Origin of the sequence: Neptunicella sp., assembly GCF_048268085.1 — a bacterium.
Taxonomy (GTDB): domain Bacteria; phylum Pseudomonadota; class Gammaproteobacteria; order Enterobacterales; family Alteromonadaceae; genus Neptunicella.
The window spans coordinates 57672-115342 of record NZ_JBLWWF010000011.1; the positions used below are offsets into that span (position 1 = coordinate 57672).

Annotated in this window: 58 protein-coding genes, 1 other RNA gene and 1 pseudogene (1 of these 60 only partly in view); 25 read left to right on the forward strand and 35 right to left on the reverse strand. The window is 43.2% G+C overall.

Annotated elements, in window-relative coordinates; translation table 11 throughout:
• A protein-coding gene (locus tag ACTD55_RS10400; RefSeq protein ID WP_438864268.1) for a UPF0149 family protein crosses the window boundary here: on the reverse strand, positions 1-388 show its 5' portion. It extends 182 nt beyond the left edge of the window; only the first 388 of its 570 coding nucleotides appear in the window; the start codon lies at positions 386-388; the stop codon falls past the left edge of the window.
• 132 nt (positions 389-520) lie between these two features.
• On the opposite strand from ACTD55_RS10400, the gene ssrS reads away from it, so the two are divergent.
• The 4 genes from ssrS (at position 521) to serA (ending at position 3375) form a co-directional block, all read left to right on the forward strand.
• Positions 521-703: non-coding RNA, 6S RNA (gene ssrS, locus ACTD55_RS10405), on the forward strand.
• A 23-nt stretch (positions 704-726) separates the two neighbouring features.
• The gene (locus ACTD55_RS10410) at positions 727-1311 is read left to right on the forward strand and encodes a 5-formyltetrahydrofolate cyclo-ligase (RefSeq protein WP_438864269.1); all 585 of its coding nucleotides are present in this window, start codon (positions 727-729) and stop codon (positions 1309-1311) included.
• A gap of 69 nt (positions 1312-1380) precedes the next feature.
• Entirely contained in the window at positions 1381-2037 is a 657-nt protein-coding gene (rpiA, locus tag ACTD55_RS10415; RefSeq protein ID WP_438864270.1) for a ribose-5-phosphate isomerase RpiA, read from the forward strand.
• Positions 2038-2145: 108 nt separating this feature from the next.
• Positions 2146-3375 (forward strand): phosphoglycerate dehydrogenase, encoded by a 1230-nt coding sequence (gene serA, locus ACTD55_RS10420; protein WP_438864271.1) that lies wholly within the window; start codon positions 2146-2148, stop codon positions 3373-3375.
• Positions 3376-3467: 92 nt separating this feature from the next.
• Here serA and ACTD55_RS10425 read toward each other — a convergent pair whose 3' ends face one another.
• The 3 genes from ACTD55_RS10425 to dnaB are packed head-to-tail and all read right to left on the reverse strand — an operon-like array spanning position 3468 to position 7873.
• A complete protein-coding gene (locus ACTD55_RS10425; protein ID WP_438864272.1) occupies positions 3468-5423 on the reverse strand; it encodes a putative bifunctional diguanylate cyclase/phosphodiesterase in 1956 nt (651 codons plus the stop codon).
• Positions 5424-5466: 43 nt separating this feature from the next.
• Positions 5467-6456 (reverse strand): Gfo/Idh/MocA family protein, encoded by a 990-nt coding sequence (locus tag ACTD55_RS10430; protein WP_438864273.1) that lies wholly within the window; start codon positions 6454-6456, stop codon positions 5467-5469.
• 25 nt (positions 6457-6481) lie between these two features.
• Positions 6482-7873, reverse strand: coding sequence for a replicative DNA helicase (gene dnaB, locus ACTD55_RS10435; RefSeq protein ID WP_438864274.1), 1392 nt, complete (start codon positions 7871-7873; stop codon positions 6482-6484).
• 156 nt (positions 7874-8029) lie between these two features.
• On the opposite strand from dnaB, the gene ACTD55_RS10440 reads away from it, so the two are divergent.
• Positions 8030-8590: a DUF3833 domain-containing protein gene (locus ACTD55_RS10440; RefSeq protein WP_438864275.1), complete on the forward strand. Its 561-nt coding sequence runs from the start codon at positions 8030-8032 to the stop codon at positions 8588-8590.
• A 32-nt stretch (positions 8591-8622) separates the two neighbouring features.
• Here ACTD55_RS10440 and ACTD55_RS10445 read toward each other — a convergent pair whose 3' ends face one another.
• The 5 genes from ACTD55_RS10445 to ACTD55_RS10465 all read right to left on the reverse strand — a co-directional run bounded on the left by ACTD55_RS10445 (position 8623) and on the right by ACTD55_RS10465 (position 13319).
• Positions 8623-9573 carry a DUF4097 family beta strand repeat-containing protein gene (locus ACTD55_RS10445; protein WP_438864276.1) on the reverse strand — a complete coding sequence of 317 codons (951 nt, stop codon included), beginning with the start codon at positions 9571-9573 and terminating at the stop codon, positions 8623-8625.
• Between the two features lie 29 nt (positions 9574-9602).
• A complete protein-coding gene (locus ACTD55_RS10450) occupies positions 9603-10079 on the reverse strand; it encodes a hypothetical protein (RefSeq protein ID WP_438864277.1) in 477 nt (158 codons plus the stop codon).
• Positions 10072-10632 carry an RNA polymerase sigma factor gene (locus tag ACTD55_RS10455; RefSeq protein ID WP_438864278.1) on the reverse strand — a complete coding sequence of 187 codons (561 nt, stop codon included), beginning with the start codon at positions 10630-10632 and terminating at the stop codon, positions 10072-10074. Before ACTD55_RS10455 ends, ACTD55_RS10450 begins: the two co-directional genes overlap by 8 nt.
• 136 nt (positions 10633-10768) lie before the next feature.
• Positions 10769-12658 carry a potassium transporter Kup gene (locus ACTD55_RS10460; protein WP_438864279.1) on the reverse strand — a complete coding sequence of 630 codons (1890 nt, stop codon included), beginning with the start codon at positions 12656-12658 and terminating at the stop codon, positions 10769-10771.
• A gap of 244 nt (positions 12659-12902) precedes the next feature.
• Entirely contained in the window at positions 12903-13319 is a 417-nt protein-coding gene (locus ACTD55_RS10465; RefSeq protein ID WP_438864280.1) for an acyl-CoA thioesterase, read from the reverse strand.
• 67 nt (positions 13320-13386) lie between these two features.
• On the opposite strand from ACTD55_RS10465, the gene ACTD55_RS10470 reads away from it, so the two are divergent.
• The 4 genes from ACTD55_RS10470 to ACTD55_RS10485 all read left to right on the forward strand — a co-directional run bounded on the left by ACTD55_RS10470 (position 13387) and on the right by ACTD55_RS10485 (position 20012).
• A complete protein-coding gene (locus ACTD55_RS10470; protein WP_438864281.1) occupies positions 13387-15177 on the forward strand; it encodes a tRNA(Met) cytidine acetyltransferase TmcA in 1791 nt (596 codons plus the stop codon).
• The gene (gene aceK / locus ACTD55_RS10475) at positions 15171-16889 is read left to right on the forward strand and encodes a bifunctional isocitrate dehydrogenase kinase/phosphatase (RefSeq protein ID WP_438864282.1); all 1719 of its coding nucleotides are present in this window, start codon (positions 15171-15173) and stop codon (positions 16887-16889) included. Before ACTD55_RS10470 ends, aceK begins: the two co-directional genes overlap by 7 nt.
• 167 nt (positions 16890-17056) lie before the next feature.
• Entirely contained in the window at positions 17057-19510 is a 2454-nt protein-coding gene (locus tag ACTD55_RS10480; RefSeq protein WP_438864283.1) for a M1 family metallopeptidase, read from the forward strand.
• 4 nt (positions 19511-19514) lie between these two features.
• Positions 19515-20012 carry a DUF6702 family protein gene (locus ACTD55_RS10485; protein ID WP_438864284.1) on the forward strand — a complete coding sequence of 166 codons (498 nt, stop codon included), beginning with the start codon at positions 19515-19517 and terminating at the stop codon, positions 20010-20012.
• 71 nt (positions 20013-20083) lie between these two features.
• Here ACTD55_RS10485 and ACTD55_RS10490 read toward each other — a convergent pair whose 3' ends face one another.
• Entirely contained in the window at positions 20084-20488 is a 405-nt protein-coding gene (locus tag ACTD55_RS10490) for an MAPEG family protein (protein WP_438864285.1), read from the reverse strand.
• Between the two features lie 80 nt (positions 20489-20568).
• Between ACTD55_RS10490 and ACTD55_RS10495 the strand changes: the two genes are divergently transcribed.
• From ACTD55_RS10495 to ACTD55_RS10515, 5 genes are all read left to right on the forward strand, one after another.
• Positions 20569-21450, forward strand: coding sequence for a 1-aminocyclopropane-1-carboxylate deaminase/D-cysteine desulfhydrase (locus ACTD55_RS10495; RefSeq protein ID WP_438864286.1), 882 nt, complete (start codon positions 20569-20571; stop codon positions 21448-21450).
• A 98-nt stretch (positions 21451-21548) separates the two neighbouring features.
• The gene (locus ACTD55_RS10500; RefSeq protein ID WP_438864287.1) at positions 21549-22337 is read left to right on the forward strand and encodes a putative hydro-lyase; all 789 of its coding nucleotides are present in this window, start codon (positions 21549-21551) and stop codon (positions 22335-22337) included.
• Between the two features lie 31 nt (positions 22338-22368).
• Complete coding sequence (locus tag ACTD55_RS10505; RefSeq protein WP_438864288.1) at positions 22369-23223, forward strand: glutamate cyclase domain-containing protein; 855 nt, start codon at positions 22369-22371, stop codon at positions 23221-23223.
• A gap of 246 nt (positions 23224-23469) precedes the next feature.
• Positions 23470-24816, forward strand: a complete 1347-nt coding sequence (gene lysC, locus ACTD55_RS10510; RefSeq protein WP_438864289.1) for a lysine-sensitive aspartokinase 3 — start codon at positions 23470-23472, stop codon at positions 24814-24816.
• 275 nt (positions 24817-25091) lie between these two features.
• A complete protein-coding gene (locus tag ACTD55_RS10515) occupies positions 25092-26420 on the forward strand; it encodes an alkaline phosphatase (RefSeq protein WP_438864290.1) in 1329 nt (442 codons plus the stop codon).
• An 84-nt stretch (positions 26421-26504) separates the two neighbouring features.
• Here the strand turns inward: ACTD55_RS10515 and ACTD55_RS10520 are convergent, their stop codons facing one another.
• The 3 genes from ACTD55_RS10520 to ACTD55_RS10530 are packed head-to-tail and all read right to left on the reverse strand — an operon-like array spanning position 26505 to position 29163.
• Entirely contained in the window at positions 26505-27905 is a 1401-nt protein-coding gene (locus ACTD55_RS10520) for a hypothetical protein (protein ID WP_438864291.1), read from the reverse strand.
• On the reverse strand, positions 27893-28771 hold the full coding sequence (locus ACTD55_RS10525) for an ATP-binding cassette domain-containing protein (protein ID WP_438864292.1): 879 nt from the start codon (positions 28769-28771) through the stop codon (positions 27893-27895). The genes ACTD55_RS10520 and ACTD55_RS10525 overlap by 13 nt, the downstream gene beginning before the upstream one ends.
• On the reverse strand, positions 28768-29163 hold the full coding sequence (locus ACTD55_RS10530) for a GntR family transcriptional regulator (protein ID WP_438864293.1): 396 nt from the start codon (positions 29161-29163) through the stop codon (positions 28768-28770). The genes ACTD55_RS10525 and ACTD55_RS10530 overlap by 4 nt, the downstream gene beginning before the upstream one ends.
• A gap of 292 nt (positions 29164-29455) precedes the next feature.
• Here ACTD55_RS10530 and ACTD55_RS10535 point away from each other — a divergent pair, with 292 nt between their 5' ends.
• The 4 genes from ACTD55_RS10535 to ACTD55_RS10550 all read left to right on the forward strand — a co-directional run bounded on the left by ACTD55_RS10535 (position 29456) and on the right by ACTD55_RS10550 (position 32563).
• Positions 29456-29893: a MarR family winged helix-turn-helix transcriptional regulator gene (locus ACTD55_RS10535; protein ID WP_438864294.1), complete on the forward strand. Its 438-nt coding sequence runs from the start codon at positions 29456-29458 to the stop codon at positions 29891-29893.
• Positions 29894-30009: 116 nt separating this feature from the next.
• Positions 30010-30429, forward strand: coding sequence for an organic hydroperoxide resistance protein (locus ACTD55_RS10540; protein WP_438864295.1), 420 nt, complete (start codon positions 30010-30012; stop codon positions 30427-30429).
• Positions 30430-30646: 217 nt separating this feature from the next.
• The gene (locus ACTD55_RS10545; protein ID WP_438864296.1) at positions 30647-31387 is read left to right on the forward strand and encodes a substrate-binding periplasmic protein; all 741 of its coding nucleotides are present in this window, start codon (positions 30647-30649) and stop codon (positions 31385-31387) included.
• Positions 31388-31510: 123 nt separating this feature from the next.
• Complete coding sequence (locus tag ACTD55_RS10550) at positions 31511-32563, forward strand: alkene reductase (protein WP_438864297.1); 1053 nt, start codon at positions 31511-31513, stop codon at positions 32561-32563.
• Between the two features lie 77 nt (positions 32564-32640).
• On the opposite strand, the gene nspC is transcribed toward ACTD55_RS10550, so the two are convergent.
• The 9 genes and pseudogenes from nspC to moaB all read right to left on the reverse strand — a co-directional run bounded on the left by nspC (position 32641) and on the right by moaB (position 39300).
• The gene (gene nspC, locus ACTD55_RS10555) at positions 32641-33777 is read right to left on the reverse strand and encodes a carboxynorspermidine decarboxylase (protein ID WP_438864298.1); all 1137 of its coding nucleotides are present in this window, start codon (positions 33775-33777) and stop codon (positions 32641-32643) included.
• Positions 33778-33867: 90 nt separating this feature from the next.
• Entirely contained in the window at positions 33868-35070 is a 1203-nt protein-coding gene (locus tag ACTD55_RS10560) for a saccharopine dehydrogenase family protein (protein ID WP_438864299.1), read from the reverse strand.
• An 84-nt stretch (positions 35071-35154) separates the two neighbouring features.
• A pseudogene (locus tag ACTD55_RS10565) lies at positions 35155-36024 on the reverse strand (ATP-binding cassette domain-containing protein); the annotation flags it as partial.
• A 122-nt stretch (positions 36025-36146) separates the two neighbouring features.
• Positions 36147-36824, reverse strand: a complete 678-nt coding sequence (gene modB / locus ACTD55_RS10570; RefSeq protein ID WP_438864300.1) for a molybdate ABC transporter permease subunit — start codon at positions 36822-36824, stop codon at positions 36147-36149.
• On the reverse strand, positions 36817-37584 hold the full coding sequence (gene modA / locus ACTD55_RS10575) for a molybdate ABC transporter substrate-binding protein (protein ID WP_438864301.1): 768 nt from the start codon (positions 37582-37584) through the stop codon (positions 36817-36819). Before modA ends, modB begins: the two co-directional genes overlap by 8 nt.
• A gap of 3 nt (positions 37585-37587) precedes the next feature.
• Positions 37588-38037 (reverse strand): molybdopterin synthase catalytic subunit MoaE, encoded by a 450-nt coding sequence (gene moaE, locus ACTD55_RS10580; protein WP_438864302.1) that lies wholly within the window; start codon positions 38035-38037, stop codon positions 37588-37590.
• Between the two features lie 2 nt (positions 38038-38039).
• Positions 38040-38285 carry a MoaD/ThiS family protein gene (locus ACTD55_RS10585; RefSeq protein WP_438864303.1) on the reverse strand — a complete coding sequence of 82 codons (246 nt, stop codon included), beginning with the start codon at positions 38283-38285 and terminating at the stop codon, positions 38040-38042.
• Between the two features lie 2 nt (positions 38286-38287).
• On the reverse strand, positions 38288-38758 hold the full coding sequence (gene moaC / locus ACTD55_RS10590) for a cyclic pyranopterin monophosphate synthase MoaC (RefSeq protein WP_438864304.1): 471 nt from the start codon (positions 38756-38758) through the stop codon (positions 38288-38290).
• 2 nt (positions 38759-38760) lie between these two features.
• Positions 38761-39300 carry a molybdenum cofactor biosynthesis protein B gene (gene moaB, locus ACTD55_RS10595; RefSeq protein ID WP_438864305.1) on the reverse strand — a complete coding sequence of 180 codons (540 nt, stop codon included), beginning with the start codon at positions 39298-39300 and terminating at the stop codon, positions 38761-38763.
• A 147-nt stretch (positions 39301-39447) separates the two neighbouring features.
• Between moaB and moeB the strand changes: the two genes are divergently transcribed.
• The 6 genes from moeB (at position 39448) to ylqF (ending at position 45093) form a co-directional block, all read left to right on the forward strand.
• Complete coding sequence (gene moeB / locus ACTD55_RS10600) at positions 39448-40215, forward strand: molybdopterin-synthase adenylyltransferase MoeB (protein ID WP_438864306.1); 768 nt, start codon at positions 39448-39450, stop codon at positions 40213-40215.
• Between the two features lie 35 nt (positions 40216-40250).
• On the forward strand, positions 40251-41456 hold the full coding sequence (gene moeA, locus ACTD55_RS10605) for a molybdopterin molybdotransferase MoeA (RefSeq protein WP_438864348.1): 1206 nt from the start codon (positions 40251-40253) through the stop codon (positions 41454-41456).
• A gap of 129 nt (positions 41457-41585) precedes the next feature.
• Positions 41586-42134: a cytochrome b gene (locus ACTD55_RS10610; RefSeq protein WP_438864307.1), complete on the forward strand. Its 549-nt coding sequence runs from the start codon at positions 41586-41588 to the stop codon at positions 42132-42134.
• A gap of 177 nt (positions 42135-42311) precedes the next feature.
• A complete protein-coding gene (locus ACTD55_RS10615; protein ID WP_438864308.1) occupies positions 42312-43508 on the forward strand; it encodes an alginate export family protein in 1197 nt (398 codons plus the stop codon).
• 124 nt (positions 43509-43632) lie between these two features.
• Positions 43633-44004 carry a DUF2750 domain-containing protein gene (locus tag ACTD55_RS10620; protein ID WP_438864309.1) on the forward strand — a complete coding sequence of 124 codons (372 nt, stop codon included), beginning with the start codon at positions 43633-43635 and terminating at the stop codon, positions 44002-44004.
• Between the two features lie 81 nt (positions 44005-44085).
• Complete coding sequence (gene ylqF, locus ACTD55_RS10625) at positions 44086-45093, forward strand: ribosome biogenesis GTPase YlqF (RefSeq protein WP_438864310.1); 1008 nt, start codon at positions 44086-44088, stop codon at positions 45091-45093.
• A gap of 25 nt (positions 45094-45118) precedes the next feature.
• Here the strand turns inward: ylqF and ACTD55_RS10630 are convergent, their stop codons facing one another.
• The 3 genes from ACTD55_RS10630 to ACTD55_RS10640 form a co-directional block, all read right to left on the reverse strand.
• The gene (locus ACTD55_RS10630; protein WP_438864311.1) at positions 45119-46021 is read right to left on the reverse strand and encodes a diguanylate cyclase; all 903 of its coding nucleotides are present in this window, start codon (positions 46019-46021) and stop codon (positions 45119-45121) included.
• 403 nt (positions 46022-46424) lie between these two features.
• Complete coding sequence (locus ACTD55_RS10635; protein ID WP_438864312.1) at positions 46425-46649, reverse strand: hypothetical protein; 225 nt, start codon at positions 46647-46649, stop codon at positions 46425-46427.
• A gap of 123 nt (positions 46650-46772) precedes the next feature.
• Entirely contained in the window at positions 46773-47012 is a 240-nt protein-coding gene (locus tag ACTD55_RS10640; RefSeq protein WP_438864313.1) for a hypothetical protein, read from the reverse strand.
• Between the two features lie 215 nt (positions 47013-47227).
• Here ACTD55_RS10640 and ACTD55_RS10645 point away from each other — a divergent pair, with 215 nt between their 5' ends.
• The gene (locus tag ACTD55_RS10645) at positions 47228-47926 is read left to right on the forward strand and encodes a transposase (protein ID WP_438864314.1); all 699 of its coding nucleotides are present in this window, start codon (positions 47228-47230) and stop codon (positions 47924-47926) included.
• A 30-nt stretch (positions 47927-47956) separates the two neighbouring features.
• Here the strand turns inward: ACTD55_RS10645 and ACTD55_RS10650 are convergent, their stop codons facing one another.
• From ACTD55_RS10650 to ACTD55_RS10695, 10 genes are all read right to left on the reverse strand, one after another.
• Positions 47957-48487, reverse strand: a complete 531-nt coding sequence (locus ACTD55_RS10650; protein ID WP_438864315.1) for an ABC-three component system protein — start codon at positions 48485-48487, stop codon at positions 47957-47959.
• Positions 48488-48489: 2 nt separating this feature from the next.
• Positions 48490-48792 (reverse strand): hypothetical protein, encoded by a 303-nt coding sequence (locus ACTD55_RS10655; RefSeq protein WP_438864316.1) that lies wholly within the window; start codon positions 48790-48792, stop codon positions 48490-48492.
• Positions 48793-49021: 229 nt separating this feature from the next.
• The gene (locus tag ACTD55_RS10660) at positions 49022-49669 is read right to left on the reverse strand and encodes a HEAT repeat domain-containing protein (protein WP_438864317.1); all 648 of its coding nucleotides are present in this window, start codon (positions 49667-49669) and stop codon (positions 49022-49024) included.
• 6 nt (positions 49670-49675) lie between these two features.
• Positions 49676-50209 (reverse strand): RHS repeat-associated core domain-containing protein, encoded by a 534-nt coding sequence (locus tag ACTD55_RS10665; protein WP_438864318.1) that lies wholly within the window; start codon positions 50207-50209, stop codon positions 49676-49678.
• A 249-nt stretch (positions 50210-50458) separates the two neighbouring features.
• Complete coding sequence (gene drt3b / locus ACTD55_RS10670) at positions 50459-52402, reverse strand: antiviral reverse transcriptase Drt3b (RefSeq protein ID WP_438864319.1); 1944 nt, start codon at positions 52400-52402, stop codon at positions 50459-50461.
• Positions 52403-52404: 2 nt separating this feature from the next.
• Positions 52405-53667 (reverse strand): antiviral reverse transcriptase Drt3a, encoded by a 1263-nt coding sequence (gene drt3a / locus ACTD55_RS10675; RefSeq protein ID WP_438864320.1) that lies wholly within the window; start codon positions 53665-53667, stop codon positions 52405-52407.
• A 150-nt stretch (positions 53668-53817) separates the two neighbouring features.
• Positions 53818-54771, reverse strand: coding sequence for a tyrosine-type recombinase/integrase (locus ACTD55_RS10680; protein ID WP_438864321.1), 954 nt, complete (start codon positions 54769-54771; stop codon positions 53818-53820).
• Complete coding sequence (locus ACTD55_RS10685) at positions 54752-55243, reverse strand: hypothetical protein (RefSeq protein ID WP_438864322.1); 492 nt, start codon at positions 55241-55243, stop codon at positions 54752-54754. Before ACTD55_RS10685 ends, ACTD55_RS10680 begins: the two co-directional genes overlap by 20 nt.
• Positions 55240-55995: an IS21-like element helper ATPase IstB gene (gene istB, locus ACTD55_RS10690; RefSeq protein WP_438864323.1), complete on the reverse strand. Its 756-nt coding sequence runs from the start codon at positions 55993-55995 to the stop codon at positions 55240-55242. Before istB ends, ACTD55_RS10685 begins: the two co-directional genes overlap by 4 nt.
• Entirely contained in the window at positions 55985-57538 is a 1554-nt protein-coding gene (locus ACTD55_RS10695; protein ID WP_438864324.1) for a Mu transposase domain-containing protein, read from the reverse strand. The genes istB and ACTD55_RS10695 overlap by 11 nt, the downstream gene beginning before the upstream one ends.
• Positions 57539-57671 lie beyond the last annotated feature (133 nt).

Here is a 57671-nt window from a genome sequence, read left to right on the forward strand (position 1 = left end):
TGACTTCGGACGAGCATTTAGTCAGATCGGATTGATGTAACCCAAAACCTAGCATAAAACCATGTACCCAATTAATTAGGGCTTGGCCACGATCATTTATCGGTGCCGCATCGTCAGGTAAACAGAGTGATAATGCAAATTCCGCTTCCACTAATTGCTGACAATTTTGTCCCTGTAACAGCTGTGCCTGCTGCTTAATATTATCCGGTAATGGTTTGCCCTGGTTGATAAAATCAGCTAGTGAATCGAGCCATTCCTGACTTTCCAGCAGCATACCACCGGCCAACATACCGCATTGAATACCCTGTACTTCGGCGGCATCACTGCTAATCGTTTCCCGTTCCATCATGGATGACAAAACTTCGTACATTTCACTTGCTGCTTTCAATCGTTGTATCCTATAGATTATTCATTTAGCTATGCTATATCCTACCATTTCGGTTAAATAACGGCTAACTGAAATGCGCTATTGAAAATAGCCCTTTAGAGTCACAGCAACTACTGGTAGGATCCGCGCTTAGGCCTCCTGGGATGTTTGCTAACTCAATCATGTCCCTGCCGATGCTTTACACTTAGGAAGTTGATTCTGTTGTTTTTGTGCAAGCTCGACTCGAATCGAGAAGCCTGCGACAACGATGATACCTCCGCCCTGAACTTTTCGGTTCATTGGGCGAACATTGGGTGGCGGCATTTCGGGAGGCTTTCTATTATTGCTTTGGTACCACCATGACACAGCAACTAAGTAATCTGCGTAATCAGTTTCGCACTAAACGACGTTCATTAAGTCCTGCCGAACAAACGCAGGCCAGCCGCACCCTCGTGGCGCAAATTCAACAACTTTCGATACTCAGCGCCGGTCAGCAGGTTGCGTTATACCTGGCAAATGATGGTGAGCTTGATCCAACGCTGCTAATTGACTACTGCTGGGCAAATAACATTCAAGTGTATCTGCCAGTGTTACATCCTTTTGCCAAAGGGTATCTGCTATTTCATGCCTATCGCGCTGACACCCCCATGGTGGCGAATCGTTACGGTATTGCCGAACCGTTATTAACCTGCAACGATATTTGTCCTTTGGCGAAATTGGACTTTATTTTTACCCCCTTGGTCGCCTTTGATGCAACCGGAAACCGCTTAGGTATGGGAGGGGGCTATTATGATCGCACTCTCAAGCCGATTGTTCGCGACAATTTAGCCACCCAACTTATCGGTCTGGCACATGATTGCCAAATGTCGGATAAACTGCCCACCCAACCCTGGGATATACCACTGAATAAAATCATCACTCCCAACAATTTTTTTTGCATCTAGCTGCGGATTAGCGGACCAATTTAGGCTACTCTATTGCCCTCCAATAACCTTTATCAATGAGTGGGTTTTATGAGTCAAAACCAACAGAAAAAAATCGCTGCTGAAGCCGCTATAGATTATGTCGAAAACGATGCCATCGTCGGTGTTGGCACCGGGTCAACCGTGAACTATTTTATCGATGCGCTAGCAACGGTTAGGCATAAAATTAAAGGGGCGGTATCGAGCTCGGAAGCGTCAACCGAAAAACTCAAGGCGCTAGGAATTGAGGTATATGATCTTAACTCGGTTGGCTATTTCGATATATATGTAGATGGCGCTGACGAAATCACCGACCACAAGCATATGATTAAAGGCGGTGGTGCCGCACTTACCCGCGAAAAAATTGTTTCCGCAGTAGCCAATAAATTTATTTGTATTATTGATCAGTCCAAGCAAGTACCTATATTGGGTGACTTTCCCCTGCCGGTTGAAGTGATCCCTATGGCGCGTTCCTATGTGGCTCGCGAGATTGTTAAACTCGGTGGGGATCCGGTTTGGCGTCAGGGAGTGGTTACCGATAATGGCAATATTATTCTGGATGTACATAACCTGAAAATTCTCAATCCGCCCGAACTTGAAAGCCAGTTAAATAATATTGTTGGCGTGGTTACCAATGGATTATTCGCTCATCGCGGGGCAGACATTGTATTGGTTGGTCGTGACAATGGTGTAGAAACTATCAAATAAGCGGCATTTTCATCTTTCAATATTAGCATTATTTTGATATTTTAGACGTCTAGATGTCTCTACTGTTTTTAACTTAATACTCTTTTTAACTTAAATTGGAAATCGATAATGAGCAAAGTGTCACTACCCAAAGATAAAATTAAGATTTTATTATTAGAAGGACTACATCAAAGTGCGCTAGAAACGCTCAAGAGTAATGGTTACAGTAATATTGAGTATTTAAAAACCTCACTGCCAGAAGAAGAGCTCATTGAGAAAATTCAGGACGTGCACTTTGTTGGTTTGCGTTCCCGTACCCAACTGACCGCAAACGTTATCGAAGCGGCACAAAAACTGGTGGCCATTGGCTGTTTTTGTATTGGCACCAATCAAGTCGATCTGCAGGCAGCTCAGAAAAAAGGCATTCCGGTATTTAATGCCCCGTTTTCCAATACCCGCTCAGTAGCTGAATTAGTATTAGGCGAAATTTTATTATTATTGCGTGGGATTCCTGAGAAAAATGCCAAAGCGCACCGTGGAGAATGGGATAAAAGTGCCAATGGCTCGTTTGAAGCACGAGGCAAAACCTTAGGTATCATCGGTTATGGGCATATCGGTACTCAGCTAAGCATTTTGGCCGAGCATTTAGGTATGCGCGTGCAATTTTATGATATTGAAGACAAGTTGGTTTTAGGTAATTCGACCCAGGTAAAAACCTTAAACGAATTGTTACGTACTTCTGACGTGGTATCGCTGCATGTGCCTGAAACGGCACAAACCAAAAATATGTTTGGCGCCGCTGAAATAGACGCGATGAAACATGGCGCGATCTTAATCAATGCGTCCAGAGGTACGGTGGTCGATATTGATGCCTTGGCCAGCGCATTACGCGAGAAAAAAATCAATGGCGCTGCGATTGATGTATTTCCGGTAGAGCCAAAATCAAACAATGAAGAATTTGTGTCAGTATTACGTGAATTCGATAATGTTATCTTGACGCCCCACGTCGGCGGCAGTACTCAGGAAGCGCAGCAAAATATCGGCATTGAAGTGGCAGGTAAACTGGCTAAATACAGCGATAACGGTTCAACCTTGTCGGCGGTTAACTTCCCTGAAGTATCACTGCCGAGCCATGCTGGCAGCTCACGTTTATTGCATATTCACACCAATGCCCCGGGAGTATTAACCCAAATTAACCAGGCATTCGCGGCAAAAGGCATTAACATTGCCGCTCAGTACCTTAATACCCACGATGGCATTGGTTATGTGGTGATTGATATTGAGACCGATCACGCTGATGAAGCGTTTGCAGAATTATCTGCCATTGAAGGCACCATCAAAACCCGCATTCTGCATTAATCCTAAAAAAATACGGCTGCGAGCGGCGAGCTTAGCGTTCTCGTAGCTCGTAGCTCGTAGCTCGTAGCTCGTAGCTCGTAGCTAAATATTAGCTATACCTTAACCTGACCTTGCAGTTTTTTCTCAACGTTAAGCAATTCGGTAAATTCGTTGGCCGGCATGGCTTTACCGTAAAAATCCCCTTGTACAATATCGCATCCCATGGCCGTTAATATCCGGGCAACGGCAGTAGACTCAATCCCCTCCGCTACCGACACGCGACGCAAGTCTTTACATAATCCCAGAATCGCCCGAACAATGGCCTGATCGCCTTTATCGGTATCTAAACGGGTAATAAAAGCCCGATCAATTTTGATCCTGTCCACGGTTAAATTTTTTACATAGGCCAGTGACGACATGCCGGTACCAAAATCATCAATGGCAATCGCCACTCCAGCTTTAGATAACTGTTTGAATACTTTTTGCGTGTGTTCAATATCTGCCAGCGCGGCATTTTCGGTTAATTCCAGCTCCAGTGAATCCGGCGGGATCTGATACCGCGCTAATCTTTGGTGAATATATTCCAGTAACTGGGGATCATTGAGATTATAAGGAGAAATGTTTACCGAGACCGGAAATTCAAATCCCAGTTCGCGCCATTGAGCATTTTGCTCTAGCGCCTGATCGATAATATAACGGGTAAATTCATTGATCATACCGCTACATTCGGCAATATCGATGAAGCGGTCAGGGAAAATCAGACCTAATTCGGGGTGTTGCCAACGAATTAACACTTCAGCACCGACAATGGCATTGGTTTTCAAGCAAATTTGAGGTTGAAAATACAGGACCAACTCTTTCAAAAACAGGGCTTTACGTAAATCGGCCGTTAGTTTTAACTGCTCTACGGTACTGGCATCTTGTTCCAAATTAAAATGCGCCAGTCCTAATCGTTGGCGTTTCGCCGTATACATTGCAATGTCAGCACGACTAATTAAGGCTTCGGCAGTGGTACCATGGGATGGAAAACTGGCTATTCCGATACTCAATCCCACTTCCAGATAAACACCTTGAATATTAATCGGTTTCTGCACCAGATTAATAAGGTGTTTGGCCTGTAACTCGGCTTGCTCTTTAGTGGTATGTGGCATCCAGATGGCAAATTCATCGCCACCAAAACGCCCTAAAATGTCATTCTCCCTTAACAGGCGGCTCATATCCCGACTTAAGTGCTTTAACAACAGATCTCCACATGCATGCCCCAAGGCATCATTGACCTCTTTAAATCGGTTAATATCAATTAGTAACAGGGCAGCATGGAGTTCCGGAGTAGTCGATTGTGGCAATCCGTTATCTGCTGTTTGTTGGTTAAGCGCGGCGACATAATCGCTAATACAATTGAAAATATGATCACGATTATAGATCCCCGTCAACGCATCGTGACTGGCTTTAAAATCCAGCTCTGAACTAAAAGCGCTATGCTGTCGGGCAATCACGATACCAATGGCCAGTGCACCAATAAATGCCAATACGCAAATAACCAACGCCGTTAGAAGAATATGGTAAATCACCTTTACCAAAGCATTATCTAATACATCCGTCTGTTTAATCAGTAACAGGTCAATATCCAGCTGCGGATCACTCTGAACCGCCCAAATATAATGACTAGTTGGCGTATTTAACCAACCATTTTGATTGACATCAGAGCGGACCAATTCATCCAGACTACTGGATTCAATGTCCAGATGAGTACCGTATTGAGATTGATAGATAAGTTCTCCCTGGCGAGAGACACGCAATTGATAATTCCCGTCCAGAACCTGTTCGGGTAAGTTAAGTTGATCAGGGCGGATCCGTTCTTGAACAAACGCATGCCGGATCTGTTGCATAATTAATCGGGCATTTTGCGAGACGGCGTTAGCTTCGACCTGCTTACTGGCATCTTCACTGATACGATATGACACCAGACTGAATACCGCGGCAATAATAAACGCCACAATTGAGCAAATAACAATTAATCGTAGCCGGATCCGTCGGCTGGATCGTATTATTGATTGCTGTCTGCTCATGGCGACTTCCTAAGTACGGGTAGACTAATTAATTAACGATTTGTCATCCGGCATTTTCCATCGTACTACCGTAGTCCAAACCGATTTGCTGACGAATTGAATCCATCACATGCATGTTAGCCAATGTATCAGATAAAGGCATGATACTGCTTTGCAATTTACCTGCTGCTATACACTGTTCTACTTCACGAATTTGGTATTCAAAACCATTCACTTCATGGGGTAATTCCAGCGTCACTTTTTTATCTTCATTAGTGAGTTTAACCACATGCCCGGCCCAAAACATATCGCAGATTTCAATGGTCCCGGCACGACCATGTAACAACATATTATTGGCAGATCTGGCTTCAACTGATGTGATAAACTGGCCAAGTCGGTCATCAGGATAACGTAAATTAGCGGTCAAAATATTATCCACTCCGGTCGTTCCAATTCGGGCCATCGCCTGAATATCCAGCGGATTGGCATCCATCATCCATTGGCTTAACGCAACCGAATAAACGCCCAGATCCAGCAACGCTCCACCCGCCAGATTTTTATTTTTCCAACGATTTGTATCACCTTTAAACGCGAAGCAGATGCTCGAGTTAATCGCCTGCAACGTCCCTATTTCACCATCCTGCAGCCATTGTTTAGCCTGCTGGCAGGAAGGCAAAAAGCGGCTCCACAGCGCTTCCATAACAAATAAATTCTTTTGTGTGGCTAACTGGATAATTTTTTCAGCTTGACGGGCATTGACGCAAATTGGCTTTTCAATCAGCAAGTGCTTGCCCGCATGCAAACACAGCATGGCCTGCTCAAAGTGAAAATTATGCGGGGTAGAAATATACACAATATCGATTTGCTCATCGGCAACCAACGCAGCATAACTGGTATAATAGCGTTCCGCCTGATTGGCTTGGGCAAATTGACTGGCACGCTGTTCATCGCGGCTGGCAACGGCCAATAAATTACTGGATGTGCCTTGATTGAGTGCTGTCGCAAAACGTTGCGCAATTTTGCCCGGACCGATAATTCCCCAATTTAATGACATTAACTCTATTCCTTAACTTTGTTGATTAGTAATCATCACCAAATGCCGGACCAACATAATTATCAAAGCGAGAAAATTGTCCCTGAAAGGTGAGGCGCGTTGTGCCGATTGGACCATTCCGCTGCTTACCGATAATAATTTCGGCGATGCCTTTTTGATCACTATTTTCGTGATAAACCTCGTCGCGATAGATAAACATAATCAAATCCGCATCCTGCTCGATTGAGCCTGATTCCCGCAAATCCGAGTTAATCGGCCTTTTATCTGCGCGTTGCTCCAAGCCCCTGTTTAACTGTGACAATGCCACCACCGGCACTTCTAATTCTTTCGCTAATGCTTTAAGTGAACGGGATATTTCAGCAATTTCCAGCGTTCGGTTATCGCTTAATCCAGGCACCTGCATTAATTGCAGATAATCGATCATAATCAAGCTCAAACCACCTCGATCACGAGCTAATTTACGCGCCCGGGTACGCACTTCCATGGGGGTCAAGCCTGATGAATCATCGACAAACAGATTATCTTTTTCTTTGAGGATACGCATGGTGTTGGAAATACGTGACCAGTCCTCATCATCCAGTTGTGCAGTACGAATTTTGGTTTGATCCACACGGCTTAACGACGCCAACATCCGCATCATGATCTGCTCTGAGGGCATCTCTAAACTGAATACCAACACCGGCTTTTCTTCACCCATCATAGCGTTTTCGCATAAATTCATCGCAAAGGTCGTTTTACCCATCGACGGACGCGCTGCCACAATAATTAAATCGGAAGGTTGTAAGCCACTGGTTTTTTTATCTAAATCCGCATAGCCCGAGGATACCCCTGTCACTTCTTTATTGTTTTTGACCAAGGCTTCAAGACGGTCAATCGTTTTGCCCAATATGGCTTCTACATCACGGGGGCCTTCGTTCGCACCCGTGCGCTTTTCTGCGATTTCAAATACCTTACTCTCGGCCAAATCCAGGATTTCGGTGGCATTACGACCTTGGGGATTATAGCTGGCATCGGCAATCTCATTAGAGACTCCAATCAATTCACGGGTAATCGCACGTTCTTTGATAATTCTGGCATAGGCTTCAACGTTGGCCGAACTGGGTGTGTTTTTTGCCAATTCACCTAAATAGGAAAATCCCCCCGCTTCTTCCAGCTCATCAGAGTTTTCCAACTGCTGGGAAACCGTAATCACATCCACTGGCTGGTTATCGGATAACAACGCAATGATTGCACGGTAGATAGTTTGGTGGGCGCGATTGTAGAAATCTTCTTCAATCACAATTTCAGCCACTTTATCCCATGAGCTCGGCGCAATCAGCATACTACCCAGTACCGACTGTTCGGCCTCGATGGAATGAGGAGGTATTTTTAGTTTTTCGACTTTTTCGTCGTTATATTTGCTGGCAACAACTTTCACAGGGATCTCGAATTTTTTAACTATTGATCCATTATGCGGGAAACCGGCTTAGTTAAAAAGTAGTGAGGAAAAAAATGCTGTCAAAGACGATCCAATTTCACTTTTGTTGCGTATAACTCCATATAAATCAGCTCAACCAATACTAAGGACAGCAAAATGAAATACCTAATTGTGTTGTTAAGTAGCCTGTTAATCAGCTGTAGTGCGTCAATCGAAGAATATAAGCAAACCTCTCCCCGGTTTGATTTGGCCAGTTACTTTAATGGCCCCTTAGTGGCATGGGGCATTGTGCAAGATTACAGTCACAAGGTCGTTAGACGTTTCTGTGTAGATATTATCGGTACCTGGCAAGATAAAGCCGGGCAATTGGATGAAACCTTTTATTATGCTGATGGAGAAGTCCAAACGCGTCGCTGGAAACTGTTTATTAATAATAACGGTAAAATCACTGGAACCGCAGACGATGTGATTGGCAAAGCAGTGGGCTATGCAACTGGCAACGCTTTTAACTGGCAATATACGTTAAAAGTGCCCATGCAGGGCAGTGAATACGAATTTAGCATGGATGACTGGATGTATATGCTGGATGACCAGCGTCTAATGAATAGGACCTATATGAAAAAATTAGGTATTACAGTGGCGCAGATTTCAATTTTTTTTGATAAATCCCAACCACTTAAAACCTGTCAGTCTAATCAAACAGCGGCTCGTCCTTGAGGATAAGCCGCTGATTTTATTTCACTTAACCGTTAACGCTTGTCCAGTTTGATTTTACCATTCACGGTTGAGATATCGACTCTTCCATTGCCACCGTTGTGAGAAAACTCCAACCAGCGATTAGGACCATGTTTGGCTTTTTGTGGCTCGTCCTGTGACAAATCATTAACTATTTTGCCCCCTCCATGACCTTGTATATCAAATCGCGCTGATACGTTGTTAGCGAAACTTAACTCGATATCACCGCTCACGGATGAACCACGAACTTCACCTTGTTTGGCCAAATCCAGCTTGGCTTCTATATTTCCATTTACCGTATTAATAACTAACTGTTTGATCTTAGATAATGTGAGATCCATATCGCCATTGACTGTCTCGGCTTTGATCTCGGCACTACTGCTCACAATCACAATGTCGCCATTAACAGTTTGATAGCTATCGTGATCACCCAGATCATTGTGGGAATTAATATCTCCATTAACGGTTTCAACTTTTAAATCACCGGCCAATTGGTCAGCATTAATATTGCCATTGACTGATTCAAGATGAATTCTGCCTGCCAGTTTAGTGGCTTTAATATTGCCGTTGACCACATTGGCGTCGGCGCTCCCCAATACATTGTCCATTTTGACATCCGCATTCACGGAGGTGTAATGAACATGACTGTTTTGCGGTACATAAATGTCCAGTCGATCGCCATCTTCATCATCGGAATGATGCCAGCTACGATTCTTTTTGATTTTGACTTTAATAGTGACTTCGTTGCCGTCACGTTCAAAAATGAACTTTTCCATACGTTCATCCAGCTCGCCTACCACTCGCACTTGGTCTTTATCCCAGCCTTTTATATTGACCACCCCGGCCAAATGTTCAATTTCAACATAACCGTCGTCGTCCGCATCAATGGTTTTATCCACTTTCTCACCGGCGTGTACCAGCATACTGATACTCATCAAACCGATTATTGATAGCCATTTTTTCATTGTGTAATCCTCATTTGTACTTAATTCGTTTAAATTCGTTGCCAACCTGGAGCGTGTACTTTTTCAATTAAATCAATCTGTTGCTGATAAATTTGTTGTAACATCCGCAGCAGTGCCGGATTATCCGGATCCTGTTGTAAGGCTTTTTTCACCGCTTCAGCCGCCTCATCCAGCTCACGCAATTGTTGTTGCCAGTTAGTGGTCAGCGCCGGTTGGTCAGCAAAACTAACCAGTAAGCCCTTCATCTGCTGTTGATGCTGCTGACTCAAGGCGGCCACCAACTGTTGGGGATCATTTTGTAGTCCGTTGGGCTTGAGACTCATCCAGCCAACAAAACCAATGACCACCAGTGCCGCGGCAACAGCCAGATACGGTTTATTTGGGGTGGAGGCCTCTTTACTGATCGCCAACTCAATTCCCGTCCACAAATCCCGTTGGGGTTGGCGTTGTTTATCCAACTGCTCGATTTCACGTCTAAGCTGTTGCTCAAATTTATCGTTACTCATCACCCATCCACTCTCTCAATAACTGCTTTGCCCGATGAAACTGTGCCTTGCTCGATCCCACTGCCATATTGGTTATTTCGGCAATTTCTTCATGGCGATACCCTTCAACGGCATGTAAAACAAATACCACTCTGGCTCGTTCCGGTAAGCGCTGAATGTAGCTATCCAAATCCACCTGATCACAGGATTCATCCGCGACATAATTCACCGCCACCGACTCTTCAATATTAAACATACGCTGCAACCAGCCGCGTTGTTTGCGCAGATAACTGATCGCAATGTTCGACGTTACACTGTGTAACCAGGTGGAAAATTTACTATCCCCCCGATAGTTGCCCAACTTGCGCCACAACTGGATAAACACTTCCTGGCTGGCATCTTCAGCCAGCGCTCGATCTCCCATCAGGCGTAAGCACAAGCTGTACACCATGCCGATATAGCGCTGATACAATTTTTGATAAGCTTGTTTGTCACCACCCTTAGCGGCTTCTATCAAGCGCAATTCCTGATCAAACACCTGTTCGGCATCAATCACATTAGCGGTTACTGGCAAAATATTTACTCATTGTTTATTAGAATTGCTCTGGTTTTGTTGTTTGTATTTGGAATATGAGTCGCAGGGTAGTCGAGAAAGGTTTAAAGCAGCAATAAAAATAAATTTCGCTCAGGGAATTGGGTCGACTAGCGACTTAAATTCCCCGTTGCAGACCAATTTCTATCACTCGGTTTGAGGGTATTTGATACAGTGAGGTGGCGTTCATCGTATTGCGTAGCATAAAGGCAAATAATTTGTCGCGCCAAGCCATCATGGCATGTCTTTTACGATCGGCAATCACCGAAGTTCGGCCCACAAAATAAGTGGCATCTTCCAGATCGACTGCCATACCACGATGTTCAACACAATAGGCCAGATCGGAAGGAATATTAAACCCCTGCATAAAACCATAATGTAAATTAACTTCGTAAATGCCTTCTCCGTGCTCGGTGACCTGGGTACGTTGATGATTTCCAACCCGTGGTTCTCGCGTCATTTTCACATTTACGATGACAATTTTTTCATGCAGAAACTTGTTAAGTTTTATCAATTGCATGAGTACTTGGGGCACATCATCGGGACGGGTAGTGAAAAATACGCCAGTCCCCGGCACCCGTTGCGGTGGCTGATGTTTAATCCGTCCTAACAGGGTTTCAACGGAAATAGTATTGGCCTCATAATTCTCCACCAACAATTCAACCCCGCGCCACCACGTGACCATTACCGTGAATATAACCATTCCCATCGCCACCGGAAACCAGCCACCACGGGGAATAGTCTCTGCATTTGCGGTTAAAAAGGCTAAATCCACCGTCAAGAATAAACACAACAAGGCACCGGCTTTGGCTAAACCCCAGCCTCCTCGCTCCCGCGCCACATTAAATGCAAGAATGGTGGTTACCAACATCGTTGCATTAACACTCACGCCATAAGCGGCGGCCAAGCCTTCAGACGAACGAAAAGTAACGACCAATGTTACTGCGGCAATCATTAGTAGCCAGTTGACCGCCGGCATATAGATTTGACCATGAGCATACTTGGAGGTTTGCAGAACTAATAAACGAGGTACAAAACCCAGTTGTACCGCCTGCCGGGTCAGAGAAAAAGCGCCGGTAATAACCGCTTGTGACGCAATAACCGTTGCGGCAGTACTCAACACCACTAAAGGCAATAATGCCCATTCAGGTGCCATATGGAAAAAGGGTTGTAGATCCCCTTCCGGTTTATCCAATAAAAAAGCCCCCTGACCAAAATAATTCAATAATAATGCCGGTAACACACAACAAAACCAGACCATTCGGATGGGCGCAGGCCCAAAATGCCCTAAGTCGGCATACAGCGCTTCTCCGCCTGTGACCACCAAAAAAACACCGATCAGGACCAAAAAACCAGCCCATTGGTTGTCTATCATAAATTGCACTGCATACCAGGGGACGACGGCATAAAGCACTTGCGGGTGTTTAATAATACTGTACAAGCCGAGCAGCGCTAACGTTACAAACCATGCCACCATAATGGGGCCAAACATTGCTCCAACTCTGGCCGTACCATGTTTTTGAGTGGCAAACAGGACAACCAGAATAATCACCGTAATAGGTAAAACATAAGTTTGCAGCGAGGGAGCCACCACTTCCAGACCTTCCACCGCACTTAATACCGAAATCGCCGGGGTTAGCATGGTCCCGCCATAAAGCAAACTGGCACCAAATAACCCAACTAATATCAGTATGCGCCGCGAACGGTTATTCTGACTTTTATCCGGATTCAACAACGCTAGCAAGGCAAAAATCCCGCCTTCTCCATGGTTATTTGCGCGCAGGACAAAGACCATGTATTTCAGTGACACGACAATAATCAATGACCAGAAAATCAACGACAAAATGCCGAGAATATTGGCTTCGGTGATAGGCACTGGACTGACACCACGAAAACACTCACGCAAGGCATAAATTGGACTGGTACCAATATCACCGTAGACAATCCCCAGTACGGCCAATCCCACTGCTGCACGGCCAGGCTTTGCTGCCTTATCGGTTTCGATCATCAGTTTTCCTTGTTGTGGCGAGACAATAGATAAACTACTTTCGGTTACAGTTTGACGATAACACTATCATTGCCAATTAAAGCAATCAAAACCCTCACTTGATATGAAAATAGTATGCGCAACATGTTGAAAAAATTGAAAGGACGCCTGAGGTCATCATATTTGTTCCGTACAGCGATATAATCCAATCAACAGTTTACTGAGTTACTGTTGCGATAAAGCCCCGTCATTGGGGCATTATTCACTACTCGGTCATATTCAAACTACGAATTTCTTCTTCGGTTTGAGTAACCAGTTGTTCCATGGTTTTACCGTGTGGCATTGGTTTTTTGCTGTCAGGATCAACTCGCACAAACACAATATCATCTGCGTAACAGATGGTTTTTTTGGTTGCTTTGTTACGCACCAGACAAGAGACAGTAATAGAAGTACGTCCGACTTTTTTGGTTTCCAAACCGAATTCAACCACGTCCCCCTGAATGGCAGGTGATTCAAAACTGATTTCGCCAATATGTTTGGTGACCAGAAAGTTAGTTTCCAGCTGACAAATGGCGTAAATCGCGGCTTCTTCATCAATCCATTCCAAAGCACGACCACCAAACAAGGCATTGGCATAATTTAAATCATTGGGCATTACTAATCGGCGGGATAAAAAGCGCATTCGTATTCCTTATCAAGTTTCAATAAACTAGGGCATTATATAATGTAAATCATTGGCTAGAGAATTAATGCTTCAATCTAAGATAGACCAATGGCTAGAAGAGCGCCTCAATGTGCCCTGCCAACGGCAGCTAGTGGTAATCCACGATCAGCAGGATTGGGCTCGTCAGCAAACCCAGTCAATTTTGACCAGACTCAACCTAAACCATTGCTTGTGGTGTGGTAACAACGCCGATAAGCACCCCTATATACAAGCCAAACAATACCATCAACATCTTGGCCGCGAATATCAGGCATTAGTATATAACGCTTATGATGGAGTTCGCGCCAATGCGTTAGCCGCACTTAGTGGCGTGGTGGCTCAACAAGGGTTAATGATCATAATCTGTCCTCCACTAACACAATGGGCTGATTTTGATGATCCACAAAAAACCGAAAGGATCTCTTTTGGTTATGCGCCGCAAGCAGGCCATAGTCTATTTATAGCCTGGTTAAAACAGCATATTGAGCAAGACGACTATGTGGTATTAATCAACCAGCGTGATTTTTGTGGCACTAATATGCCCCTGCAAAAGCCAGTGCAGAAAATTGATGCGCCATACAAAACAACCGATCAACAACAAGCGGTCGAGGCCATTTTAGCGCAGGCCAAGTCTCCCTCCCCGCAGCCGTTGGTCATTACCGCAGATCGTGGCAGAGGCAAATCATCAGCATTAGGTATCGCCGCCGCGCAATTAATCCATTCGGGGTATCAGCGTATTGTAGTGACGGCACCTATTTTTGCCTCTGTCAGTCAACTATTTCAACACGCCCAATCCGGTTTACCCGGCTGCGAACAACAACGACAATCTCTACGACTGGGAGAAAAGCGTGTTGAGTTTCAGCCAGTGGATCGTATTTTGGCAGAATTACCATCAGCAGATATAGTGATGGTTGATGAAGCCGCTGCGATCCCAGCGCCCTTATTGCAAGCGCTTACCCGCCATTATGCCAATATTGTATTTTCTACTACCATTCACGGCTATGAAGGCAGCGGACGTGGATTTGAAATTCGTTTCAAGGGCTATTTACAACAACATTTCCCCGATTATCAAACATTACACTTGCAGCATCCCATCCGCTGGCAACGTGGCGACCCACTGGAACGATTCTGGTTTAATACCTTGTTGCTCAATTCGCTGGAGATGCCGACAAGCTATATCCCGGAGCAAGCATTACAGGTCGAATTAATCGAACAATCCAGTCTGGTTAATCACCCTGCATTGCTTGCCCAGGTATTTAGTTTATTAATCAATGCTCACTATCAAACCACACCTGATGACTTGGTGCGGATACTGGATGCACCGGATCAACAACTGTTTGTATTGCGCCAACACGATCACTTATTAGGAGCCGCATTAGTGAATCTGGAAGGAGGCGAATTTTTACGCCCCTTAGCGGTTGATGTTGCAGAGGGAAAACGGCGCGTCAAAGGGCATTTATTACCACAAAATCTGGGCATGAATTTTAATCGGCATGATTTGGTATGCTACCGCTATTTGCGCATCAACCGCATTGCTATCCAACCGGAATATCAATTCCAGGGTCTGGGACAATACCTGATTACCCAACTCAGTCGTTACGCGCGTAAACAGGGTTATGACTTTATTGGCAGTTCATTTGGTGCCAATCCGCAGCTATTGGCATTTTGGTATAAAGCCGGATTTTATTTGGTACGGCAAGGTAACAAGAAGGACGCCTCCAGTGGCGAATATAGCGCATTTGTGCTGGCAGGATTGCATCAAGGCGCAATAAAACTGCGTCAAGCACTGACTGACATTTATCAGCAGCAACTACACTCCAATACCTCATCATGTTAAACAACGATCTCGTGTCCTCAATTGCATACGTCATTCTCAAGGGCTTCGAGCGGCATTTTCGCCGTTATAGCCGAATTACCGGTGAAGCCCAGCACTTTTTTGAACAAGGACAATGGCAACAATCTCGCGCGGCAGTAAAACAACGTATCAGCATCTATGAAGGGGATTTAGCCGATGTCATCGGCAAAATTTACCAACAAATGCAGCCGCTACAACAGCCCGAATCATTTTGGCGTGAACTAAAACAACAGTTCCTTAAATTACTCAGTAATCATCCGCAAACCGAATTAGCCGAGACCTTTTATAATTCGGTAATAGGGCGAATTTTTACCCACCAGAAAATCGATGACACCATTATGTTTGTTCTACCCAGTCGTTGCTATTTAGCGGGTCAGGTAAGAGATAAAGTGGTGCGTGTATTTAATGGCAATCAATCCATTACCGAGGCCATGGCTGAGATTTTTGACAGTTATCACCTGAATATTCAACTGGCAAATAAATCCCGCGACATTAACCATATCGAACAATATTTGCGCCACCACTATTCAACCGAAGAACTGCATAAGATGCAGTCGATTGAGATGTTAATTCCAATCTTTTACCGCAATCAAAATGCCTATTTAATCGGACGAATTTGCACTGAAAATGACAGCATACCCTTTGTGATTGCGTTAATGCTAACTCCAGACAAACAACTTTACGTTGATGCATTGCTGACCAACCGCAAAGATCTGAGTGTACTATTCGGTTTTGCCCGTTCCTATTTTCTAGCCGACAGTCAATACCCGGCTGAAATGGTGGCATTTCTGCAGGAGTTATTACCGAATAAAAAACATTTCGAACTATACAGCGCACTGGGTTTTTACAAACATGGTAAAACCGTTTTTTATCGCAACTTTATTCAGCATTTAGACCACAGCCAGGATCTACTGGATGTCGCTCCCGGTATTGCCGGACTGGTGATGACAGTGTTCCATCTACCATCTTATGGAGTGGTATTTAAGATCATTAAAGATGAATTTGCCGAAAGCAAAAAAATCACCCGTGAGCATGTCAAAATCTGCTACAAAATGGTGAAAATGCATGATCGGGTCGGACGCATGGCCGATACCCATGAGTTTACCAACTTTCGATTACCCAGACAGCGCCTGTCCACGCCATTACTGGCACACTTGCAAGAAGTCGCAACCAGCAATATTGAGTTAACCGACAGCGAAGTTATCATCAAACATGTGTATATCGAACGTAAAATGACACCGCTGAATATTTATCTCCAACAAGAACAGGATGAAGATAAGATTGCGGCCGTGATTAACGATTTGGGTCGTTGTATTAAGGAAATTGCCGCGGCGAATATTTTCCCCGGCGACATGTTACATAAAAACTTTGGCGTTACTCGCCATGGTCGAGTGATCTTTTATGACTACGACGAAATTTGCACAATGTCACAGCGCAACTTCCGGTTTTTGCCCCAATCGGAGGATCCTTATGTACTCGATAGATTATCCGTCGCCCCGGATGATGTTTTCCCCGAGCAATTTGAACATTTTATTGTCGGCAAAAAGTCACTTAAAATATTGCTTAAGCATTACCATCCTGAATTAATGGATCCCGATTATTGGCGTTCTCTGCAACAACAAATTGTGCAAGGAGAAATCGCCAATATCCTGCCCTACCCAGAAACGTCGCGATTCATCGTAGAAAACCGTTAACTCGTCGCAAGTGGACACTTTTCACCACAGTTAACCTCATTTCGCTACCTGTTTACACTTTATCCGCTCTCACTATTTAGGTATTCTGCGCCGCTGGCATACCATTTCGGTTGGTCGGATTAATAAAAATATCCCTCACATTAGGGGGAATTGTTGTAGGAGCAACTATGTACAAACCTCTTGTATTTTGTGCTGCGGTATTGATTTCATCTTTTGCCCAAGCATCAACTATTCAACAAACTAAAGGGCACTTTGAAGACAAGTTTCGTCAGTTAGATGAAGCGTTGCCCACCCCTAACGTATACCGTAATGCTGCCGGTGAACCCGGACATCAATACTGGCAACAAAAAGTTGATTATAAAATCAAAGCCAAGCTGGATGAAAAACAGCATCGTATCGAAGCATCAGAGCAAATTAAATACACGAACAACTCGCCTGATACGCTGAAATATTTGTGGTTACAACTTGACCAAAATAAATTTAAATCAGACTCAATGGCTGAGCTTTCCACCGCTTTTGCCGATCCTGCTCGCCGTGGGCCAGCAACGAGTGCCGGTGATGCCAATACGCCAGCCAAGTTAAGTTTGGCAGAATTGCGCCGTCAGCAATTTATGGCCGATCATGAGCTGGGTTATGAAATCTTGAATCTCAAAGATAGTGCCGGTAACAAGCTGCATCATGTTGTCGTGGGTACGAATATGCGTATCGACTTAGCCAAGCCGCTAAAACCCGGTAGCAGCGTTGATTTCTCAATGAACTACGCATTTAACATTATCGAAGAAGACGCCGTATCAGGCCGTTCCGGTTACGAGCACTTCCCCGATGATGCTCGTGAAGGTGGCAACGATATATTTTTATTAGCCCAGTGGTTTCCCCGTTTGCACGCTTACACCGATTACGAAGCGTGGACGAACAAAGAGTTTTTAGGTCGTGGTGAGTTCACTCTGGAATTTGGTGATTATGATGTTGAGTTAACCGTACCGGCTGACCACATTGTGGCTGCCACCGGTGAATTGCAAAATGCCAAAGAGGTACTGACCAAGGAACAACAAAAACGCCTTGAGCAGGCCAAAGACACCAAGCGTCCGGTGTTTATTGTGACCGAACAAGAAGCCTTGGAAAATGAAAAACAAGGCACCAACAAGCAAAAAACCTGGCGCTTTAAAGCGGATAATGTACGTGATTTTGCCTGGGGTTCTTCACGCAAATTTATGTGGGATGCCAAAGGGTATCATCAAGGTGGCAGCGTTGAGCCACTGGTAATGGCGATGTCTTTTTATCCCAAAGAAGGTGGCGATCTATGGAAAAAATATTCCACTGAAGCCATTGTACATACGCTTGAAGTCTATTCGCGTTTCTCATTTGACTACCCTTACCCGACCTCACAGTCAGTGAATGGCCCAGTGGGCGGCATGGAATATCCGATGATTACCTTTAACGGACCACGTACCGAATTACAGGACGATGGCAGCCGTACCTATTCTCAATCGGAAAAACGTTTCTTGATTGGGGTGGTGATCCACGAAATTGGTCACACTTATTTCCCCATGATTGTGAACTCTGATGAACGTCAGTGGACCTGGATGGACGAAGGTTTGAACAGCTTCCTTGACGGTGTAGCCGGTCGTGAGTGGGATCCACAAATTCCTTGGGGCGTAGAACCTCGTGATGTCGTGGATTACATGAAATCCAGCAATCAGGTCCCCGTCATGACTCAGTCTGACAGCGTATTGCGCTTAGGCCCGAATGCCTATACCAAACCCGCAGTGGCGCTAAATATTTTGCGTGAAACCATTTTAGGCCGTGAATTATTCGACTTTGCGTTTAAAGAATATGCCAACCGCTGGATGTTTAAACGCCCCACCCCGTCTGATTTCTTCCGTACCATGGAAGAAGCCAGTGGTGTTGATTTAGATTGGTTCTGGCGTGGCTGGTTCTATACCACTGATCATGTAGATATTTCTATTGATCGGGTTTACTCAATGCGTATGGACACCAAAGATCCTGATATTGATTTTGCGCGTGAACGTCAAATTGAAGCCGACAAACCGCTTTCATTAACCGATGAACGCAACAAAAATACCGGCCTTAAATTGTGGGTCGATAAAAACCCCGATGTCACTGATTTTTACGACGAAAATGACCGCTTTACGGTCACCAACAAAGAGCGTAATGCGTACCGCAAATTCCTTAAAGGATTGAAAGACTGGGAACGCACTGCCTTTGAACGTGCCATCAAGGAAGACAAAAACTATTATGTATTGCAGTTTTCAAATAAAGGTGGCTTGGTTATGCCGATTATTTTAAAACTCGACTTTGCCGATGGCAGCACCCAAAACATGCGCATTCCAGCGGAAATTTGGCGTCGTAACTCAGAAGCGGTAAGTAAATTAATCGTGACTGATAAAGACAAAGTACTGACCAGTGTCGAAATCGACCCTCGCTGGGAAACAGCCGATGTGGATATTGAAAACAACTATTATCCCCGTCGCATCATTCCTTCTCGCGTAGAAGCCTACAAGAAGAAGAAAAGTACCAGCAAAGTCTCTCGCGACATTATGCAAGACATCAAAACCGAGTTGAAATCGGATGATGAAGATAAAGACGCTGACAAGGAATAATTAGATGTTACGCCTGTTGATTAGCATTACATTACTGATTAGTTCTGCACTGGTGCCCAGTTTTGCGCACCAGCAAAAAGCGGCAATTACGACGGTATTATTTAATACGCGAACCCAGCATATTGAAGTAATGCATAAGTTCTTTTTGCATGATGCGGAACATGCGGTACGTAGTATTTTTGGTCAACAGGCGGATATTCTGCGCTCCAAAGACACCCAGCAAACCTTTAGTGATTATGTGGCTAAACGGTTTGAACTACTTAAAGACGGAGAGCCTCTGGCTTTAAGTAAGGTGGGATTTGAAGTGGACGGTAAATTTTTCTGGGTCTATCAGGAAACCGATATTCCGGTTGAATTACACAACTTGTCAGTACGCCACAATGCACTGCGTGAATTATGGCCAAGCCAGATTAACACGGTAAATATTGAGGGTAAGGATGACAAGATTGAAACCTTAACCTTTAGTGGCTCAACTGAATTGCTCAGTGTTGAATTTGATTAGCGCCTACAGGGTAATAATCTGACATTTTAAAAGCCAGCTTAATAGCTGGCTTTTTTGTCTCAACTGCCATTTTATTCCAATGTCATTCCGGCAATTTTTATCGCTTCCCATAAAATAAGTAACGACAGCGCATAGCCTACAAACCAGAACAACGAACGGATCTTATCCAGATTCACTAAATAACAAATATGGTATGCGATCCGCGCAACAATCCAGCCCATGGCATAATGAATTGCCGTATGAGTCACACCAGCCATACCAATCAACGCCAGTACACCGGGAGCAAACATGATTAATGCCTCAAAAGCATTTTCATGGCTGGCTTTAGCACGCGCACCGAATCCGGTTAAACGCGCCTGCTGGCTTCGAGGGTTTTGATTATCATAACCTTCCTTGCCCTGTGCGATGGCCAGCGGGATTTTAGTTATAATCGGAAGTAAAATAGCAATAAATAAACAGATAAGTATTGTTTGCATCGTGTTTCCCCTAAAGGTTAGTCTGTTTCTATTAATCACATTGCTTGTCGCAATATCACTCACAACCATTCCAGTCTGACATGTTAGAACACATTTTACAGATAAAAACACCCTCGCCTGAACATCGGTTAGATACCGACTGGCCAAACCCCAATCAATGTCAGCTATGGATAAAACGCGATGATCTGCTCCATCCGGTCATTTCGGGTAACAAGTGGCGTAAATTAAAGTATGCCTTACAAGCTATTAGTGAGGGGCATACCACCCATGTCATCAGTTTTGGCGGTGGCCATTCCAACCATCTCCACGCGTTAGCCTATTGCTGCCAACAACTCAATATCGCCTTTACCGCCATTGTGCGGGGTGATTATTCAGCCAATATGACTCCGACCCTAACCGATCTGGTCAGTTGGGGGGCGACGATTAACTTTGTAGATAAAAAAACCTATCAACGCCGCGCTGAATCAAATTATTCACGGACGCTACAACAACAGTATCCGGAAGCGGTAATCATTCCCGAAGGCGGCTCACAAGCACTAGCATTACAAGGCGTCGCGGAAATCATCGACGAACTCACTCACCATTATGATTACATTTTACTGCCTGTGGCCAGTGGCGGTACCTTAGCCGGTTTCATTCAACATAATGTGGATCCCAAAATAATTGGCATCGCAATGCTCAAGGGTCAAGGGTATCTGGAACAGCTTGTCAGTGAGCTACTATCTGAAACAGCAACGACAGAATGGCAAATCGCTCATCATTTTCATCATGGTGGCTATGCCAAGCAACCGGCTGAATTAGTCCATTTCTGTCAGCAGTTTACTCAGCAATATCAAATTCCGCTGGAGCCGGTGTATAGCGGCAAGTTATTTTATGCCGCACGCGAATTACTGGCGGAGCAGTACTTTCCGGTGGGAAGCAAAATATTGCTGCTGCATACAGGCGGACTTCGAGGAAGCTAATTTAGTCCAGACTATTTCTTCCCCCTCATTCGCTATTTGTAATGGGTAACAGGGGCAGTGTATTATCCACTATCAATACCATCTGGTTGGATAATCCCGTGTCAGTGTTAACTCCAAAGCAAATTCGTCAACAAATTCGTCAACAGCAAATCATCGGTAACACATCAGGTTTAGCCCCTGGTTTTGTACAATGTAACATGGTGATTTTACCGGCAGATTGGGCGGTTGATTTTCTACAGTTTTGTGAATCAAACCCGCGCCCCTGTCCGATTATCGCCATGTCGGAAAAACCGGGAGATATTCATTTGGATAAAGTCGGTGAAGACATTGATATTCGTCATGATTTACCCCAATACCGAATATTCGAACAGGGAAAGCTGATGGGTGAAGTAGCCGATATTGCCGATTACTGGCGTGACGATTTGGTCACATTTTTCTTAGGGTGTTCTTTTTCCTTTGAAGAAGCATTAATTGCTGATGGCATCGAAATCCGCAATATCAGCGAAAACAAAAATGTCCCCATGTACCGAACCAATATAAGGTGCCAACCGGCCGGACGATTCAGTGGTGATATGGTCGTCAGCATGCGCCCAATGCTACCGGCTGATGCTATCCGCGCGGTACAAGTATGCAGTCGTTTCCCTTCTGTGCATGGCGCCCCCATCCATTTCGGTGATCCCGCCATGATTGGCATTAATGATATTAACCGACCCGATTTTGGTGATGCGGTCAATATCAAACCAAACGAAGTGCCGGTTTTCTGGGCCTGTGGGGTCACACCGCAAGTTGCGCTGGAACAGGCTAAACCCCCGTTTTGCATTACCCATAGTCCGGGGTGCATGTTGGTCACCGATATCACTAATCGCAGCCTCGCCACCCATCAATAACCCATACACTTTACAGCAAGGACTACCACTTATGGCCGCCCCACTCAGCCTTACCGATCTGCAATTAAGCCATGAAATTGAAAATTTACTGGTAGCCAGAAATCTGCGCGGGATGCAAAGTGTTCAACCTTTATTAGCCCCGGGCTATTGCGCCAGAGCAGCGCAATTATTGCTCAATCTGAACGGTAATATATTAATTGGCACCGGGTTTCCAGTGAATAACACCTTCGAAACGGACGGGCCGGTCGGGGCAATCGCCTTATATTTGGCATTGGAACAATTAGCCGCCACACCTATTTTAGTTTGCGGTGATCCATTATATAGCGCGGTAAAAGATCACTATAACTCAGTGCAACTGGCGGTCGGCGATTTGGACAATGCCAAGCAGAAAAGCATCGCGATTCTGCAACAGTTGCAACCCCAAGCCGTCATCTCGATTGAACGTGCCGGAATGACCGCTAATGGCCGTTTTTTCAATATGCGAGGAGAAGACATCAGCCAGCGCTGCGCCTGTTTTGACTATTTTATGTCAGAAAGTCATTGCCCCAGCATTGGTATTGGGGATGGTGGCAATGAAATTGGTATGGGTAATATTCATCAGCGCCTAAGTCATCTAAATATTGTCCCCAGTGTGACAACCTGTACTGAATTGGTGATTGCCGATGTCTCCAATTGGGCCGCCTATGGCATTATTCTATTTTTGCAACGCTGGACGGGAATATCGCTACTGGAGAAAATAAAACCCGAAGACATAATCCGATTTTTGAGCACCAGGGGAAGTGTCGATGGCGTTACCCGCCAAAATACCATGACCGAAGATGGTCTTTGCTATAGTGAAGGAGAAGCCTTGCTGTCAGAATTAATAACCTTATCGCAACGGAATTAATTGTGGCTGGATTCAGGATTTAAATACACTACGCCTTAGAATAAAAAGCCCAACGCAACAAGAGCAATAACAGCGTAATTTAAACTAGGGTGGTTTAATAAAAATGATGCATAAACATCATAAGTAATGAATAAAAAACCGTAGTTTATGGATATAAATTCATTTTATCCTGAACCAAAAACTGCTAACTTAGCCGGCTTTGTTGCGTCACGGTCTATCACCAAATTACAGGACTAGAATAAATTAATGAACACGCTCAATATTGCAAAATTCGGTGGCACCAGTGTGGCAGATTTTGCCGCAATGCAAAACTGTGCCCGCATCGTTATCGATAACACCAATACCCGGATCGCCGTCGTCAGCGCCTCTGCCGGCGTGACAAACTATTTGGTAGAACTGGCTAACGATGATCTGACCGAAGCACAAATTGACATGCTGGTTAAGCAAATTGAAAAAATTGAGTTGGCCATTTTGGAACAGCTCGATAACGCTGCTGAAACTCGAATTGAACTGCAATGTTTACTCAGTGAATTATCCGAGTTAGCCCATAACAAAGCCGATTTAGCCAGCGCTGAAGGCAAAGATGCACTGTTATCCATGGGCGAGCGGATGTCCTCGCTGTTGTTTACCGAAGTATTAAAACAACTAGGTTGCCCAGCAGTAAACTTTGACGCCCGCAGAGTGATTAAAACCGATAGTCAATTTGGTCAGGGAACGCCCGATATCGAGGCCATTGAGCAGCAAGCACAATTATTGATGGCACCCGCCTTAGCAGAACAAGTACTGGTGACACAGGGCTTTGTGGGATCCAATAGCAATAACAAAACCACAACTTTAGGTCGTGGTGGGTCTGACTACACTGCGGCATTACTAGCCGAAGCCTTAAACGCTCAAACTTGCGAGATTTGGACTGACGTGATTGGTGTGTACACCACCGATCCTCGCATTACCGATAAAGCCCGACCGTTACCTGAATTAAGTTTTGATGAAGCCGCTGAAATGGCAACTTTCGGCGCTAAAGTCTTGCACCCGGCCACCATGGTGCCAGCGTTACGTAAGAATATTCGTGTCTTTGTCGGTTCCAGCCGTGAGCCGGAAAAAGGCGGCACATGGATTGCCAAAGATTGTGGTGACGAACCTTATTATCGAGCCATTACCCGTCGTAAAGATCAAGTTATGGTGACGGTAAAAACCCCCAGCATGTTATATGCTCCGGGTTTTCTGTCGCAGGTTTTCGGTATTATTGCCAAGCATAATATTAGTGTCGATCTGGTTACCACATCAGAAATCTCAGTGTCGATGACAATCGATAATCCACCTAATTCGGTTCGCAAAAAAATCAACCAGCAAACCATCAACGATCTGCGCCAAATCTGTGAAGTCAATGTGGAAGAAGGCTACGATCTGGTTACGGTGGTAGGTAATAACATGCACAGCCAAGCGGGGGTATCGAGCCGCATATTTAACGCGTTACAAAATCATAACCTGCGCATGATTTGTTACGGAGCAAACCCTCATAATATGTCTTTTCTGGTTAATGAAAATAACAGTACTCAAGTCGTGACTGAATTACATCAGGAATTATTTGAATAATCTGATAGCAGCCTCCCCGCTGCAGCGGGGAGGCTGATAGTTAATAGCTCGCCAGACGAGATTTTATTAGTCAATCCGCCGTCGCTACCGTTCACCAATAATCATACGTAAGCATCTGATTTTAAATAAAATACCGACATTAATTAGCCTTTTTTATTCACCACTTCGCTTAAATAATAAAAACGTCATATCCAACCATTACTTTTATATTCAAGCAGTTTACAATGCGTTGATTACATTTATCCCTATATGACTGACTAAGGTTATCCATACTTATGAAAAACATATCAATTGGCCTGTTACTTCTTTGCGGCCTGTTAACCACAGCCTGTGCTACAACTCCTCAAAATACAGTGACTAACACTCAATCCAGCCACGTTCCCAAGAATATTATTTTCCTTATTGGTGATGGAATGGGAGTCGAACATACCACTGCATATCGTTATTACACCGATGACCTGACAACAGAAGCAGTCGAAACCACTATTTTTGATCAATTACTGGTGGGCATGGCATCAACTTATCCTGATGATGACACTGTCGTCACAGACTCAGCCGCATCCGCCACGGCATTGAGCAGCGGTGTAAAATCATACAACGGTGCCATTGGTGTTGATGCCCATAAAGAACCACTCGCCACCGTATTGGAAAAAGCCAAACAGCTGGGTAAACAAACGGCGATTGTGGTCACATCGCAAATTAATCATGCCACACCGGCTGCGTTTATCGCCCATAACGAAAGCCGCCAAAACTACGATCAGATCGCTGATAACTACCTAAGCAACTTAATTAATGACAAACCTATTGTGGATCTGATGTTTGGCGGTGGAACCAAGTACTTTATTCGCGATGATCGCAATCTGGTTAAGGAATTTGAAGACTACGGTTATCAATATACCGATGATTTACAGCAACTGGATAACATCACTGCACTGCCTGCCTTAGGTTTATTTGCTCCGGTAGGATTACCTTTTGCCATCGATAGCGCTCAACCCCATCGATTAGAACCGATGGCCCAAAAAGCCCTGTCACTTTTGTCACAGCACAATGACAACGGTTTCTTTATGATGATAGAAGGCAGCCAAATTGACTGGTGTTCTCACGCTAACGATGTTGCCTGTGCAATGGGAGAATTGGACGATTTCGCTGCCACCATAAAGGCCGCCCGAGATTTTGCACAACAACAGGGCGACACCTTGGTTGTTGTTACCGCCGATCACAGCACAGGGGGGTTAAGTATTGGCGGTTATGGACAGTATCTGTGGAAACGTGACTTGGTCCATCAAATTCATGCCTCTATTGAGACCTTAAGCAAAGAAATGATCAAAACTAATGATGTCGTGGCCACTTGGAATAAGTACATTGACTTTGCTTTAACCACCGAAGAAAAACAAAAATTACTCAACGCCAGCAAGCAAAAAGATAAAATGTTACGTGACGCGCTAGTCGAGGTCATCAGCCACCGTACTATCACCGGCTGGACATCTCGCGGTCATACAGCCGGAGATGTACAAATATTTGCTTATGGCGTTGGGGCCGAAAAATTTGCCGGTCATCTGGATAATACCGACATAGCCAAAGCGATTTTTTCGTTTCTTAAATAAGCGGATCCCGATTAAAAAACGACCGCATAACCGCAACTATCAAATCCGATAATCACAGATTATCGGATTTTTTATGTGCCGGTATTACATCTCAAGAACGTACCGCTGCCAATACTTGAGGATCACCATACCCACCACAATACTGCTCACCGGGTAACAGGCATACCACCACAAATTTGGCTTAACGAACCAAAGCATCGCAACTGCAACAAAGATATTTATGACTGAAAAAATAACCGATTGATAGCGTAACCAGCTACCCGCTTCCATGGTCATCGTCACGAACAGGGAATAAGCGATTTGTAGCAATAGAGATGGCAAAAGCAAAATCACACCGCTTAACAATACAAGTAAACTCAATTTATACCCTGAATAACATAACATCATCAGCATTATTGGTATGGTAAATAACAGTATGCTGCGAAGTAGCCTTGTCGCCAGCAGTTTTACCAGACAATTCATATAAGTTTGGCGACTGTTAGCTGAATGAGTTAGCCATAAATAGGCAAATTTACTTTTTCTTTTTAGAAACTCTACACTGTTTGCCGAATAAATAGCGATAACGAAAAAGCAAAAGAATATTGCCAGTGGAATGATAACGCCTTCGGGGTTAGGGTCTTGCGGCAGCATAACGTTAACAAAGCCTAGAATACCGAGCAAAATCAGCAAAAATATGACATAAAATATCCGTTCATCCCGGTCGAGATAACATAATTTTTCCAGTGAGGTTTTTCCGGCAATAAAGCGCCCTAGCCTTCGACTTATGCGAGAAAACAACGAGTAACGAGCCAAGCTTCCGGACAAGATGTTTAAAGGATCATTTTGTCTCCAGCTCAATGGCATTGCATCAGGATTGTATTCCTGTTTAAGCTGGTGGCGACTCAAACAAAGAGTCAGGCATACGATAGTAAATAGTGCACAACCAAGCAAATAAGCTAACATATAAATCAATTGACTGGACAAATTACCGGCGAAAAATTGCACAGACTGCTCCAGGCCATTTAACCACTCAAACAACCCTATGATACCCTGAAAAAAAAGACTGCCACTCATCAGTGTTATTAATACGAACAACGCTCCCCACATCACCGAGATTGTCTTGGCAACAGGAAACAGATACAAAAGCGTCGCAAGTACATAAAATGCCGCAACCAATACCAGCCAGTGACTTATGCTCACCGCAAACAGCAATGCTACAAGAGTAAACATCAGTAAGCTGTAAACGACCGAAACAACAAATTGATAGTAACCGTAATCAGGCAGGACAAAACCAAGATAGTGCCCATAGCAATTAGCCAAATTACGGGCATTTCTGGTGGTCACTTCTACGCAAATTAATAAGCTAACCCAGCCAATAATATTGGTGTTGGTGGCACTGCTTGCCGCCGACAATCCCAGATAAAAAAACAACGCAGCAAAGGCAAACAGCAACTTATAAGACTGGTTATGCCAATCTCTTTTTACAATGGCAATTAACGGGTGCATGAGTCGATCTCCAGAAAAATATCCTCCATATTTAGATATTCAACATCGACACTTACTTGCAGCTTTTCAATCAATTGTTGATGGAGCAATTCAGAATAATCAGTAACGCTGAGCAGCGCTTTATTGCCTTTTATTTGCTGATTCAGGCACGACAATTCCGATAAACGGTGTGGCAAATTTTCACCGCTGATATGTAAACGCACGACCTTTTCTTTCAGTTCATCTATTGCCCCTTGAAAAATAACCTTACCGTCTTTTAAAAATGCAACATCCGAGGCGACTCGCTCTATATCCGAAGTAATATGGGTAGAAAAAAGAATGCTGGTTTGACTATCACTATTCATATCGATTAATTGTTTAATTAACTGACGACGAGCTGAAGGATCCAGAGCCGCTGCTGGCTCATCTAATACCAGTAATGTTGGCGAATGACTTAACCCACTGATAATTGCGAGGCGCTGACGCTGGCCTTCTGACATCTCACCAATCAGCTGCTTTTCATTGAGTTGCCAATCCACCATTAATTGTTTCGCTTTGGCACTGTCCCAATGATTATAAAAAGCCCCGCAATACTCTATTAATTGTTTGGCCGTTAAGCCGTTAAAGCTATCCATCGTTTGCGGCACAAAACCCAGCTTCTGTTTATTGTCAGCCGATAATTCCCACGCTGAATTACCCCATAATTGTGCGCTACCACTATCGGCTTGAAGTAAACCTAATGCGGTTTTTATCAGTGTTGTTTTACCGGAACCATTGTGGCCAATAAGCCCCATGACTTGGCCCGACCGCAAGCTTAAATTAACGCCATCCAGCACGGGAGTGTTTGAATAAGCCTTAGAAACGTTGGTTAATTGCAATATACTCATATCCATTCCTTTTTAAATTGTTCCTTGAGCCAGTTCAGAACTTGATCTTGGTCAATATCAAGTTGCTGACATTGTTTAATCAAATCGTTTACTAACGGATTTAATGCGTTTAAGCGATGTTCTATCGACTGTTTTTGTGTCGATTCCACTACCACCATGCCCTTACCGCGAACTCGTTTCAGTGTCCCCTGAGCTTCTAACAACCCATATGCTTTAGAAATGGTCATAGGGTTGACATCTAACTCTGTGGCAAGCTGGCGTACAGAAGGCAGATAGTCACCGGCCTTAATCTGCTGGCTAGCCGTCATGCGGTTTATTTGCTCCATTAACTGACGATAAATGGGGACACCAGAACTCGGAGCAAGCTGAAAAATAAACGGAGATAGTGGCAAATCACTGTCCTTAATTAACACTATGTGTATTAGTTATATAATACACCAATACACATAGCAAATTATTTCATCAAGAATATGCCGCTATTTGAACCGGCGGATCACTGGGGTTCGCACCTACGTACTGCGGTTCATGCACAGAAGTCGAATGGTCGAGCGCGAGTATTACGCTAGCAGACCGCTTAACTCTGGTTAACACCGCGGCTGTGGACTCAAAATACATGATGCATTACTAAGGCCTCAAGCTCTGGCATACTAGCGTTATTGTTATTTAATTAAGCATTGGTAAGACATGAAGCAAACGGCTATAGAATCTCTCAAACTACATAACCAATTATGTTTTGCACTTTATTCGACCTCACTCGCAATGAGTCGGCTATATAAACCATTGCTTGCTGAATTAGATCTCACCTATCCGCAATACCTGATTATGATGTTGCTATGGGAGCATGATGGCATCACCATAACCAATATCAGCAAATTGCTACATCAGGAAAAAGGGGCGCTCAGCCCAGTGATTAAAAGACTCGAAAAACAACAGCTCATTACCCGTCAACGCAATGAGCATGACGACAGATTGGTTAACATATATCTAACCCAAGCAGGAATTGCATTGAAAGAGCGTGCTGCCAACATCCCAAATAAAGTCTTATGTTCTACCGGCCTGGAAGTAAGCGATGCGTTGTCATTAAAAGCTCAACTTGAGCAAGTCAGAAGCCATCTTGATTAAAAAATAATTATTTAGCATTATTGGATCTAACAAATAGTTATCGCAATAACTATTATTGCGATAACATAATCCTTGTAATCAACGATTGATAGTTAACCCTAATACGAGGATAAACCATGCAAGTACTATATAAAGCAGTAGCAACATCCACCGGGGGCCGAGACGGCCAAGCGATTTCCAGTGACAAAGTGTTAAATGTAAAACTGGCTACCCCAAAAGAATTAGGCGGTGCTGGTGGTGAAGCCACTAACCCCGAGCAGTTATTTGCTGCCGGTTACTCAGCCTGTTTTATTGGCGCACTAAAATTTGTCGGTGGCGAACAGAAAGTCAGTATCCCACAAGACACCACTATCAAGGCCGAAGTGGGTATTGGCAAAATAGACGGTGGATTTGGTCTGGATATCGATTTGCACATCAATTTGCCGGGGCTGGAGCAAAGCGTAGCAGAACAATTATCTGAAAAAGCGCATCAAGTATGCCCCTATTCCAATGCTACTCGCGGTAATATTGATGTGCGATTGCATGTGAGTGTTTAATTTAACCCGCTAGTCGTGTTCATTTTCTTAAGGCCGCTCACTTTAGCGGCCTTAATATCAAGTAAGGCCAGTTAATTTGCCAATACAACCTTACTCTTTGCCTAATTCCCGATAAAACCCAAAAATCTACTGTTAACCGCCAATACATTTGTATATGCTAAAATTTCATTAATGAAAAAAACCTATATTTCAATATGTTAATTCAGCACAGTGATTAATGATGCATCTATATCGACGTTTGGCAGTCTTATTTACCATGCTATTGATAAGCAATTCATCCTGTTTTGCTGCTCCGCAAGTGGTCACCATAGCAGCAGAAAATAGCTGGCCCCCTTATGCCAGAGCAGATGGAGAGGGAATATCCAAACAAATCATTCAAGCTGCCTTTGACGCGGTTGGGGTTAAAGTGAAATTTGTTGTAGCGCCATACGCCAGAGCACTTCGCTTGACCGAAATGGGCGTTGTACAGGGCTGCTTTAACGTCACCAAACAATTATCCACCGAAAAATTATTCCAATTCGGTCGCCATAAATTATTTGAGGCCCCAACATCCTTTTATTTTAATCCTAAACATCCCATGCACTTCACTAGCATTGAAGAAGCCCCTGATGGAATGAGCATTGCCGGAATTATTGGCTATGAATATGGTAATGCCTACGAGCAACAGCGGCATCGCTTTAAAGAAGTCAGGGTGCCCACACAACAACAAATTATTGGTTTGCTGCGCTCAGGTGAAGTCGATGCAGCCATAATGTTTGATAAGGTCGCCAGTTACCATTTGCAGATGTTAGGCTTAGATGAAAACACTATTTTGAAAGGGCCTCACGGTGAGTCTAGTGATATTTATGTGGCATTCAGCAAACACCAGAATTTTCCAGATATGCAAAACATCATCGAACAGTTTGATCGGGGGCTGGAATTAACTCAGGCTGCCAGAGCCAGATTACTATCTAACTGAATCCCCCATAAAGGGTTAATAACCGCTGCGTTTTATCATATAACTTAATCATTGCACTGCACTCTTGATCACCGTAATAACCGCCCCCAAATAATCAATTCATGTTATTAATTGGGAAAAACCTTGAATACACTTTTTGATCCAATCCAGTTGGGGGATTTATCACTACCCAACAGAATCATTATGTCTCCCCTTACCCGTTGTCGCGCAAGTGAAGGGCGAGTTCCTAATGCATTAATGGCCGAATACTACACCCAACGTGCCAGTGCCGGACTCATTATTAGCGAGGCCACCTCTGTGACGCCAATGGGGGTCGGCTACCCCAATACCCCGGGAATTTGGTCTGATGATCAGGTTGAAGGCTGGAAAAAAATCACCGATGCCGTACACAAGGCGGGCGGTCGAATTGTATTGCAATTATGGCATGTTGGTCGTATCTCCGATCCTGTTTATCTGGACGGTCAGCAACCGGTTGCACCGAGTGCAATTGCGGCCCAAGGCCATGTGAGTCTGGTACGTCCAGAGAAAAATTTTGAAACGCCACGGGCATTAAGCGAAACAGAAATTCCCGCTATCGTCGAAGCTTATCGACAAGGTGCCGAAAATGCCAAAAAAGCCGGATTTGATGGAGTTGAAATCCACGGTGCCAACGGTTATCTGCTCGACCAGTTTTTACAAACATCCAGCAATCATCGTAAAGACAACTATGGTGGCAGTATCGAAAACCGTGCCCGCCTGATGTTGGAAGTCACCGATGCTGTGATTTCCGTGTGGGGAGCTGGCCGAGTGGGAATGCATTTATCTCCGCGCGCGGATGCCCATGATATGGGAGATGAAGATTTAGCAGCGACCTTTGGTTATGTCGCCAAAGAATTAGGTAAACGCAACCTCGCTTTTATCTTCACCCGAGAGCATTTTGACGAACCGGCATTAACACCGGCACTGAAACAGGCTTTTGGCGGCAAACTGATTGCCAATGAAAAAATGACCAGTGAACGCGCTGAACAACTACTAGCGGACGGCACTGCCGATGCAATTGCGTTTGGTAAAGCGTATATTGCCAATCCTGATTTAGCGGAGCGTTTGCGTGTCAACGCCCCACTGAATGAACTCGATGCGTCCACTATGTATGGCTCTGGCCCGAAAGGTTACACCGATTATCCGGCACTGGCTTAACACTGGTTTGGCCGATCAAAAAAGCACCTTAATTTAAGGTGCTTTTTATTTATCACAATATCGGTAACCAATATTGTTTAAGACAGCCGCGCCCGGAAATCTTCATATTCAAATTTACGTACTAGTTCAAAACTGCCATCTTTTTTCAAAATACCGATTGAAGGATGTTCCACTCCATTAAAAAAGGTGGTTTTAACCATGGTGTAATGGATCATGTCTTCAAAGATCAATCGATCCCCCACTTCCAGAGGAAACTCAAAACCGTAGGTATCGATCACATCACCAGCCAGACAAGAATTACCACCAAGTTTATAATCGAAGTTCTTTTCTCCCGCCAACCCAGCGTTACGTACTTCAGGGCGATAAGGCATTTCCAATACATCAGGCATGTGACCGGTGGCAGAAATATCCAGGATCGCAATATCACCTTCATTGTGGACCACATCCACCACTTCACTGACTAGCGTGCCAGTTTGCCATGCCACCGCTGAGCCCGGCTCTAAAATAATGTGCAGATCATATTTTTCACGAAACGTTTTAAGCAATTGAATCAGGTGTTCGACATCATAGCCAGCACGCGTCATTAAATGCCCCCCACCCAAATTCAACCATTTGAGCTGAGGTAACCACTTGCCGAAACGTTGTTCAACCGCTTGCAAGGTACGTTCGGCGGCAAACGAATCGCATTCACACAAATTATGCACGTGGAATCCTTCAATGCCGGATAAATCTACACCTTCAAGATCCTCGGCTTTTACCCCTAGACGAGAGCCCGGCGCACTGGGATCATACAATTCAGTTTCGGCTTCACGATGCTGCGGATTAATCCGCAAGCCCATCGATATTCCCGCCTCAGCTACCTGCTCTTGATAGCGTTGCCACTGGCTCAAACTATTAAACGAAATGTGATTAACCAGATTAACCAGTTCATCGATGTCATTTTGCTTATAGGCTGGAGAGTAAGCGTGTACTTCCTTACCCATCTCAAACTTAGCCAGCTTTGCTTCCCATACCGAACTAGCGGTACAACCTTGCAAATATTGTCCCACCAATGGAAACGTCGACCACATGGAGAAACCTTTTAAGGCCAAAATAATATCCACGCCGGCTTCGCGTTGTACACGCTCCATCAATTGCAGATTAGCTTCCAGTTTGGCTTCTTCGCACACATAGCAGGGGGAAGGTATAAGCGGATTAAGTAAAGGATCGATCAAGGTTAACTCTCCAGATCAGGAATAAGGACGTTATTATTATTCCGGCCACAGACTATTGATTGCAGCCGGAATATGATTTTAACCTTTTAATCAGTTTTTAAAAGGGGAGGATTCACATTCAAGCACATGCCAGGGTAAACCATGAATATTAAGCATATCCATAAAGGGATCCGGATCGAATTGCTCCATATTCCACACGCCAGGCTTTTTCCATGTACTGTTAAGCATTAACGCCGCCCCAATCATAGCGGGTACACCGGTAGTATAAGATACTGCCTGAGCGCCGACTTCTTCATTACACTTGGCATGATCACAGTTATTGTAAATAAAGATGGTCTTTTCTTTGCCATCTTTAATGCCGGTAATGTAAGTACCGATACAGGTCATGCCGGTATAACCTTCCGCTAAGGAACCAGGATTCGGCAACACCGCTTTTAAGAATTCAAGTGGCACAATCTGCTGGCCCTGAAATTCAACTGGCTCGATGGAGGTCATGCCAATCCCTTCGAGCACACGCAAATGGTTCAGGTAAGCATCTCCAAAAGTCATCCAGAAACGCGCGCGTTTCAAGGTAGGGAAATGTTTAACAATGGATTCCAGTTCTTCATGGAACATCAAATAGGAAGCCCGTACACCAATATTCTGATAGTCCAGATCTTCACGTACGCTGAGTGGATCCGTTTCTTTCCACTCGCCATTTTCCCAATAACGACCGCGCTGGGTAATTTCACGAATATTGATTTCAGGATTGAAGTTAGTTGCAAAGGCCTGACCATGATCGCCACCATTACAGTCAACGATATCCAGGGTGTGGATTTCGTCAAAATAATGTTTCGCCGCATAAGCAGTATAAACATTGGTCACACCGGGATCGAAGCCGCTGCCTAATAACGCCATCAAACCGGCTTTTTCAAATTTGTCCTGATAAGCCCACTGCCAGGAATACTCAAACTTGGCTACATCTTTAGGCTCGTAGTTGGCGGTGTCCAGATAATCCACACCGGTTTCTAAACACGCGTCCATAATGGCTAAATCTTGATAAGGAAGGGCTAAATTAATCACCAGGTCAGGCTTAACCTGATTAATGACCTTAACCACTTCAGAGGCATGGTCGGCATCCACAGCAAACGTGCCTTTAACCCGATCGGCTCCCACTTCGGCCTGCAATGCTTCACATTTAGCAACCGTCCGGCTGGCCAAGTAAATTTCATCAAAATGCTCCGGTAAACGGGCACATTTTTTGACTGTTACGGCGCTAACACCGCCAGCACCAATTATCAAAACGCGAGACATAACATTATCCTCTTAAAGCAAACTGACCAAAAAAACGCGGCATCCTACCATCAAATATAAGCACGCCCTACCAATAATTACTGATTAACGCATCATTTTAAACTGCGCCCAGACTGGCATATTTTCAACCAATGATAAACGATGTGCCGACCATCCACTAATATCGGCCAGTAAAGATTGCTCTCCGACGCTTACCTCAACACGGACTAGCGAGGCGTCCAATGGTTTAATCTGTTTTATATGCCCTTGTAGGCAATTGATAATACTACTACTTGATGGTGGTTGAATCGACAAACTGACCTGATTGGCTTCAATCATTACCGACTCACCGGGCTCAATGGGCGCGCAATAAGGGATAAATAATGACTGTCCTTCACACATCAATTCGGCCATCGCATAATCGTCAACGTATCGATTAAAGCGGCACTGTAGCACCGAAAAAGCCCGTTTCTTACCCGCTAAATTAATTTGACGGATCACCTCATGACTCTGTCCTTGCGTAACGATCCGGCCTTGTTGAATTTGCAGCATGTAATCACAACATAACGCCAACTCATGCAATGAATGACTCACCATGATCATGGGCAAGGCAAACTCACGATTGATTCGATTTAACCTATCCAATACTTTATGACGGGTGATCTCATCGAGTGCCGACACCGGTTCATCCAGCAACAACAGTTGCGGATTGTTGAGTAACGCACGAGCCAGCGCTACCCGTTGTTGTTCGCCACCGGAAAGATCGCCAATATGTCGGGACAACAAAGCATCCAGTTCAAACCAGTCACTGACTTGCTCAATATCAAAACGAACCGGTTTGGCTAAATGCAAAGAAAACTGCAAATTTTCCAGTACGGTTAGATGGGGAAATAACGCCGACTCCTGAAATACCAAGCCAACGCGTTCAGCATTTAGAATAAGGCTTCCGGACTTGTCTTTTTCCAGCCCGGCAATACAACGTAACAAGCTGGTTTTGCCCGAACCAGAAGGGCCATATAAGCCAATCATATTCTGCTGTATCGGCAGCTGGCATTGGACATCAAGCACCGCTCTACCCTGTTTGGTTAGCGAAATGGCTATTTCCATAATGCCTCGCGTCGGCCATTAATACGGTATAACAGAGCCAATAATAATAATGATGCAATTAACAGCCCACCGGCTAATTGATGGGCTTGGGTATATTGCATCGATTCCACATGATCAAATAACGCAATGGATAGCACCTGAGTTTCACCGGGAATGTTACCGCCAATCATCAATACCACTCCAAATTCCCCCACGGTATGGGCGAAACTGAGACCAAAGGCAGTAATAAAACTGCTGCGAGTTAACGGCAAAACCAAACGAATAAAGCGTTGCCAACCCGTTAACCCCATGGTTTGCGCCACATCCAGATAACGGGGATTTAATTGCATAAAGGCACTGTGCAGCGGTTGCACCACAAAAGGCAGTGAATAGAAAATGGACCCGATAAGAATACCGGAAAAACTAAATGCCAACTGTTGACCGGTCATCCCTTGCCAAAATTGTCCTACCAATGTATTCGGGGCAAAGGCCACCAATAAATAAAACCCCAATACCGTGGGCGGTAGTATTAGCGGCAATGCGACAACGGCTTGAATGACCGGTTTAAAACGGCTTTGCCAGCGCGACATCCACCACGCCAGCGGCGTGCCAATAAACAGTAAAATTACACTGGTAAAAAACGCCAGTTTTAACGTGACAATGATGGCTAACCAATCCGAATTACCCATTGTGGTTGAAGTTAACCTGATAACCGGCAGCCGCTATGACTTTTTGTCCTGACGCCGAAAAGATAAAATCAATAAACTGTTGCGCCATGGCCTGAGCGTGGCTGTTTTTCAGTCTTACTAGTTGCTGCTCAATAGGCTGATAATAGTCAGTTGGTACTATCCAAATCTGCGCCTGTGGTTGCTTTAGTACTTGACTGGCCGCCACAAATCCCCCTTTCGCATTGCCACTATGGACAAACTGAAAAGCCTGGGCGACATTATTGCCCTGCACAATATGAGCTTGCATTTGATCCAGTACAGCGGCTTTTTCCATGCTTTGAATGGCCGCCTGACCATAAGGAGCCAAATCAGGATTGGCAATAGACAATTTGCCTTGCCAGTTTTGCAAACTGAGTTCGTTCGTCGTAGTGGCATCGGGGATCCACAACACCAGCTTGCCGATTGCATAAGTCTGACGCGATCCCGCTACGATAAGTTGTTGTTGTTCAAGCTTTTTGGGGTGGATAGTATTGGCGGCGAAAAAAATATCATAAGGCGCCCCATGATTAATTTGTGCGTACAACATGCCGGTAGAGCCAAATGAGATCAGTACTTTGCTGCCACTATGTTGTTCAAAATCACTGACCAACTGTTTAGCGGTACTTAAAAAATTGGCAGCGACTGCAATATGTAACGGTTTATCATGGCTAGTCGGCGTCGATAATGCCATTGCAGGGCACCCGACTATACAGATTAACAGCCCTAACCAATGCTTTATCATGGGTTATTCCTTAACTTGCCATAAATCAGCGGCCTGATTGTCGGACGCTTTACTGGCTACCCACTGCGCACCTTGCGGAGATTTTTCTTTTTTCCATATTGGCACCCGCGTTTTTAGATAATCCATAATAAATTGCGCTGCACTGAAAGCGGCATCGCGGTGTTGGCTCGCCACGCCCACAAACACAATTTGTGCACCGGCATCCAGTTCCCCCACCCGATGGATGACCCGTACTTGACTCAGCGGCCAGCGCTCTTGGGCCTCAAGCACAATTTGCTGCAACGCCTGTTCGGTCATTTGGGGATAATGCTCTAAATGCAAACCACTGATGCTACCATGTTGATTAAAATCTCGTACCAGCCCGCTGAACGTCACAATCGCGCCATCATTGTGACTGCGCAGTTGCTGATACTCTGTACCAACATCAAAGTCCTCGGTTTGGATCGAAATCATCCTTAACCTCCGGTAACTGGCGGGAAAAAAGCCAGTTCATCACCCGCTTTCACCGGTGTTTCGACACCGACGATGGTATGATTTAATGCGCACAACACATCCCCTTCTTGCAAGGCAGACCACTTACCAGACTGGTCAATAAGTTGCTGTTGAATTTTTGCTATTGATGTCTCGTCCGGTAACGGCCAGTCTAGCTGTTCACAATCGAGTCGCTCGCGTAACTGGGCAAAAAATTTTATTTTAATCATCCTTATGCCTTCCATACGCCGCTTTTTCCGCCTTGTTTGTGAAGCACCCGAATACCGTCAATCTGCATACCCGGATCCACCGCTTTACACATATCAAACAAGGTTAATGTTGCCACCGATACGGCCGTTAACGCTTCCATTTCAACACCCGTCTGGCCGCTAAGTTTACACATTGCCTCTACCCGCACAGATTGCTGTTCAGGCAGTATTTCGAAATCGATTTGTACTTTGGATAACGCTAACGGATGGCATAGTGGAATTAAATCAGCACACTTTTTAGCCCCCTGAATGCCGGCAATCCGTGCCACCGCAAACACATCACCTTTTTTATGCCCTTTATCGGCTATCAGTTGCAAGGTGTCGGCATTCATACGCACAAAACCTTCGGCAATCGCCGTTCTGGACGTTACTGCTTTATCGGTGACGTCCACCATATTGGCTTCGCCTTGTTGATTCAGATGACTCAATTCCATTGTTAATCCCGACTTTCACAAACCACAGTGCCAGCTTTTAAATGCTGAACAAAATTACATGGGCGATGACTGGCATCAAGTTGTTGCTTAATAATTCCTTCCCAACCGGTTTTACATGCTCCCGTTGAACCGGGCAAACAGAAAATAGCGGTTTTGTTTGCCATCCCGCCCAAAGCACGTGATTGAACGGTCGATGTGCCGATTTCGGTATAAGATAACTGACGGAATAATTCACCAAAACCTTCAATATCCCGATCAAATAAGGGCTGTAATGCCTGCGGGGTGACATCTCGCGCGGTAAATCCCGTACCGCCGGTTACCAATATTGCTTGTACATTATCACTGGCTACCCACTGGGAAACGATAGCCCGTAATTTATACACGTCATCAACCACAATTTGCCTGTCAACTAACTGGTGCCCTGCATCCTTAACTGCATCAACCAGATATTGGCCGGAGGTATCGGTCGCCACTGTACGGGTATCAGACACGGTTAATACGGCAATTTGTAATCCTATAAAAGGGGAACTGGCCTTACTCATGGTGCTCTCTAATCACAGATTGAATGACATTTAAATTACCATAAAAACAATTAAACATGATGATTTCAAAATAAAAAAACAATCAACTCTGGTGACCTCAAGCCGAAATGCTTATGCTTCACCTAACCCCAAAATACAGTGTGCTCTATGTCCAAATTTTTATCACAATCACAAGCCATGCGTTATAGCCGTCAAATTATGTTGGCCGATTTTGACTTGGATAAACAGGAAGTGCTGTTAAACAGTAAAGCACTTCAAATTGGCGTTGGTGGATTAGGCTGTGCCAGCGCTCAATACATGGTGGCAGCTGGCATAGGTCAACTCACGCTGGTGGATGATGATCAAGTGGAACTAACCAACCTGCAACGACAAATTTTACATCGTGAAATAGATGTTGGCCGGGCAAAAGTTCAATCAGCAATGGATACATTGCGTCAGTTAAATAGTGATTGTCAATTGAATGCCATACAGCAACGCCTGGACGATAATCAGTTAGAAAAACTGATCCGCCAGCAGGATATAGTTCTCGATTGCAGCGATAATCTCGCCACCCGAAACCAACTCAATCGTTTGTGTGTTGCTAATCAAATTCCACTAGTGTGCGGTGCCGCAATTCGTCTGGAAGGCCAGATAACATCGGTGATCCCAGGCAAGGACAATCCCTGCTACCAGTGTTTAAGCCAGTTTTTTGCAGAACAGGATTTGTCCTGCATGGAAGCCGGAGTAATGGCGCCCATGGTGGGTATTATTGGTTCGATGCAAGCATTGGAAGCCATTAAAATTGTTAGCAACTTTGGCCAAAATCTTGCCGGAAAATTAATGCTGTTCGATGGTAAAAGCCATCAATGGCAATGTTTTAATTTAGCCAAAAATCCACACTGTGCAGTGTGTGGCAATCAGCCAGAGGAGGATTAACCTTGTCGGTCGATCATTGTAATGCGCCAGGCCTTATGCCAGTTGAACAGGCAATAGCAACCTTATTAAGTAATGTTAAAAGCATCACTGAACATGAAGATTGTAGTGTTAACTTAGCCTGCGGACGGATCTTAGCCGAACCAGTATTTGCCGCTATCAATGTCCCTATGAATGATAATTCGGCAATGGATGGCTATGCCGTTAGCATTGACGATCTCCATGAACAGCATACGTTTAAACAAATCGGTACCAGTTTTGCCGGTCACCCTTTTACAGGCCAACTCCAAGCGGGCCAATGCGTGCGCATTATGACCGGAGGCGTATTACCTAAGGGAGCGAATGCGGTGGTCATGCAAGAAAATACCCAAACCAATGGTAACGATATTACCTTGTTAAAAACGCCCCACACGGGTGAAAACGTGCGTTATGCGGGCGAAGATATTGCCGCAGGACAAACCATTTTCGCCCAAGGTCACAAACTTACTGCAGTGGATATTGGCGTACTCTGTTCTATTGGGATCACTCAGGTATCAGTATTGCGCAAACTGAAAGTCGCTCTTTTTTCCACGGGCGATGAGTTAAAACAGCCAGACACGCCTTTATCCGCGGGAGATATTTACGACAGCAATCGCCCAACGCTACATCTGTTACTGGAAAAAATGGGTATCGATGTCATCGATTTAGGCGTCATTGAAGATGATAAAGCCCAATTGTATGAAGCCGTTGAAACCTGTGACCAGCAAGCCGATGCGTTAATTACCTCAGGCGGGGTATCCGTAGGTGAGGCCGATTTCACCAAGGAAATATTAGAACAGGTAGGCAAAATCGGTTTCTGGAAACTGGCGATGAAACCGGGCAAACCGTTTGCCTTTGGACAACTCCCCAACAGCCAGTTTTTTGGATTACCGGGTAATCCGGTATCAGCACTGGTTACCTTTTACCAATTGGTCGTTCCAACGTTACAAAAAATGGCCGGAATGACAATAACACCCCGCACGCGTTTACCGGCAATCGCCCGCGAACCACTGCGTAAACGCCCCGGTCGTAGCGACTTTCAGCGCGGGGTATATTCCGTTTCTGATACAGGTCAAATTGAGGTAAGAACCACCGGTCAACAAGGTTCAGGAATATTAAGCTCTATTGCCAACGGGAATTGTTTTATCCTGTTAGAACAGGAACGGGGCAATGTAAAAACAGGAGAATTAGTGGTCATTGAACCTTATGATCACTTACTTAGCTGATCATGTATTATATTTTTGTTTTACTCCTACGTTGGGCAAATAATAAGGCGACAATTGGGGTCAACACTTAATCTGCACTTAAGGTAATTCGATTACTGTGCATTTTTGTTACTAAGGACGATAATCATCATGAATTCAACTCGTTTAAACAAATATCCGCCAATTATGATTGTGCTGCATTGGATAATGGTAATTTTGTTTATTGGTGTTTACGCCACAATAGAAAATAGAGGGATGTTTGAACGTGGTAGCGATGCCCGAGAGCTGATCAAATACGCACACTTTGTTTTAGGCGTCAGCATTTTTGTATTAGTCTGGCTGCGACTGTTTATTCGGTTAAAAAACCCTTACCCACATATCGAACCGCCTTTGGTAAGCTGGCAATTTTACTTATCCAAGATCGTGCATTGGCTATTGTATGGCCTCATGATTGTTATGCCGATACTCGGCTGGTTAATTATTAGCGCAGAAGGTAAAACACTGGATTTAGGCCTGTTCAGTCTGCCCAACTTTATGACGACGGATAAAGCGCTCGCCCATGATTTGGAAGAAATTCATGAAACCATAGGCACAGCCGGTTATTACCTAATTGGTTTACATGCATTCGCGGCATTACTGCACCATTATTTTTTTAAAGATAACACCCTCGTGCGCATGTTGCCGGGTAATAAATCGTAACGTGCACCTTATTAGTGCCGCCCCTCTTGGGCAGCACTTAAATTGGTGCATCAGTTAAGATTACATATCAATAAAATTCTAACAAACTATTGTTTTTATTAGCTTTATTTATAATGGCGTAACCCTTGCGTATTGACGAGTTGTATCACTCAACAACTCAATAAAAGGGAACTATCAATGTCAAAAAATGGCGCTACTGTATTTATCACTCTTGTTACACTCGTTAGTCAATCCGTCTGGGCTTCATCATCTACCATACTCACAGACACCAAAGCCTCTATTGATATGCGTCTACGCTATGAAACGGTAGAGCAGGATAATGCACTCAAGAGCGCTAACGGATTAACCTTACGCAGCCGTTTTAATTTTGTTACCGGTAGCCAAAACGGTTTTTCTGCAATGTTTGAACTGGAAGATAGCCGCAGCGTCATGGGGCTGGCCAATTACAACAATGGTATTGGCAGCCATCCCGATTATTCTGTCATTGCCGATCCCAACACCACTGAGTTGGATCAGGCTTTTGTACAATATAAAAATACTCAGCTCACCATTAAATTAGGTCGTCAGGTGATTGCATTAGACGGACAACGTTTTGTCGGTCATGTGGGCTGGCGACAAGACCGGCAGACCTTTGATGGACTTTCTACTGTTTACCAGCCGAATAAAGCACTTACCTTGACCTATGGCTATATCAACCAACGTAACCGTATTTTTGCTGAGCAGAAAGACATTGATTCCAAAGATCATTTATTTAATGCCGCCTACCAAAGCAGCATCGGCACTATCAGCGGTTATGGCTATTTGCTGGAAATGGATAACGGCACTGAAAATGGTTTAGATACCTGGGGGATGAGTTTTGCCGGTAAAAACACTATTGGTGATAGTCCCGTCAGCTATCGATTAGAATTCGCCAGCCAAGATGCCGACAGCAGCAATGCCTCTTTTTCGGCTAATTATCTGGCCGCTGAAGCCGGAATAGCGCTTAGTGAGATAAATATCAAACTCGGCTATGAATCACTGGGTTCGGATAACGGGCTTTACGGTTTTGCCACACCGTTAGCAACCTTACACAAATTTAATGGTTGGAGCGATCAGTTCCTTAACACTCCCAAGGAGGGACTAGATGATCTCTATATCTCCATCGCGGGCAAACTGATGGGAGGTAGTTGGACTCTCACTTACCATGATTTCAGTGCAGAACAATCCTCAGCCAGTCTTGATGATTTGGGCAATGAAATCGACGCGTTATATAGCAAAAAATTAAATGAACACTTTTCTGGTGGCATAAAATTAGCCTGTTATTCAGCAGGCGATAATGCTGCAGGAAAAGTGGATACCAATAAGTTATGGCTATGGCTTGGTGTAAACTTTTAGCACGGTCATGCCAGATCCTGGCAATCGTCACTATTTTGCCATCATCAGCAGCTACTTTTTCTGATAAAAAATGACATAATCTTACTAGTTACTCCGTTAAGTCTTTTTATCGTTAAGGAAAATTATGAGTCAGTCTGTATCAGAAGCGCATGCGTTTTGTAAGGAAGTTGCCCGCACAGGTAAAGTTTGGGGCATCAAAGACAGTGCCGGCATCCCTACTCCAACCGGTGATGGCGGAATAAAGTCGATGCCGTTCTGGTCGAGCGCTGACAAAGCGCAGGATATTATTGAGAATGCCAAGGCTTATGCTGGCTTTGAAGTATTTGAAATCCCGTGGGAAGTGTTTTGTACCAAATGGTTGCCCGGTTTACTCAATGACGACTTATTGGTTGGAGTAAATTGGAGTGGTGAGCACGCTATCGGACTGGATATGGAACCCGATATTTTATTAGAAGCTATCGAATACCAAATCAATCAGGAAGATTTTAACGATTAAGCACAGCGAAGTTGGCTGGTCAGCGACGATACGGTTAAATTCCAGTACAATATCCACATTGTATTATTCAGGCGTAAATTAATGTCCATTCATTGGTATCCGGGCCATATGCATAAGGCCCAAAAAGAAATAAAACAGCTATTACCACAGGTTGATTTACTCATCGAAGTCCTCGATGCGCGGATCCCCTATTCCAGTGAAAATCCGGCCATTGCCAAAATTAGGGGTGACAAACCTTGTATTAAAATCCTGAATAAAACCGATTTGGCCGATCCCGAGGCAACGGCCCGTTGGCAAGAATATCTGGAACGGCAAAAAAACGTTAAAACCTTTACCACCAGCATAGAAGATCCTGGCAAAATCAAATTGTTGTTAGATCTTTGTCGTAAAATGCTGCCCGAAAAAGATGCGGGTATCAAAACCATTAATGCAATGATTTGCGGTATTCCCAATGTGGGCAAATCCACCTTAATTAATCATCTGGCAGGACGTATCATTGCCAAAACCGGTAATGAACCCGCCGTCACCAAAGCTCAACAACGCATTAATTTAGGCAGCGGCATCGTATTATTCGACACCCCGGGAATTTTATGGCCTAAAGTAGAAAACCCGAATAGCAGTTACCGGTTAGCGGTAACCGGAGCAATCAAAAATACCGCCGCCGAGTTTGATGATATGGGCTTTTTTGCGGCTGACTATTTAATTAAAGCCTACCCCACTGAGCTTAAAGAACGTTATAAATTGGATGAGATCCCCGCTACTGAAATCGAGTTTTTAGAAATGGCGGCAAAAAGTCGTGGTGCCATTATGGCCGGTGGACGCGTTAACCTGCATAAAATCTGCGAAGTCCTGATCAATGAATTCAGATTAGGCACCATTGGTAAAATTAGTCTGGAGTTACCCGAAATGGTAGAGCAGGAAGAAGCCGAGATGGCTAAAGCCGCAGCTAAAAAAGCAGCCGATACATTGGCTCGCAAACAGCGTTTTAAAGATGGATCGCTCACGCCAAATAAAAAAGACGCCAAACAAATTCGTATTGAAAAACGTACCGAAAAAGCCGCGCAAAGAAAACGTCAGGCAAAGCGATAGTACTGTTTTTAACAGACTTGCTATTCTATACCGAAACAACCGTATTTCGGCCATTTCGCTTAGCCTGATACAACGCGTTATCCACACGTTTTAATGCATCTTCGTAACTTTGATCTTGCGCTAGCATGGTGGTTACCCCAATGCTAACCGTTGCCTCTATGCCGGAAGTTGAAAATGAAGCCAGTTCGGCTTTTACACTTTCACATAAACGGGTGGCAAACTGTTCTGCATGAGCAGACTCAATGCTAGGCAAGGCAATCACGAATTCATCACCACCGAATCGGCAGGCAATATCAGTTTGTCGCAATTGCGAACGGCAAATATTGGCAATCGCCAAAATGACTTTATCACCCGTATGATGACCCAGCGTATCGTTAATCTGTTTTAGATTATCCAGATCAAGCATCAAAATGGCTGTCGGTATGTCATGACGAACAAACGTTTGATAGTGAAGGGCCAGGTCATGTTGCATACGACGGCGATTAAACAAGCCAGTCAACTGATCGGTATCACTGAGTATCCGCAACCGGGTTTCCAATTCATGCCGCTCGGAAATATTGCTGGCAACCCAAAGCACCACTTCCTCACCATCAACCAGAAAATCCAGAGCCTGAATTCGGCCTTCAAACCAGATTGGCTGTTCAGGGCCTTCATCTGGCAACCCCAGAACATCCTTATTACTTAATTCATATTCTGCAATCGATAACTTTTTATTGTCCAACGCTTGACTAATTTGGTCTAAAAACCAGTTAGCCTTTTCTGGTTTAACCACATCTGAAATATTTAATCCCACCAGCCCACTACCATCATGATAATAACGGGAATCCTTGCCCCCTAACACCGCAACATATTTGCCGCTACGGGATAAAATAAAACAGGGATCGGGTAACGCATCAAGCACTGATGCCAAATGTTGAATACTAATCATATCGATATGGCCCACATGAATTGTGGAAGGGAATCATCCGCATAAACTACAACTTCCTAACGTATTCGCGCTGAATTAACTTCATTAACTTACACCAAACAAAGCAGTGATGGATCGACATTTGAAGTTAAGCATAAATTTTAGCAAATTTATCGCATCATGTATAAAGCTAACCTCGTTAATCTTTCGTTAGGTGAGTCAATATCATTGTTTGATTCTTTGACTGATTGTTATCAAGCAATAATTATCAAACGTTGTGATGTTTTGGGTTGAAGTTGAAACTCTGGATCTAGCAGTAGCCCTTTTAAAATAAGGAATTTTGAAAAGGTGCACAGATAAGCTCTATTAACATGCCCGGCTAATAAGATGTCTGAGAAATCAGTGGCGATTCAAAAGGATGGAACTAATCTTTTGGCTTAATAAAAAGAGCTAAACCAATCACAAAAACTCCTAAGCCTATTTTTTTATATATTTCAGCTTTGAACAGCATCGGGTTTTCCTTTTCTATTACATCAACGCCTCTCCTCGTGCCAACCCCTGAGTTCCAATCTTTATACGCTAACAATAAAGATGAAATCCCAAGTAAAATTAGAAAAATCTTCATTATGATATGTTTGTTAATTTTCATGATTCAGCATTCCCACCAACTTCAGCTACTTCATTTCCTAAATTAGCGTTTTTAAGGTAATTTTTAAACATCTGGGGGCAGAGGAGTTAAACATCTGGGGTCAGATGTTGTTAACAAGAAAACTTATTGATTATGTTTCCTATCTTGCACTATTGCATATCCGGCGATTATTCCACAAACGAAAGCGATACCTAGAAATGCAATAGTAAACCCTAACAACACACTCCAGAATGTTACTGAATCAGCTTGATCATGGTAAAAGAGTAAAGCGGTTCTGAAAACCAAGACCAAAGCCATAACAAAAAACAAATATTTAAAACAAACCCACCAAACTTTAATAAACTTTTGTTTTTCACTTATCATTACCGCTTATCCTGCTCTTTTGCCCAGTTTTCCGCACCTTTGATTAAACTACAGCACCAGCGGAATCGCCAATAAGCTTAGATCCCGCATCATTGACTTCTTGAGAAACAACGCCAAAACATCTGGGGTCAGAGAACATCCGGGGTCAAAACATCCGGGGTCAGAGTAAACTTTTAGACTACAGTTAATAAATTAAAGTTGGAAAGGTAAAGCAAATGGCTCGTCTTCCACGTGTTAATCCTATTGAAGTAGTCCAGCACGTCATCCAAAGGGGAAATAATCGGCAAATTTGTTTTGCGAGTGAGCAAGACTTTGCAGGTTACGTGAATTGGTTAAAAGATTACTCGAAGAAATACCAAGTTGATATACATGCATGGGTGCTTATGACGAACCACGTTCATTTACTGTGTACACCACATAACGAGAGTAGCATAGGTAAAATGATGCAATCGCTAGGCAGACAGTATGTAAGGTATTTTAATTATCAATACAAACGCACTGGTACTTTGTGGGAAGGTCGATATAAATCTTGCTTAGTTGAAGCAGAAGATTATTTAATGCATTTGTATCGCTACATTGAATTGAATCCAGTAAGGGCTGGGATGGTAAATGATCCAGCAGAGTACAAATGGTCAAGTTATCAAATTAATGGGATGGGTAAAGAGTCAGAGCTGTGTACCCCTCATGAGCAATACAACCGATTAGCTAGAAGTAAAACTGAAAGACTTGAAAGCTATCGTGCTCTATTTGATGCACATGTTGACGGAGCGCTATTAAAGGATATACGCCAAGCAACTAATAAAGGCATGGCAATTGGTAGCGAGATGTTTAAGCAGCAGATCGAAGCGTTGACTGGCAGAAGAATGAGGCCTGCAAAAATGGGACGACCTAGACTAAAGGATTGTGATGATTAAAGTTTACTCTGACCCCAGATATTTTGATGATTAAAGTTTACTCTGACCCCAGATATTTAGGAAATACAGCATACCACTCACAGTTTCTGATGTCGCTAAGGTGTCATATCTAACAACAGCTTTATGTACCGGCTCAATAAGTTCTGAATAAATCACTGAATCTATGGAACTTTTCGAAGTATCGATATCAATCAAAGGCTTAATTTTAGAGTACCAAATCGAGCTAATCGCAGACAAGAGCTGTACGTATACATGTTGCTCTGCCAAGGACATCTGATTTTTTGCAACTCTCCGTTCGAATCTGTTTTTCAGCAAAACGGCCCTTTCTTTCAAGTCAGATCTATCACCATTAATCAGTTTACGCTCCAACCCAACTATTTCCCGGCTTGGGTGCTCAGTTATGTAGTCTGCCAGTTCTTCAATAAGATCCACCGCATCCTTGTCTTCACCCAAACTTTTTTTTATTTGTTCAACAGCCTGCTCTAAAGATGTAAGCGCAACAAAATGATTGTCACCGTTATGTGTAGCTCTATCGTAAGTAATATCTATTTTTTGAGACATGGCTAAAAGTTATTGTCGCCGTTATGCGTTGAGCCATTGTCATATGTGATATCGATTTTTTTATTCGATTCACTCGGTCTTTCGGTATTAGTGGAGGTTGATTCAGATTTTGGCTTAATGATCGCGACTAGTAGTGCCAATAGTAGGCCGAGAACAATCACGACCAAGATAAAAAAGAGTTTTTCAGAACCAAGTATATTTACAATTTGCTCATTAAACATATGGTTCATAAAGAGGCTTAAAAGCAGTCCCACGACACCAACTGCACCAGTAACTTTTATTATTTTAATCCAAGCTTTATCCATGCTTGTGTCTCTCGTTATTTTTCACCCCATTATCAAGAAGATAACAACTTTCGATCCGAATTGGTATCAAAACAAAAAGCCCCCATTTCTGGTAATGGGAGTTGGAGTCTATTAAATGCTGGAAAGTCACGTCACCCAGCTTTGGTAACAACCCTCATCAGCATTTCAAGGCGAAAAAAAGCCCCACCATCGAAGGGCGGGGCTTTGGATTCAAAATAGAAACCGCTAATCAATCTAATGAATCTAAAAGTTCATCATATGATGACAGTACAGATTTAAAATCATTAGGATTCACAAATTTGTCTAATTTCTCTTTTATAACAGGAATATCCTCTTCTCTGGCTCCCTCTGCAAGTAAGCTTAAAATAGCGCACCTATCTCGATAATCTCTGGAATCAGAATAGCAATCTAATAGATGTTCAATAGAGTATGTTGGATCAAGTCTATATAACGTATAGTTAACTCTTAAAACAATACCACTCTGAAGGCTTTTATCTTTTAACTTATCAAGTAAAAGTCTAAAAACTCTTTCTTTTTCAGAGTTTAGTTCGGCTAGGCTAATTACACACGAATAAACAACATAATAGCTTGGATCATCTAATAATTCGCAAATCTTTTCCAAATTATTAAGTAAATCAAATTCAGCAAGAAATTCTATACAATCAGAGCGAATAAGTTCATCGTTATCTAACAACCCTCTTTCAAAAATTCCTTTAATTTCTTCGCTATACTCAAAGCAAGCCAATTTGGAAAATGATCTTTGTCTAATTTCACTATCGACAGAAAAAACACCTTTTTTAAGCTTCTCAAAAGAATTTTGGCTTTCATCATCTATTGATTCTATGTCATCCATGAATATTTCATTAATTTGATTCATAACAATTTACTCCTTTTCTTTATGCTTCTTAGGCGGTTGCCTTTTATTCTTTCTGTTTTTATCTTTGTTTTTCTGTTCTCTGCTTTTTAGTTCTTTTTCATAACGTTTCCGATCTTTACCTTTAGATTCATTATAAAGGTCTTTGATTTCATCATCACTATATCCAGCTAACCCTGTATCTTTAGTTCTTTGCTTTCCACCCTTGGAGTATTGATTGTTCTTTTCTTTGTCTTCCTCAGTCAATTTATTATATACAAGCACTATTGTTCCACCGATTGCTGTGCCAACAATTGCTGAAGCATATGCACCTGCTTTTACAGGATTAGCATCGGTCGGTTCAGGCGACGCATAATCTGTACCTGCTGCTGCTACCACTAAAGTCAGGGCTGCATATTCATTTTCTTTCCCATCAGGATCAACATATTTATATGGATTATTGTTCGCATATGCATAGCGATTAAAGCTATGCACATCACGGAATCCAATGGGGTCATTACTATAAAAACGTCCTATCACTGGATCATAGTATCGTGCCTGCATATAAATTAGTACGAACTAAGGACCAAGCATAAAACTGGTGTCGGGTGACATTAAATTAGTCAAATAATCATATGGAGCGGCTTTTATAAGAGAGGTGATGGCGCTGTAAGGTGTGTGTACTTTCGTACCACCAAACCATACATATTTTCATTAGTACGACTTGTGGAGCACTTCAGAAGTGCTTGAAGCCAAAATCTATCAAGATATACCTCAGCTTGATACAGTCGCCATCAAATAAAAAATACTTACTCAGTAACCAAATAGCAAGTTGTTTTTGACAATCAAATTATTCAATACAAGCTCATCGTTCCAACATACAAACCAACAGTTAGTAACTAATTGCTCTAGAAGTTCATTGGAATCTTCGTCGTTAAGTGCTTTATCAAACAAAACTTTCTCAAGCTTCAATCCCCATTGTTTTTTCGTCTTTTGGTCGATATATGGGCAGGACATTGAATCTAGGAGCAGGTAACAAATCCTTGCGTCAAAACTAACTCGCTCTATCCTCTTAAGCCTTTTGTTTATCTCTTTAACAACACCAGCCTTGATTTGATTGTATTCCTCATGATTCTTTATATAAAACAAAACAGCTACTAAGTTGAAATAATCAAAACAGTCTTCTTTATCGATATATTCCGCAGCGCTGTGTTTTAAACCATCAAGTCCGAAGACTTCTTTCACTACTTTTGGTGATAAAAGATACTCACTTCCCATAGAACTTGAGACACACAGCAAATTGGCAAATTCTATCGGCACAAAGAAACTGGCGTTGTTTTCTCTTTGAGTTACTACACAACTTTCAAAAAACTCTTTTATAAGCGAACTTACTTCTAAGACAATTGAATCTACTTCTTCAGGAAAGTGGTCTTTATAAAATTCGTGCAAAATGTTGCACATTGAACACAATTTGACACTATTGTTAGAAGTGGGAGATACGTTAAATAAATGGAACGCTATATCTAATAACGTTAACAGCGAGTTCTTAATGTCACTGAATTTGCTTTCCATAAACCAATCATACTTTGTGACTTTTATGAGCTGGTTGTGTAAAGCTGAAATAACGTAACCACACATAACAGAATATGCTTTCTTATCCTGATAAGAGGCTGCCATTACTCTATCAATAAACTTCCTTTTTATTTGGCTTGGCTTTCTTAGTTCAACTAACCCGTCTTCTTTTCTTTCGAATATTGTTTTGAACAGCCATGAGATTGATTCACCAGTTTGTAGTTTGGCTCTAGTAACACCTGTGATGAATGGTCTTTCACTCTTTACTGTTTTGTTTTCGTTAATGTGTAATTTATAAAACCGAAGCTTACTTTGTAACACAGAAGATATTTTTTCTAATGCACCATCCTTTGAAGAAAAAATATAGTAGTCATCCACATAACGCTTAATATCATAGTCCACGCTAGGCTCTAGGCCATGCGTCTTTAATTCTTCGCATATCTCGTTGTCTATTGCTTGTAAAATAATTTCTGCAAATACCCTACTAACTTCGTTACCTATAATAATCCCATTTGTTTCATTAAAGTTAGAACGCTGCATTAACTGGTCAAAAAATTTAGCGAAATCCGAATTGGATCTCGTCTCTTTTGCAAAGCTTTTTCCTTTGATAGCCCATGATATGGAATGCGTATAGATGTTCTCAAAAAACCTTGAAATATCCAGCGCCCAAAACTTCGAATACTTTCTTTCTAAAGCCAAAAATTCCTTAGACTCGAAGAATTTATTTAGTCTTGTATAACTTTTATAGGCAAAATAAGTTGATGCGGGCTTTTCGTCGAGATTCTGTGCCAAGGTCTCGTTGTAATAACAAACTGTAGATACTTTATAAGGTGCTCTAATTGAAAACGCACTATTGGTGGTATGATTGATAATTCGCTTTTCAAACGTCTGATATAAATCAACCATTTGGTTTTGTGACGCAGGGTGAAGTATACCTAAATGTCTTAATCCACCGTTTGATTTTAAGATTGAGTACTTTAAAGGTACGAAATCTTTTTCTTCCGATTTAGAAATAAATATGCACTCAATTATCTTCTTTTTGAAATCGCTAGAGATCTCTGACTTGTGATATTGATCCATATGCTTGTAAAACCAATAATTACTAAAAATTATTGGAACATCTTCTGGAGATGTCTCAGATAGCAATACCCTGTTGAAGTCATTCTTTTTGATTATTGATTTCATCGTTAGCTCCAAGCCTTCTTTATTTCAGCGAAGTCCTGATAGCTGAACCTGCAAAACTCCCTTTCTCTGAATCCCCGCGTAAAGCTATGCTTGGCAAGCCCTTTTCTAGTGTTAAATGAAAGAGAGCGTTTGATTCTTTTACTTAACTTTGAGCGCTTACCGAACAACAAGTTCTGATAAAAACTATCAAGTTCCTTTAACCCTTGATATTGATCTATGAAGTTGTAGTTGTGGTAAATACCAGAGTAAACATTTGGAGCACTAGAAGAGCTTTCTAAAAGAAAATTCTTGGTTAAGAACTTCAGTCTTTTATTTAGTAACTCTATATCTGGTTGACTCGCTTGTTCGGATGATAAAACAGCGGTAAAGCTTCTAATGACGCGCTTTTTTATTTTATTTATTTTATTAGGTGCAATTGATACTTCGACATTCCGCCTTTTGAACTCAACATTCTTACCTACCGTTTCTTCATTTTTTTCGATATGAAATTCATAACCAAGAAAGTCGAACGAAGTGATCTTATATATTTTGTTTGAGGCTTTCTCAACTTGAGAGAAAAATACTTTTTCACCTGTATTATGAAACTCCAAGGCTTGTGGTAAACCTGATTCAGCAAGCTTTTGTTTCATCAGGCTTTTGTTTAAAGTAGGTGTAGATATGACAATGATATCGTCAACAAACCTTGCGTAAAAAAGGACCTCCTTCATAGAGCGTATCTTTTCGTCGAAATGGCACATCATTAGTTCAGATAGAGCTGAACTTATTCCTAATCCCCTTGGTAGACCCTTTGTTCCTATTAAATTTAGCTCTTGAAATAGAGCCTCTAAAATCCTTAGGGTCTTAGTGCTTAATATTGAGTCAGACTTTAACTTTCTTAAGATTTCTCTTCTATCAAATGATTCGTAAAAAGATTTAATATCCAAACGATGTACGGAATAGTTATATGAATCTTTGAGGTGGGATAACAGGAGTTGGATATTAGAATTTCTGTCGTTACATCGAGTGTTGTAATTTCTCTGAATGTTACCAACTAGTAGGTTATGAGCCAAAATCGCCTTTGGCTGTTTTATTGTCCAAGCATTTTTCCCCTTAATTTTTATCTTGTCTATAGCACCGCCCCAGATGGTGTTTGATTTGATATCGACAACGGCAGAAGTCGCTATTGAGTTGAGAGTTAAAGATTTTTTAAACTCACTTATTTTTAGGAGATTTCTATATCTGACCGCCTTTCTTAAATTTCCAGCAACATATGCTTTTTCGTTCACATGACCTCCTTATCCTTACCAAGATATTTTTCTTAAAGTACCAAATAATTGTTTGGGCTTAAGACGCTTACAAGTGGTTACTCACAACATACAAAATTCATTGCCAATTCACCAGAAAAAACAATAAATTACTCAACCAAAAGGATTTTGTTAAAACAACCCACTACCACCTTCAGCAGAAGGATGAGTCGCTTCATAAACTTCAGATAATTTTTTACGGCTAACATGAGTGTATAGCTGGGTAGTGAGGATACTGGCATGGCCTAACATTTCTTGAATGTGGCGAAGGTCAGCACCATTATCAAGCATCGTAGTTGCGGTGTTGTGGCGGTAAAGGTGGCACGCACCTGAACGGTCAAACCCGGCTAACTTAACGTATTGAGAGGCCATATCTGAAAGTTTTCCCGGCACATATCGTTTGCCATTGTTAGCCAGAAACAATGCCTTTCCTGAACCGATGAATGCAAACATTGGTCGGATTTTACCTATGTAAAATGCCAACCATTCACAACCACGGGTGCTGATTGGCACCAATCGTTCTTTCTTACCTTTGCCATGAACTCGAACCAGTTTACTGCTGAAGTCAATGTCATCGAGATTAAGTTTTACTAATTCACCCCGTCTTATGCCTGTTGCAAAAAATGTTTCTAGAATTGCGCGGTCTCGTAATCCTTTAATCCCAAACAACAGTGGCTGTTCTAAAATGGTTTCTATTTCTTTAACCGAATAGAGTGACTTGGGTATTTGCTCCCCTTTCGAAGGTAGTTCAATGTTCGCAAGCGTATTGGTAGTTAGTAATTTCTTGATATACATATACTTCACAAACGTTTTTACGAATGTGAGTAAATTTCGTTTTTGTGCGGGGCTTAAGGGTTGGTTATCTAATGCTTTCCGATATGCATTTAAATAAGCTGCATAGTCATCCATCAAATCCAAATCAATTTGATCAATACGAGTAACGTTGCGGTCTAAACACCAAAGAAAAAACTTCTTAAGACCGCCACGTTTTCCGCGCACCGTATCTGAGCTTTGCCCCTTTGCAAGACAAAGCTCAAAGTAGTACGTGGCACAGCGCCAGATACGTTTAGTGGAAGGCTTGACCATGCATCAACTCTTTGGCAAATGCCATTCCAACATCAACAAACGCTTTAGGCTCTGGTTTATGCCAATAGACTACAGACTTATCACCGTTGCGCAATCGGCCTACTCGATGCCCAACCGCAGAAATAATACTGCCGTTGTTATCCACCATTGGTATCACAATACAACCCCGAAATAGTTCATGACCTGTAGGTCGAACTAGACCGCAACGTTGCAAACTACCACGTATTTCAGCTCCCTCTGGTGATTTAGCTTTAGGAATGTTTTTGCCCAAGGTGCGATCACAATATCCGATACTCAACTCTGTAATAAACTCATTATCAATACAGCAATTATTGCCCACAAACTGCTGCGCAAAAGGGCTATCCTGATAACGCTGCTGGTAATATTCAAATGCCTGTTGAATATGTAAATTGTCTAAATTTACCTGTCCCAATACCTGCATATAAGAAGATTGTTGTTCTGAAATACTCATTTTCCACCTCCATTTACACCGAGCTTCTTACGAATAGAACCTCCCAATTTGCGATCAATGAGATGTGCATTGTGAACAATACGATCTAACACTGAGTCGGCAATCGTGGGGTCCCCAAAAGCTTCGTACCAACTCGACATCGGATACTGAGAGGTAATAATCAGTGAGCCTTTTTGATCACGTGATTCAATAAACTCAAATAACAAATGCCTTTGAGCAGTACTTAACGGGGCAACGCCCCAATCATCAATTACAATGACTGAAGCACGGTTGAGTTTTTTACAATACTGCGTAAACCGCTCTTCTTTATCCGCTGCCGTTAAGAGCAATAGCAGCTCGTTATAGCGGAAGAAGAGAACACTCAAGCCTGTCATGATGACTTTGTTAGCAAGAGCGCAAGCTAAATGTGTTTTTCCTGACCCTGTAGGGCCAGTGAATACAACATGTTGATTGTTTCGAAGCCAATGTAACTCCGCCAAATCCTCGACTTTGGCTGGTTCTAAACCGGGATGGAGTTTGTAATCAATCATGCCAATTACAGCATTAGGCCAACGTAACTTAGCCTGCCGCTGAAGCGTTTTAATGCGTTTGTTTAGTGTTGATGACTCTTCTGCTGATAGCAGATGGTCAAGTCGAGCTAAAAAGCTCTTACTATCGAAAGCCTTCGAAGAAAATTGCACTTCTAATGCTGCCATTACACCTGTCAATTTGAGTTTCACGCATTTATCAATCACATTGTCTCTAAGCTTCATGAGAACCTCCGTAGTAATCACTACCTCGCACATTTTCATGAGCTGCGATATATGCAGGTAGATTTTCGATGCCGTCTTGCTCGTCCTGAGCACGCAAAACTAACTCAACATCAGACACACTCAACATGTCATGTTGAAGCGCATATTCACACGCATCATCAAGCACATTGCTGCCTTTTTTATTACTGAGTTTAATCAGCGCTCGGCAACGTTTTCCAATGGCACGAGAGCGCGGGTTATTTACCTTGGAGTACCAAAGCTCAACTAGCTGGCTAACATGTGATCCAGATTCAACAGCCCATGCCAGATTTTTATCCATATCATTACTTTCAAAATCAGCAAGGTGATCAGGATGCATGTGTTCTTTGAGAATAGTGCTGCCCATAGGATCATCAACTAGTTCGTGTTCTGCAACAAGCTGATGCAAATGTACAACGCGAATATGGGTGAGCGTGGCGTATACCTCAACTTGTTCGCCATGAATCATCCAAGGGACCGAATATTCATGATGACGATATTTAACCGTGTACTCTGGTGACACTTGCTGCATCATTTTCTGAACAATCATGTCAAAATCAGCATAAGGAAGTGAATTCAGGGCACTTTTCTCGTTCTTGTCAAACAAGTCATTACGTGAGAAATCTAAGCCTTGGAAATTTAAGTTATTCAGCACTTCAACTTCTTTGGCCAAATGTTGATTAACTTCCTTCAGATTAAAAAATTCCCAGTCCTGATTCATCGGAATGATAACGCGCTGAGTGACGAACTTAACGCCTAATTCCGCAAGCGATTTATCTTGTGGACGACCTACACGACAACTATCCATCAGACAATTGTAATGTTCTCCAAAGGCGCTTACGTTCTCAACAAATGTAGGAATAAGCCCCGGTTGTGAAACCAGTGCTTTGGCATTGTCCATGACGACCACTTCGGTAGCACCACCGTAGTACATGAACATACGACGCATAGATTCAATCCAATCAGCCGTGGTTTCACCGGGTGTGGCAAAGGCAAAAATCTTTTGGCTAGAGCCGAGCACTGCAACAAAGACTTTAGCCCAGACCTTTTCACCGTTTAGGTTGTAGCTGACTTTGGTCCCAGCATAGTCGATATAAACGACTTCACCTGCGGCATGAAGCTGCTTCATGGAAAGCTTACAGCGTTTCAAGATTTTCTTGAGGGTGCGACAAAAGTGCGAATAGCTCATTGCCGACATCGGATCTTCTGCTTTGTACTCAATGTACAGCACAGTTATCGATTTTCGTTTACCTTTCTCCTTGGTGCGCTCTCCCACAATATATTGAATTTTTGGAATACGCGTTTTAACGTTTTTCAAAACATCAGGAAACAACAGCTTAACAAGCGCATCGTCGTTGAGCTGTTCAGCTAAAAGGTGATCGACATCGTACTTTTCACAACGCTTGTTAAGTCGCACCATCGAAGACGGTGAAACGTTAGCAAACTCTGCTTGTTTACGAATAGTAATATCGGGCAATACGCATTTTGCGCGAATTGCTGCCCGGATTTGATTTGGTTGTAACATGTTTTTTATACCTTTATTCTTCTAAAATAAAGGCACAGAGGGGCAGACAAGAAAATTAGGTTAATTTCTTGACAGATAGCCCACTTACAACGACACTTAAAGCATCATCTCGTTCAAAGATGTTTTTCAAAAG

What these genes read in the sequence shown, in the direction of transcription:
- ACTD55_RS10410 (WP_438864269.1), top strand. Translation starts at nt 727, where the DNA reads ATGACACAGCAACTAAGTAATCTGCGTAATCAGTTTCGCACTAAACGA.
- rpiA (WP_438864270.1), top strand. Translation starts at nt 1,381, where the DNA reads ATGAGTCAAAACCAACAGAAAAAAATCGCTGCTGAAGCCGCTATAGAT.
- serA (WP_438864271.1), top strand. Translation starts at nt 2,146, where the DNA reads ATGAGCAAAGTGTCACTACCCAAAGATAAAATTAAGATTTTATTATTA.
- ACTD55_RS10425 (WP_438864272.1), bottom strand. Translation starts at nt 5,423, where the DNA reads ATGAGCAGACAGCAATCAATAATACGATCCAGCCGACGGATCCGGCTA.
- ACTD55_RS10430 (WP_438864273.1), bottom strand. Translation starts at nt 6,456, where the DNA reads ATGTCATTAAATTGGGGAATTATCGGTCCGGGCAAAATTGCGCAACGT.
- ACTD55_RS10440 (WP_438864275.1), top strand. Translation starts at nt 8,030, where the DNA reads ATGAAATACCTAATTGTGTTGTTAAGTAGCCTGTTAATCAGCTGTAGT.
- ACTD55_RS10445 (WP_438864276.1), bottom strand. Translation starts at nt 9,573, where the DNA reads ATGAAAAAATGGCTATCAATAATCGGTTTGATGAGTATCAGTATGCTG.
- ACTD55_RS10450 (WP_438864277.1), bottom strand. Translation starts at nt 10,079, where the DNA reads ATGAGTAACGATAAATTTGAGCAACAGCTTAGACGTGAAATCGAGCAG.
- ACTD55_RS10460 (WP_438864279.1), bottom strand. Translation starts at nt 12,658, where the DNA reads ATGATCGAAACCGATAAGGCAGCAAAGCCTGGCCGTGCAGCAGTGGGA.
- ACTD55_RS10465 (WP_438864280.1), bottom strand. Translation starts at nt 13,319, where the DNA reads ATGCGCTTTTTATCCCGCCGATTAGTAATGCCCAATGATTTAAATTAT.
- ACTD55_RS10470 (WP_438864281.1), top strand. Translation starts at nt 13,387, where the DNA reads ATGCTTCAATCTAAGATAGACCAATGGCTAGAAGAGCGCCTCAATGTG.
- aceK (WP_438864282.1), top strand. Translation starts at nt 15,171, where the DNA reads ATGTTAAACAACGATCTCGTGTCCTCAATTGCATACGTCATTCTCAAG.
- ACTD55_RS10480 (WP_438864283.1), top strand. Translation starts at nt 17,057, where the DNA reads ATGTACAAACCTCTTGTATTTTGTGCTGCGGTATTGATTTCATCTTTT.
- ACTD55_RS10485 (WP_438864284.1), top strand. Translation starts at nt 19,515, where the DNA reads ATGTTACGCCTGTTGATTAGCATTACATTACTGATTAGTTCTGCACTG.
- ACTD55_RS10490 (WP_438864285.1), bottom strand. Translation starts at nt 20,488, where the DNA reads ATGCAAACAATACTTATCTGTTTATTTATTGCTATTTTACTTCCGATT.
- ACTD55_RS10495 (WP_438864286.1), top strand. Translation starts at nt 20,569, where the DNA reads ATGTTAGAACACATTTTACAGATAAAAACACCCTCGCCTGAACATCGG.
- ACTD55_RS10505 (WP_438864288.1), top strand. Translation starts at nt 22,369, where the DNA reads ATGGCCGCCCCACTCAGCCTTACCGATCTGCAATTAAGCCATGAAATT.
- lysC (WP_438864289.1), top strand. Translation starts at nt 23,470, where the DNA reads ATGAACACGCTCAATATTGCAAAATTCGGTGGCACCAGTGTGGCAGAT.
- ACTD55_RS10515 (WP_438864290.1), top strand. Translation starts at nt 25,092, where the DNA reads ATGAAAAACATATCAATTGGCCTGTTACTTCTTTGCGGCCTGTTAACC.
- ACTD55_RS10520 (WP_438864291.1), bottom strand. Translation starts at nt 27,905, where the DNA reads ATGCACCCGTTAATTGCCATTGTAAAAAGAGATTGGCATAACCAGTCT.
- ACTD55_RS10525 (WP_438864292.1), bottom strand. Translation starts at nt 28,771, where the DNA reads ATGAGTATATTGCAATTAACCAACGTTTCTAAGGCTTATTCAAACACT.
- ACTD55_RS10535 (WP_438864294.1), top strand. Translation starts at nt 29,456, where the DNA reads ATGAAGCAAACGGCTATAGAATCTCTCAAACTACATAACCAATTATGT.
- ACTD55_RS10540 (WP_438864295.1), top strand. Translation starts at nt 30,010, where the DNA reads ATGCAAGTACTATATAAAGCAGTAGCAACATCCACCGGGGGCCGAGAC.
- ACTD55_RS10545 (WP_438864296.1), top strand. Translation starts at nt 30,647, where the DNA reads ATGATGCATCTATATCGACGTTTGGCAGTCTTATTTACCATGCTATTG.
- ACTD55_RS10560 (WP_438864299.1), bottom strand. Translation starts at nt 35,070, where the DNA reads ATGTCTCGCGTTTTGATAATTGGTGCTGGCGGTGTTAGCGCCGTAACA.
- modB (WP_438864300.1), bottom strand. Translation starts at nt 36,824, where the DNA reads ATGGGTAATTCGGATTGGTTAGCCATCATTGTCACGTTAAAACTGGCG.
- modA (WP_438864301.1), bottom strand. Translation starts at nt 37,584, where the DNA reads ATGATAAAGCATTGGTTAGGGCTGTTAATCTGTATAGTCGGGTGCCCT.
- moaE (WP_438864302.1), bottom strand. Translation starts at nt 38,037, where the DNA reads ATGATTTCGATCCAAACCGAGGACTTTGATGTTGGTACAGAGTATCAG.
- ACTD55_RS10585 (WP_438864303.1), bottom strand. Translation starts at nt 38,285, where the DNA reads ATGATTAAAATAAAATTTTTTGCCCAGTTACGCGAGCGACTCGATTGT.
- moaC (WP_438864304.1), bottom strand. Translation starts at nt 38,758, where the DNA reads ATGGAATTGAGTCATCTGAATCAACAAGGCGAAGCCAATATGGTGGAC.
- moaB (WP_438864305.1), bottom strand. Translation starts at nt 39,300, where the DNA reads ATGAGTAAGGCCAGTTCCCCTTTTATAGGATTACAAATTGCCGTATTA.
- moeB (WP_438864306.1), top strand. Translation starts at nt 39,448, where the DNA reads ATGTCCAAATTTTTATCACAATCACAAGCCATGCGTTATAGCCGTCAA.
- moeA (WP_438864348.1), top strand. Translation starts at nt 40,251, where the DNA reads ATGCCAGTTGAACAGGCAATAGCAACCTTATTAAGTAATGTTAAAAGC.
- ACTD55_RS10610 (WP_438864307.1), top strand. Translation starts at nt 41,586, where the DNA reads ATGAATTCAACTCGTTTAAACAAATATCCGCCAATTATGATTGTGCTG.
- ACTD55_RS10615 (WP_438864308.1), top strand. Translation starts at nt 42,312, where the DNA reads ATGTCAAAAAATGGCGCTACTGTATTTATCACTCTTGTTACACTCGTT.
- ACTD55_RS10620 (WP_438864309.1), top strand. Translation starts at nt 43,633, where the DNA reads ATGAGTCAGTCTGTATCAGAAGCGCATGCGTTTTGTAAGGAAGTTGCC.
- ylqF (WP_438864310.1), top strand. Translation starts at nt 44,086, where the DNA reads ATGTCCATTCATTGGTATCCGGGCCATATGCATAAGGCCCAAAAAGAA.
- ACTD55_RS10630 (WP_438864311.1), bottom strand. Translation starts at nt 46,021, where the DNA reads ATGATTAGTATTCAACATTTGGCATCAGTGCTTGATGCGTTACCCGAT.
- ACTD55_RS10635 (WP_438864312.1), bottom strand. Translation starts at nt 46,649, where the DNA reads ATGAAAATTAACAAACATATCATAATGAAGATTTTTCTAATTTTACTT.
- ACTD55_RS10640 (WP_438864313.1), bottom strand. Translation starts at nt 47,012, where the DNA reads ATGATAAGTGAAAAACAAAAGTTTATTAAAGTTTGGTGGGTTTGTTTT.
- ACTD55_RS10645 (WP_438864314.1), top strand. Translation starts at nt 47,228, where the DNA reads ATGGCTCGTCTTCCACGTGTTAATCCTATTGAAGTAGTCCAGCACGTC.
- ACTD55_RS10650 (WP_438864315.1), bottom strand. Translation starts at nt 48,487, where the DNA reads ATGTCTCAAAAAATAGATATTACTTACGATAGAGCTACACATAACGGT.
- ACTD55_RS10655 (WP_438864316.1), bottom strand. Translation starts at nt 48,792, where the DNA reads ATGGATAAAGCTTGGATTAAAATAATAAAAGTTACTGGTGCAGTTGGT.
- ACTD55_RS10660 (WP_438864317.1), bottom strand. Translation starts at nt 49,669, where the DNA reads ATGAATCAAATTAATGAAATATTCATGGATGACATAGAATCAATAGAT.
- ACTD55_RS10665 (WP_438864318.1), bottom strand. Translation starts at nt 50,209, where the DNA reads ATGCAGGCACGATACTATGATCCAGTGATAGGACGTTTTTATAGTAAT.
- drt3b (WP_438864319.1), bottom strand. Translation starts at nt 52,402, where the DNA reads ATGAAATCAATAATCAAAAAGAATGACTTCAACAGGGTATTGCTATCT.
- ACTD55_RS10680 (WP_438864321.1), bottom strand. Translation starts at nt 54,771, where the DNA reads ATGGTCAAGCCTTCCACTAAACGTATCTGGCGCTGTGCCACGTACTAC.
- ACTD55_RS10685 (WP_438864322.1), bottom strand. Translation starts at nt 55,243, where the DNA reads ATGAGTATTTCAGAACAACAATCTTCTTATATGCAGGTATTGGGACAG.
- istB (WP_438864323.1), bottom strand. Translation starts at nt 55,995, where the DNA reads ATGAAGCTTAGAGACAATGTGATTGATAAATGCGTGAAACTCAAATTG.
- ACTD55_RS10695 (WP_438864324.1), bottom strand. Translation starts at nt 57,538, where the DNA reads ATGTTACAACCAAATCAAATCCGGGCAGCAATTCGCGCAAAATGCGTA.